At 66.8% G+C, this 57,671-nt stretch carries 48 protein-coding genes and 1 riboswitch (2 of these 49 cut by a window edge); of the genes, 30 read left to right on the top strand and 18 right to left on the bottom strand.

The features are described 5' to 3' along the window. On the bottom strand, window positions 1-968 hold the 5' portion of the coding sequence (locus tag AUCHE_RS07655) for a type I restriction enzyme HsdR N-terminal domain-containing protein (protein WP_006502711.1). Its footprint begins 151 nt before the window's first position; the window shows 968 of its 1,119 coding nt (coding positions 1-968); it begins with the start codon at window positions 966-968; its stop codon lies off the left edge, out of view. A 273-nt stretch (window positions 969-1,241) separates the two neighbouring features. Between AUCHE_RS07655 and AUCHE_RS07650 the strand changes: the two genes are divergently transcribed. The 5 genes from AUCHE_RS07650 (at window position 1,242) to AUCHE_RS07630 (ending at window position 6,813) form a co-directional block, all read left to right on the top strand. Then, window positions 1,242-1,640 (top strand): RrF2 family transcriptional regulator, encoded by a 399-nt coding sequence (locus tag AUCHE_RS07650; protein ID WP_006502710.1) that lies wholly within the window; start codon window positions 1,242-1,244, stop codon window positions 1,638-1,640. 43 nt (window positions 1,641-1,683) lie between these two features. Beyond that, the gene (gene ric / locus AUCHE_RS07645; protein WP_006502709.1) at window positions 1,684-2,376 is read left to right on the top strand and encodes an iron-sulfur cluster repair di-iron protein; all 693 of its coding nucleotides are present in this window, start codon (window positions 1,684-1,686) and stop codon (window positions 2,374-2,376) included. Then, window positions 2,373-3,110: an amino acid ABC transporter ATP-binding protein gene (locus tag AUCHE_RS07640; RefSeq protein ID WP_006502708.1), complete on the top strand. Its 738-nt coding sequence runs from the start codon at window positions 2,373-2,375 to the stop codon at window positions 3,108-3,110. Before ric ends, AUCHE_RS07640 begins: the two co-directional genes overlap by 4 nt. Before the next feature lie 321 nt (window positions 3,111-3,431). Beyond that, a complete protein-coding gene (locus AUCHE_RS17730) occupies window positions 3,432-4,700 on the top strand; it encodes a hypothetical protein (RefSeq protein ID WP_006502707.1) in 1,269 nt (422 codons plus the stop codon). A gap of 73 nt (window positions 4,701-4,773) precedes the next feature. Beyond that, window positions 4,774-6,813, top strand: coding sequence for an NAD(+) synthase (locus AUCHE_RS07630; RefSeq protein WP_006502706.1), 2,040 nt, complete (start codon window positions 4,774-4,776; stop codon window positions 6,811-6,813). 11 nt (window positions 6,814-6,824) lie between these two features. Here the strand turns inward: AUCHE_RS07630 and hutG are convergent, their stop codons facing one another. Further along, window positions 6,825-7,874 (bottom strand): formimidoylglutamase, encoded by a 1,050-nt coding sequence (gene hutG / locus AUCHE_RS07625; RefSeq protein WP_006502705.1) that lies wholly within the window; start codon window positions 7,872-7,874, stop codon window positions 6,825-6,827. A gap of 175 nt (window positions 7,875-8,049) precedes the next feature. Between hutG and hutU the strand changes: the two genes are divergently transcribed. The 4 genes from hutU to AUCHE_RS07605 all read left to right on the top strand — a co-directional run bounded on the left by hutU (window position 8,050) and on the right by AUCHE_RS07605 (window position 14,977). Then, entirely contained in the window at window positions 8,050-9,741 is a 1,692-nt protein-coding gene (gene hutU / locus AUCHE_RS07620) for a urocanate hydratase (protein ID WP_006502704.1), read from the top strand. 1 nt (window position 9,742) lies between these two features. After that, window positions 9,743-11,026, top strand: a complete 1,284-nt coding sequence (hutI, locus tag AUCHE_RS07615; RefSeq protein ID WP_006502703.1) for an imidazolonepropionase — start codon at window positions 9,743-9,745, stop codon at window positions 11,024-11,026. 188 nt (window positions 11,027-11,214) lie between these two features. Then, a complete protein-coding gene (locus AUCHE_RS07610; RefSeq protein WP_006502702.1) occupies window positions 11,215-13,221 on the top strand; it encodes a PhoX family protein in 2,007 nt (668 codons plus the stop codon). Between the two features lie 106 nt (window positions 13,222-13,327). Continuing rightward, entirely contained in the window at window positions 13,328-14,977 is a 1,650-nt protein-coding gene (locus AUCHE_RS07605) for an AMP-binding protein (RefSeq protein ID WP_006502701.1), read from the top strand. 54 nt (window positions 14,978-15,031) lie between these two features. Here AUCHE_RS07605 and AUCHE_RS07600 read toward each other — a convergent pair whose 3' ends face one another. Then, the gene (locus AUCHE_RS07600) at window positions 15,032-17,683 is read right to left on the bottom strand and encodes an AAA family ATPase (RefSeq protein ID WP_162137230.1); all 2,652 of its coding nucleotides are present in this window, start codon (window positions 17,681-17,683) and stop codon (window positions 15,032-15,034) included. 11 nt (window positions 17,684-17,694) lie between these two features. Continuing rightward, complete coding sequence (locus AUCHE_RS07595) at window positions 17,695-18,876, bottom strand: metallophosphoesterase family protein (protein ID WP_245706778.1); 1,182 nt, start codon at window positions 18,874-18,876, stop codon at window positions 17,695-17,697. Window positions 18,877-18,953: 77 nt separating this feature from the next. Between AUCHE_RS07595 and AUCHE_RS07590 the strand changes: the two genes are divergently transcribed. Together AUCHE_RS07590 and AUCHE_RS07585 are read left to right on the top strand one after the other, a co-directional pair. Next, window positions 18,954-19,406: a fluoride efflux transporter FluC gene (locus AUCHE_RS07590; protein WP_074788458.1), complete on the top strand. Its 453-nt coding sequence runs from the start codon at window positions 18,954-18,956 to the stop codon at window positions 19,404-19,406. Beyond that, the gene (locus AUCHE_RS07585) at window positions 19,403-19,774 is read left to right on the top strand and encodes a fluoride efflux transporter FluC (RefSeq protein WP_006502697.1); all 372 of its coding nucleotides are present in this window, start codon (window positions 19,403-19,405) and stop codon (window positions 19,772-19,774) included. Before AUCHE_RS07590 ends, AUCHE_RS07585 begins: the two co-directional genes overlap by 4 nt. Window positions 19,775-19,939: 165 nt before the next feature. On the opposite strand, the gene AUCHE_RS17725 is transcribed toward AUCHE_RS07585, so the two are convergent. Together AUCHE_RS17725 and AUCHE_RS07575 are read right to left on the bottom strand one after the other, a co-directional pair. After that, window positions 19,940-20,704 (bottom strand): C40 family peptidase, encoded by a 765-nt coding sequence (locus AUCHE_RS17725; RefSeq protein WP_040321837.1) that lies wholly within the window; start codon window positions 20,702-20,704, stop codon window positions 19,940-19,942. Between the two features lie 5 nt (window positions 20,705-20,709). Next, window positions 20,710-20,853, bottom strand: a riboswitch (cyclic di-AMP (ydaO/yuaA leader). A 402-nt stretch (window positions 20,854-21,255) separates the two neighbouring features. Further along, complete coding sequence (locus AUCHE_RS07575) at window positions 21,256-21,963, bottom strand: metal-dependent transcriptional regulator (protein ID WP_006502695.1); 708 nt, start codon at window positions 21,961-21,963, stop codon at window positions 21,256-21,258. Window positions 21,964-22,465: 502 nt separating this feature from the next. On the opposite strand from AUCHE_RS07575, the gene AUCHE_RS07570 reads away from it, so the two are divergent. Beyond that, window positions 22,466-23,575, top strand: coding sequence for a citrate synthase 2 (locus tag AUCHE_RS07570; protein ID WP_006502694.1), 1,110 nt, complete (start codon window positions 22,466-22,468; stop codon window positions 23,573-23,575). Window positions 23,576-23,631: 56 nt separating this feature from the next. Further along, window positions 23,632-24,759, top strand: a complete 1,128-nt coding sequence (gene serC / locus AUCHE_RS07565; RefSeq protein WP_006502693.1) for a phosphoserine transaminase — start codon at window positions 23,632-23,634, stop codon at window positions 24,757-24,759. A gap of 262 nt (window positions 24,760-25,021) precedes the next feature. On the opposite strand, the gene AUCHE_RS07560 is transcribed toward serC, so the two are convergent. From AUCHE_RS07560 to AUCHE_RS07550, 3 genes are all read right to left on the bottom strand, one after another. Beyond that, on the bottom strand, window positions 25,022-25,480 hold the full coding sequence (locus AUCHE_RS07560; protein WP_174270523.1) for a MarR family winged helix-turn-helix transcriptional regulator: 459 nt from the start codon (window positions 25,478-25,480) through the stop codon (window positions 25,022-25,024). A gap of 211 nt (window positions 25,481-25,691) precedes the next feature. Beyond that, window positions 25,692-26,450 carry a DUF3027 domain-containing protein gene (locus tag AUCHE_RS07555; protein ID WP_006502691.1) on the bottom strand — a complete coding sequence of 253 codons (759 nt, stop codon included), beginning with the start codon at window positions 26,448-26,450 and terminating at the stop codon, window positions 25,692-25,694. Next, the gene (locus tag AUCHE_RS07550; RefSeq protein WP_006502690.1) at window positions 26,447-26,848 is read right to left on the bottom strand and encodes a cold-shock protein; all 402 of its coding nucleotides are present in this window, start codon (window positions 26,846-26,848) and stop codon (window positions 26,447-26,449) included. The genes AUCHE_RS07555 and AUCHE_RS07550 overlap by 4 nt, the downstream gene beginning before the upstream one ends. Window positions 26,849-27,273: 425 nt before the next feature. Here AUCHE_RS07550 and AUCHE_RS07545 point away from each other — a divergent pair, with 425 nt between their 5' ends. Then, on the top strand, window positions 27,274-27,624 hold the full coding sequence (locus tag AUCHE_RS07545; protein ID WP_006502689.1) for a VOC family protein: 351 nt from the start codon (window positions 27,274-27,276) through the stop codon (window positions 27,622-27,624). A gap of 32 nt (window positions 27,625-27,656) precedes the next feature. Here AUCHE_RS07545 and AUCHE_RS07540 read toward each other — a convergent pair whose 3' ends face one another. Continuing rightward, window positions 27,657-28,640, bottom strand: coding sequence for an endonuclease/exonuclease/phosphatase family protein (locus tag AUCHE_RS07540; protein ID WP_006502688.1), 984 nt, complete (start codon window positions 28,638-28,640; stop codon window positions 27,657-27,659). Continuing rightward, window positions 28,604-30,574 (bottom strand): M13 family metallopeptidase, encoded by a 1,971-nt coding sequence (locus AUCHE_RS07535; RefSeq protein ID WP_006502687.1) that lies wholly within the window; start codon window positions 30,572-30,574, stop codon window positions 28,604-28,606. Before AUCHE_RS07535 ends, AUCHE_RS07540 begins: the two co-directional genes overlap by 37 nt. A gap of 284 nt (window positions 30,575-30,858) precedes the next feature. On the opposite strand from AUCHE_RS07535, the gene AUCHE_RS07530 reads away from it, so the two are divergent. Next, window positions 30,859-32,439 (top strand): methyl-accepting chemotaxis protein, encoded by a 1,581-nt coding sequence (locus tag AUCHE_RS07530; protein ID WP_006502686.1) that lies wholly within the window; start codon window positions 30,859-30,861, stop codon window positions 32,437-32,439. 95 nt (window positions 32,440-32,534) lie between these two features. Here the strand turns inward: AUCHE_RS07530 and AUCHE_RS07525 are convergent, their stop codons facing one another. Next, window positions 32,535-33,464, bottom strand: a complete 930-nt coding sequence (locus tag AUCHE_RS07525; RefSeq protein WP_006502685.1) for a hydroxymethylglutaryl-CoA lyase — start codon at window positions 33,462-33,464, stop codon at window positions 32,535-32,537. A gap of 168 nt (window positions 33,465-33,632) precedes the next feature. Between AUCHE_RS07525 and AUCHE_RS07520 the strand changes: the two genes are divergently transcribed. The 8 genes from AUCHE_RS07520 to AUCHE_RS07485 all read left to right on the top strand — a co-directional run bounded on the left by AUCHE_RS07520 (window position 33,633) and on the right by AUCHE_RS07485 (window position 40,999). Continuing rightward, window positions 33,633-34,340, top strand: a complete 708-nt coding sequence (locus AUCHE_RS07520; protein WP_006502684.1) for a response regulator transcription factor — start codon at window positions 33,633-33,635, stop codon at window positions 34,338-34,340. 80 nt (window positions 34,341-34,420) lie between these two features. Continuing rightward, a complete protein-coding gene (locus tag AUCHE_RS07515; protein ID WP_245706777.1) occupies window positions 34,421-36,133 on the top strand; it encodes a sensor histidine kinase in 1,713 nt (570 codons plus the stop codon). A gap of 137 nt (window positions 36,134-36,270) precedes the next feature. After that, window positions 36,271-37,641: a S1C family serine protease gene (locus AUCHE_RS07510; RefSeq protein WP_245706776.1), complete on the top strand. Its 1,371-nt coding sequence runs from the start codon at window positions 36,271-36,273 to the stop codon at window positions 37,639-37,641. Window positions 37,642-37,805: 164 nt separating this feature from the next. After that, window positions 37,806-38,099 (top strand): WXG100 family type VII secretion target, encoded by a 294-nt coding sequence (locus AUCHE_RS07505; protein WP_040321835.1) that lies wholly within the window; start codon window positions 37,806-37,808, stop codon window positions 38,097-38,099. Between the two features lie 226 nt (window positions 38,100-38,325). Next, the gene (locus AUCHE_RS07500; protein ID WP_006502680.1) at window positions 38,326-39,636 is read left to right on the top strand and encodes an inorganic phosphate transporter; all 1,311 of its coding nucleotides are present in this window, start codon (window positions 38,326-38,328) and stop codon (window positions 39,634-39,636) included. A 15-nt stretch (window positions 39,637-39,651) separates the two neighbouring features. After that, window positions 39,652-39,942, top strand: a complete 291-nt coding sequence (locus AUCHE_RS07495; RefSeq protein ID WP_006502679.1) for a hypothetical protein — start codon at window positions 39,652-39,654, stop codon at window positions 39,940-39,942. A gap of 155 nt (window positions 39,943-40,097) precedes the next feature. After that, on the top strand, window positions 40,098-40,526 hold the full coding sequence (locus AUCHE_RS16165; RefSeq protein WP_006502678.1) for a DUF3349 domain-containing protein: 429 nt from the start codon (window positions 40,098-40,100) through the stop codon (window positions 40,524-40,526). A gap of 188 nt (window positions 40,527-40,714) precedes the next feature. Continuing rightward, window positions 40,715-40,999 (top strand): DUF3349 domain-containing protein, encoded by a 285-nt coding sequence (locus AUCHE_RS07485; RefSeq protein ID WP_006502677.1) that lies wholly within the window; start codon window positions 40,715-40,717, stop codon window positions 40,997-40,999. 135 nt (window positions 41,000-41,134) lie between these two features. Here AUCHE_RS07485 and groL read toward each other — a convergent pair whose 3' ends face one another. Then, window positions 41,135-42,763 (bottom strand): chaperonin GroEL, encoded by a 1,629-nt coding sequence (gene groL, locus AUCHE_RS07480; protein ID WP_006502676.1) that lies wholly within the window; start codon window positions 42,761-42,763, stop codon window positions 41,135-41,137. 444 nt (window positions 42,764-43,207) lie between these two features. Here groL and AUCHE_RS07475 point away from each other — a divergent pair, with 444 nt between their 5' ends. Next, window positions 43,208-45,499: an NADPH-dependent 2,4-dienoyl-CoA reductase gene (locus AUCHE_RS07475; protein ID WP_006502675.1), complete on the top strand. Its 2,292-nt coding sequence runs from the start codon at window positions 43,208-43,210 to the stop codon at window positions 45,497-45,499. Between the two features lie 26 nt (window positions 45,500-45,525). On the opposite strand, the gene AUCHE_RS07470 is transcribed toward AUCHE_RS07475, so the two are convergent. From AUCHE_RS07470 to AUCHE_RS07460, 3 genes are all read right to left on the bottom strand, one after another. Beyond that, window positions 45,526-45,816 carry a DUF3263 domain-containing protein gene (locus AUCHE_RS07470; RefSeq protein ID WP_006502674.1) on the bottom strand — a complete coding sequence of 97 codons (291 nt, stop codon included), beginning with the start codon at window positions 45,814-45,816 and terminating at the stop codon, window positions 45,526-45,528. 174 nt (window positions 45,817-45,990) lie between these two features. After that, window positions 45,991-48,546 (bottom strand): ABC transporter permease, encoded by a 2,556-nt coding sequence (locus AUCHE_RS07465; protein WP_006502673.1) that lies wholly within the window; start codon window positions 48,544-48,546, stop codon window positions 45,991-45,993. A gap of 3 nt (window positions 48,547-48,549) precedes the next feature. After that, entirely contained in the window at window positions 48,550-49,374 is an 825-nt protein-coding gene (locus tag AUCHE_RS07460; RefSeq protein WP_006502672.1) for an ABC transporter ATP-binding protein, read from the bottom strand. 301 nt (window positions 49,375-49,675) lie between these two features. Here AUCHE_RS07460 and AUCHE_RS07455 point away from each other — a divergent pair, with 301 nt between their 5' ends. Next, the gene (locus AUCHE_RS07455) at window positions 49,676-50,365 is read left to right on the top strand and encodes a uracil-DNA glycosylase (RefSeq protein ID WP_006502671.1); all 690 of its coding nucleotides are present in this window, start codon (window positions 49,676-49,678) and stop codon (window positions 50,363-50,365) included. Next, complete coding sequence (locus AUCHE_RS07450) at window positions 50,362-51,192, top strand: SGNH/GDSL hydrolase family protein (protein WP_006502670.1); 831 nt, start codon at window positions 50,362-50,364, stop codon at window positions 51,190-51,192. The genes AUCHE_RS07455 and AUCHE_RS07450 overlap by 4 nt, the downstream gene beginning before the upstream one ends. 12 nt (window positions 51,193-51,204) lie before the next feature. Here AUCHE_RS07450 and AUCHE_RS07445 read toward each other — a convergent pair whose 3' ends face one another. After that, window positions 51,205-52,260 (bottom strand): threonine aldolase family protein, encoded by a 1,056-nt coding sequence (locus AUCHE_RS07445; protein ID WP_006502669.1) that lies wholly within the window; start codon window positions 52,258-52,260, stop codon window positions 51,205-51,207. Window positions 52,261-52,370: 110 nt separating this feature from the next. On the opposite strand from AUCHE_RS07445, the gene AUCHE_RS07440 reads away from it, so the two are divergent. Together AUCHE_RS07440 and AUCHE_RS07435 are read left to right on the top strand one after the other, a co-directional pair. After that, window positions 52,371-52,898, top strand: coding sequence for a hypothetical protein (locus AUCHE_RS07440; protein WP_006502668.1), 528 nt, complete (start codon window positions 52,371-52,373; stop codon window positions 52,896-52,898). 232 nt (window positions 52,899-53,130) lie between these two features. Next, entirely contained in the window at window positions 53,131-54,477 is a 1,347-nt protein-coding gene (locus AUCHE_RS07435) for an L-lactate MFS transporter (protein WP_006502667.1), read from the top strand. Window positions 54,478-54,551: 74 nt separating this feature from the next. Here the strand turns inward: AUCHE_RS07435 and selD are convergent, their stop codons facing one another. Then, complete coding sequence (gene selD / locus AUCHE_RS07430; protein ID WP_407639821.1) at window positions 54,552-55,562, bottom strand: selenide, water dikinase SelD; 1,011 nt, start codon at window positions 55,560-55,562, stop codon at window positions 54,552-54,554. A 338-nt stretch (window positions 55,563-55,900) separates the two neighbouring features. On the opposite strand from selD, the gene AUCHE_RS16935 reads away from it, so the two are divergent. Both AUCHE_RS16935 and mutA read left to right on the top strand, forming a co-directional pair. Then, complete coding sequence (locus AUCHE_RS16935; RefSeq protein ID WP_162137229.1) at window positions 55,901-56,083, top strand: hypothetical protein; 183 nt, start codon at window positions 55,901-55,903, stop codon at window positions 56,081-56,083. Then, window positions 56,080-57,671 carry the 5' portion of a methylmalonyl-CoA mutase small subunit gene (mutA, locus tag AUCHE_RS07425; protein ID WP_006502664.1) on the top strand. It continues 319 nt past the right edge of the window, so 1,592 of the gene's 1,911 nt are visible here — the first part of the coding sequence; it begins with the start codon at window positions 56,080-56,082; its stop codon lies off the right edge, out of view. The genes AUCHE_RS16935 and mutA overlap by 4 nt, the downstream gene beginning before the upstream one ends.

Genomic DNA, 57,671 nt, shown 5'->3' with positions numbered 1-57,671 from the left:
ATCGGCTTACGGTTGTTGTCGTCGAGGAAGACGGAGCAGTAGCTCTGGGCATCTCTGATGAAAACCCGCTGAACAGGAACGACACCGGCCACGATGGCTCGGACGATCCGGAAGGCTTCGAGTTCCTCTTCAGTGGTGGAGACTTCCGGCCTATCGTCCGACGCCGGTTCCCCGGGCGTATTCGTCCCTTCCGGAGGGATGACAGCGCTGGTGATCTCGACCTCAGGAGAGACCCCGATGAGGGGGGCCTGGTCGGCGAGTGCTGTTTTGAGGCGCGCGTTGACGCGATCGTTGACGTATTGCTTCGCCGCTTTCTCGGTCAATGCGGTGAACTGTTCCACTGCTCGAGCATTGAGATAACCATGGTAGACACGCTTGGTGAAAAGCTTCACGAAATCCTCGCTCGGCGAAGATATTTCGTCAGCGATTTCGCGCTTGATCGCCGAGACGTACTTCAACTCCTCCGCAGCTGCGATCACTGAGTCCAGATCGAATGCCGCTTTGGTCATCTTCGTCAGATGCGGGAGTGTAGAAGGGTCGATGTCGTTCAGATCAAGCTGCAGGAAAGGGCGCTCATCCATGATGTTCGGCTTGTCGAGGTCGGTGTAGAACCTCCAGCTGAGCCCGTTGGTCAAGACCCCGATCCGAGCATCGGAAGTATGGAAGTAACGGACGAGCTGGCTGGCGTGGGCCAGCGAAAGCTCCTCCCCCACCTTCTTGACCTCGATGAGCATGTGCACCCGGTCGGCGTGCTTGATCGCATAGTCGATCTTCTCACCTCTCTTCAGGCCCAGATCGGCGACGAACTCGGGGATGACCTCTTCGGGATTGAAGACGTCATAGCCCAGCACCTGAGAGATGAACGGCATGACTATGGCATTTTTGGTAGCTTCCTCCGTCGCCAGACTCGAGCTGTACCCGCGGGCCCGTTTGGCGAGCTCTCCGAGAGATTCTTCGACGCCGGCCATGGTCGTCCCCTTTCCCTACACGGACATCACCGCGGAGGGAACATCGAAGATGGTTCTTCCTCGTATCGACGGCAATGTCGATCATGGTCATCAGATCGATGATCACACCGGCCGGCCGGCTTCGCGGTCTTTGTTCGAAAAATTCTTTGTGCCTTCGGATCGGCATTGCGCAGCAGTTGCTGTTCCGCGGCGGGGGCATGGTCTCCTCGAAGATGGGAACCCCACCGTCGGAGACAGTTTCGACAACTCTGCAGAATCTATTAGTCTGTGACTATGCGACTTGAAGTTACGCGACGAGCCGGGCTGGCCGTACGTGCTCTGGCCGCGCTCTCTCCACCCGGAACCCGCCTCAAAGCCGGAGAACTCGCCACCGCGCTCGACACCACCGCAGGGTTCATGCCCCAAGTCGTCGGGCCCCTCGTCAAAGCCGGATGGGTCCGTTCCGTCCCTGGGCCGACCGGTGGATACGTCCTGAGCGAAAGTGCCATCACCCTCAGCGTCCTGGACGTCGTCGAAGCCATCGACGGACCGACCGACACCGGAAGATGTGTCGTCGAAGGGCACCCCTGCGGCAGCGCCGGAGCCCCTTGCGTCCTGCACCGGGCCTGGGCGTCCTCCCGCGCCATCCTGCGTGACGAACTCGCCGCCACCCCGGCCCTGCCGCCGACCTGATCCACTCCCGCCACCACCACAGCCCACCCCGAAGGAGCCCCCGATGCCCGTCGACCGCACCGCCACCCTCGGCACCCTGGTGACCGAAGACCCCCGTCGCAGCCGGATCCTCGAAGAACACGGCCTCGACTACTGCTGCAACGGCGGACGAAGCCTCGACGAGGCCTGCGCCAGTGCGGGGCTCGACCCCGCCGAGATCTCCGCGCGGCTCGACCTGCCCGACCCCGAACCGGCACCGGCCTGGCAGTCCTTCGGCATCGCCGAGCTCGCACAACACATCCTGCTCGTCCACCACCAGTACCTGTGGGACGAGATGCCCCGCCTGGGTGAACTCGTCGACAAGGTCGTCCGCGTCCACGGAGAGAACCACCCCGAGCTGGCCCAGGTCGGGGCCGACTACACCGCGCTGGTGGCCGATCTGTCCAACCATCTCGCCAAGGAAGAGCGGATCCTCTTCCCGGCGATCATCGCCCTGGGGACGCCAGGCGCTCCCGCACCCCTGGGATGCGGTCTGCGCGGACCGATCACCCAGATGATGTACGAACACGACGTGGCCGGCGACCTGCTGCGTTCCATCAGATCCACCACCCAGGACTACACCCTCCCCGAGGACGCCTGTGGCTCGTACCGGATGATGTTCTCCCGCCTGGAACAGATGGAAGCCGACCTGCACGAGCACATCCACAAGGAGAACAATGTGCTCTTCCCCCGGGTGCTGGAAATGGAAGAGTCGTGAACCGACCGCTGCTGGAGATCACCGGGGTCGACAAGCACTTCGGCGACCTGCACGTCCTCAGGGATATCGACCTGAGCGTCGGCCCCGGCGAAGTGGTCGCCCTGCTCGGGCCGTCCGGGTCGGGAAAGTCGACCCTGTGTCGCACGATCAACGGGCTGGAAGGCATCGACGCCGGAACGATCACCGTCGACGGGCGCGCCCTCCCGACCGAGGCCAAGGCGCTGGCTGCCGTTCGGGTCGAGATCGGCATGGTCTTCCAGTCGTTCAACCTCTTCACCGACATGACCGTCCTGGACAATGTCACCCTCGCACCGACACGCATCCGCAAGATGCCCGCAGCGCAAGCCGAGAGATCCGCCCGGGAGATCCTCGACCGGGTCGGGCTCGGAGACCAGGCGGACAAGCCGCCCACCCAGCTCTCCGGAGGGCAACAGCAACGGGTCGCCATCGCCCGCGCCCTGGCGATGGACCCGAAACTGATGCTCTTCGACGAGCCGACGTCAGCCCTGGATCCGGAGATGACCGCGGAAGTCCTGGACGTGATGGCGAACCTGGCCGGGGCCGGGATGACCATGGTGGTGGTCACCCATGAGATGGCTTTCGCCCGGAAGGTCGCCGACCGCGTCATCTTCATGGCGGAGGGGCAGATCCTCGAGGACACCGATCCGACGAGCTTCTTCGAGTCACCCCGGACGGAGCGGGCAAAAGACTTCCTGGAGAAGACGCTCGACTGATCGCAGGTCGGTTATCGGGTCTCATGGTGAGACCGACCCCCTGTGGGAAATGTGACAGCGGACACATTCTTGACCTGACGTCATCACATTGTAATCTGTTCGTGACCTGGTCGCAGGCAGGACGCCCCGGAAAGACCCTTCGAAAAGGCTCACGACAGTCAGGGCCCGCGTCCCGCCACAACGGCCGACCAGGCTACTGTCAGGGCCTGACCATACAGTAGGCCCGAACAGCCCTTGCATGCGATGACGCGCCGTCCGACAATGCGGCCCTCAACGGGGAGAAGGACATCGGCGGCGGCGCGCCGCGACCCAGGAGATTGCATGACCCCCCGGCACGTTCCTTCGCCGTCAGACCCGACAGGCCGATTCGGCCCGCCCCAGCACGACAACGCCCGAGATCGTCGGCAACCCCCGCCCGACGCCACAGCGATCTCCCCCGTCGTGGGACGCGACCCCTACGCCGGGACACCCCACCCGCAACAACACCAAGCACCCGCAGGGCAGACCTACGGTCACCCGCATCCCGGCGGGCACCCCCGCGACACCGGACACGACGAGCCCCGCACCCAGGCCTACCCCGGTGGGCCACTCCCCCACGAACACTCCACCCCCCGCACCCAGACCTTCCCCGGCGTCACCGCCCCAGGGTTCGACGACAGACACCCCGCGCCGGGACATCCCCGCACCGAAGTCGTCCCGGCCGCACTCGCACTCCAGGCCCAGCCCCGCACCGGGCAACCCGCCGCAGGCGAAGAGAAACCCGAGAAGGAGAAAGAGGAAGAGAAGAAATCCGGATCCGGGCTGTCCATCCCCCAGGTGATGGGCGGCGCCTGCGCAGCGGTCAGCGCAGCTCTGGTCTCCTCCAAACTCGGCGTCGCCGGGACACTCATCGGTGCCGCGGTCGCCTCCGTGGTCTCCTCCGTGTGCGCGTCCTACTTCACCAACGCGATGGCCTCCTTCCGAGACCTGTTCCTCAAGGGGAAGAAGGGCAAGGACCCCGATAAGACCCGAGCCCTCGCCAGCGGACCCGCCGGAGCAGACGGGATAGCCGCGACCAAACGACAGATGCTCGGCAACGACGGGAACGGCAGCTTCGTCGAAGGACGAGCCAAAGGCACCGCCAACTTCAAGATGACCCGCAGCGTCTGGCTCGGCTCCGGACTCATCCTCGCAGTCACCATCGGCGTGATCACCGTCATCGAATTCGGCTTGGGGCACCCCGTCTCCTCGGGAAACCGCGAAGGTACCAGCATCAGCAACGTGCTGCACCCCGTCCCGGCCAAGGTCGTCGAGACGCCCGCACCCGTGCCGAAAGCCCCCGTCCCGACGGCCCCTCCGGTCACTCCTTCCAAGACCGGCGTGCCCACCACCAGCAGCACGGGCAAGCCCACCGCGTCCGGCAGCAGCCAGCCCACCGCGTCCGGCAGCAACCGGCCCACCGTCACCGGCAGCAACCAGCCCACCGCAGGGCAGCCCACCGCAGGACGGCCGGGCCCGACCCGAGCGCCGGGAGCTCCCGGCGCGCCGGCCGCCCCGGGACAGCCCGGACAACCCGGCGGCGGGCTCCCCCCGCTCGACGCACCCCGCTGATCCAGCCTCTGGGCACACCGTCGGCGCCGCTCACCCCACCGGGGCGAGCGGCGCCGACGCATAGACTGCGGAGGTGAACTTCGCCTCGGCCTACGACCAAGGATTCCTCCGCGTCGCCGCCCTGACCCTCCCGGTCACACCGGCCCGCCCCCAGGCCAACGCCGAAGCGGTGCTGAATACGGCCCACGAACTGTCCGGCCAGGGCGTCGGCGTCGCCGTCTACCCCGAGCTCGGTCTCAGCGGATACGCCCTCGACGACATCCTGCTGACCGACAGCCTGCTCGACGACGTCGACCGCGCACTGACCCGTCTCGTCGAACACAGCACCGAGCTCGTCCCCGTCCTCGTCGTCGGCGCGCCCCTGCCGTGGCGCCACCGGATCTACAACTGCGCCGTGGTCATCCACCGCGGCCGCATCCTCGGCGTCGCCCCCAAGTCCTACCTGCCGAACTACCGCGAGTTCTACGAAAAACGTCACTTCGCACCAGGAGACGACATCGCCGGGGAGATCACCGTCGCCCGGCAGCGGGTCCCCTTCGGCCCCGACCTGCTCTTCCGGGCCACCGACCTGCCCGGCATGGTCCTGCACGTCGAGATCTGCGAAGACATGTGGGTGCCCATTCCCCCCAGCGCCGAAGCCGCCCTCGCCGGCGCCACCGTCCTGGCCAATCTCTCCGGCTCGCCCATCACCGTCGCCCGGGCCGACGAACGCAAACTCCTCGCCCGCGCCGCCTCCGCCCGATGCGCAGCCGCCTATGTGTACGCCGCCGCAGGCCAGGGTGAATCCAGCACCGACCTCTCCTGGGACGGACAGACCTTCGTCTACGAAAACGGCGAACTCCTCGGAGAATCCGAACGTTTTCCCGACGGGCCGCGCAGCACTGTCGTCGACGTCGACCTCGACGCGCTGACCGCCGAGCGGCGCCGCCAAGGAAGCTACGACGACAACCGGCGCACCCATGCCGAACGCACCAACCGCTTCCGCACCGTCGAATTCACCCTGGAACCGCCGCGCACCGATCTCGGGCTGCGCCGTAAGATCAGCCGTTTCCCCTTCGTCCCCGATGCCGCCGACCGATTGGCCGTCGACTGCTACGAGGCCTACCACATCCAGGTCAGCGGGCTGATGCAACGCCTACGCGCCATCGGCTCACCCACCGCGGTCATCGGCGTCAGCGGTGGACTCGACTCCACCCACGCCCTCATCGTCTGCGCCAGAGCCATGGACCTCCTCGGCCGCCCCCGCAGCGACATCCTGGCCTACACGATGCCCGGTTTCGCGACCTCCGCGCAGACCCGCCACAATGCCGAAGAACTGTGCCGGGGCCTCGGCGTCTCCTTCGAGGAGATCGACATCAGGCCGACCGCACGCCAGATGCTCGCCGACATGCATCACCCCTTCGCCCGAGGCGAAGAGGTCTACGACGTCACCTTCGAGAACGTCCAGGCCGGAGTGCGCTACGACTACCTGTTCCGTCTGGCCAATGCGCACCGGGGCATCGTCGTCGGCACCGGAGACCTGTCCGAACTCGCCCTGGGATGGTGCACCTACGGCGTCGGCGACCAGATGTCCCACTACGCGGTCAACACCGGAGTACCCAAGACCTTGATCCAGCACCTGATCCGATGGGTCATCGACTCCGAAGAATTCGGCGACGATGTCACCCAGGTCCTCGGCTCGGTCCTGAACACGGAGATCAGTCCCGAACTGATCCCCGCGGGCAAGGACGGCAGGGTCCAGTCCACCGAGGACTCCATCGGCCCCTACGCCTTGCACGACTTCACCCTCTACTACCTCCTGCGTCGCGGCTACACCCCCCACAAGATCGCCTTCCTCGCCCGGCATGCCTGGTCCGACGCCCGGCAAGGAGAATGGCCGCCCGGTTTCCCTGAGACGGATCGGATCGCCTACGACCTGGCGACGATCCGACACTGGTTGCAGGTCTTCGTCCGTCGCTTCGCCGCCAATCAGTTCAAGCGGTCCGCGCTGCCCAACGGGCCGAAGGTGATGGCCGGCGGGTCGCTCTCCCCGCGCGGTGACTGGCGGATGCCTTCCGACATGAGCCCGTACCTGTGGACCTCCGATATCGACGAGCACATCCCGGCCAGCTGAGTTCGTCGCCGTCACCGTCCCGGTGAGGCCGCCACGAGGTCGGCGATCAGCCTGGCCGCGGCTCGACAGGTCCGCCCGTCCGGATCGAACCGGGGCGCGACCTCCACCACATCCACCAAGACCAATTTGCCGCTGGCGGCGACTATTCCGCATATCGCAGCGGCCGTCTCCATCGGCACGCCATAGGCGGCCGGGGCGCTCACCCCTGGAGCCGTCGACGCGGGAAGAACATCCATGTCGATCGACAGATGCACCAGGTCGCATCCGGCCAACCAGGATTCGAGCATCGCCGCGACCTGGGCCGTCCGCCCGGGCGTGCAGTCCACGTCGCGCAGATAGCGCACCCCCCACCGCGCGGCCTCGGCGAAAAGAGCAGGAGTGTTCCCGGTCGCGCTGATCCCCAGGACCGCGTAGTCGAAGATCCGCCCGGCAGCCTGCTCGTCCCTGGCCATCTGCAGGAAAGGGGTACCCGAGGTCGGAACCGGATGATCACGCAGATCGAAGTGAGCGTCGAGGTTGAGCACACCCACACGCGCCCCGACACACCGTTGGGAAGCACGACGACCCAGGTAGGAGCCGTACGCCGTCTCGTGCCCGCCGCCCAGGACGACGACGAGGCCGTGCCGGTCGAGCAATGACGACGTACAGTCGCCGAGCCTTCTCTGCGCACCCTCCAGATCGGATCCGACGACCGTCAGGGTGCCGGCGTCGTGGATGACCGGCAGCTCGGCCCCGCCCGCAGACGCTCCTTCCCGCTGATGCGGTCGAACAGGCCGGGTCCGCTCCGAGAGAGGGGTCGACCCGGGCTGTCGTGAATGCCAGGCCAAGGGTGCCAGCGCGCGACGGAGAGCGTCGGGTGCCTCGGCGGCGCCAGGCCGTCCGCTGTTGCGCCGGACGCCTTCGTCGGAGGCGAAACCGATCAGGGCGAGGTCACCGGTGTGGCCGTCCTGAGGGGCCGTCGGGGTCACCAGCTGATGCCAGCGAGCATGCTCGGACCCGGATCCGTCGATCCGTCCGGCCCAGATGTCATCTGCTGTCCGCTGCCACGAGAGGTCGTCCATATGTCGAATCCTGCTCGCCGAACAGCCATCTCGCCCAGGGCAGAAGCTCCGGGCATGTCTCTCATACGAGACGGTGACCGGCGGCTCGCCCTGCCGCGGCCTGCCGCCGACCGTTTCGATGGAGTCGACACGGTACGGGCGGGTTCCACCGTCGGCAGGCAGGAAGGAAACGACCATGGCACTTCCAGGCGCACGCGAGGTCCGCGCCCCACGCGGCACCGAGATCACCGCGAAGTCCTGGCAGACCGAGGCTCCGCTACGCATGCTCATGAACAATCTCGACCCCGAGGTCGCGGAACGCCCGGACGACCTGGTCGTCTACGGCGGCACCGGACGGGCAGCCCGGTCCTGGGCGGCTTTCGACGCGATCGTGGCCGCGCTACGCGATCTGGAGTCCGACGAGACCCTGCTGGTCCAGAGCGGGAAACCCGTCGGGATCTTCCGCACCCACCCCTGGGCACCCCGCGTGCTCATCGCCAATTCCAACCTGGTGGGCGACTGGGCGACCTGGCCGGAGTTCCGACGTCTGGAATCCGAAGGACTGATGATGTACGGGCAGATGACCGCCGGGTCCTGGATCTACATCGCCACCCAGGGCATCCTGCAAGGAACCTACGAGACCTTCTACGCCGTAGCCCGAAAACTGCACGAAGCCGGCCGACTCGACGGGCCCTCCCTGGCCGGCACGATCACCCTGACCGGCGGTTGCGGAGGCATGGGCGGCGCACAACCCCTCGCCGTGACCCTCAACGGCGGAGTGGCCCTGGTCGTCGACGTCGACCGGCACCACCTCGAACGCCGGGTCGCGAAACGCTATCTCCACGAGATCGCGGACGACCTCGACGACGCCGTACGCCGGGTGAACGCGGCCAGGACGGCCGGACGACCGTTGTCCGTCGGCCTCCAGGGCAATGCGGCCGAGGTCTTCCCCGAAGTCCTACGACGCCACCGCTCCGGCGAACTGACCATCGACATCGTCACCGACCAGACCAGCGCGCACGACCCGCTGTCCTATCTGCCCGTCGAAGTCCCCTTCGAGCAGTGGCACGACGAAGCGCGGGCCGACCCGGAAGGATTCACGAAGAAGGCCCGCGAATCCATGGCGGCCCAGGTCCAGGCGATGGTGGAATTCCAGGACGCCGGCGCCGAGGTCTTCGACTACGGGAACTCGATCCGCGACGAGGCCCGGCACGCCGGCTACCACCGCGCCTTCGAGTTCCCCGGGTTCGTCCCGGCGTACATCCGCCCGCTCTTCTGCGAAGGGCTGGGGCCCTTCCGATGGGCTGCGCTGTCCGGTGATCCCGCGGACATCGCCGTCACCGACGCCGCGATCAAAGAACTCTTCCCCGAGAACACCCACCTGCACCAGTGGATCGACGCCGCCGGTGAATACGTCGAATTCGAAGGCCTGCCCGCTCGGATCTGCTGGTTGGGCTATGGCGAACGCCATCTCGCAGGCCTCCGGTTCAACCAACTGGTCCGCGAAGGAAAAGTCAAGGCCCCCATCGTGATCGGCCGGGACCACCTCGACTCCGGGTCGGTGGCCTCCCCCTACCGGGAGACCGAGGGCATGATCGACGGTTCCGATGCCATCGCCGACTGGCCACTGCTCAACGCCTTGACCGCGGCCAGCTCCGGCGCCACCTGGGTGTCCATCCACCATGGCGGCGGCGTCGGTATCGGACGGTCGATCCACGCCGGACAGGTAGGGGTCGCCGATGGCACCGATCTCGCCGAGGCGAAGCTGGCCCGACTGCTCACCAATGACCCCGGTATGGGCGTCATCCGGCATGTCGACGCCGGTTACGAACGAGCCGTCGAGGTCGCTCACGAACGCGGGGTGCGCATCCCGATGAAGGAGGTGTGAGATGTCGACCAGTTCCGGAGCCGAGGTCGTCACCGGGATCGGCGAGTTGTGGACGGTCGACGACCGGTGTCCCGAAGACCCACGGCTGGGCTACGGGTGCGGGGTCCTCGTCGATGCGGCCGTCGTGGTCGAAGAGGGGCTGATCGTCTGGGTCGGCCCGGCGGCACAGGCGCCGGCTGCGGACCGACGGACCGATGTCGCCGGGCGAGCGGTGCTGCCGGGATGGGTCGACTCACATTCCCACCTGGTGTTCGCCGGGGACCGGTCGGCAGAGTTCGCCGCGCGGATGGCCGGCCGGTCGTACACCGCCGGAGGCATCGGGGTCACCACCGCGGCCACCCGGGAGGCCGCTGACGAGCAGCTGCGAGAGCTGATCGCCGGACGGGTGCGTGAAGCGGTACGGGGCGGGACGACCTACCTGGAGACGAAGACCGGTTACGGACTGTCCGTGGAACAGGAGTCCCGTTCCGCACGCCTGGCCCGGGAGGCCGTGGACGAGGTGACCTTCCTCGGTGCTCATCTCGTGCCGGGCGAGTTCGCCTCGGGTGGGCCGTCCGGCGACCGGGCCGACTATGTCGACCTGGTGTGCGGGCCGATGTTGGATGCCGTACGTGACGTGGTGTCCTGGGCCGACGTCTTCTGCGAGGAGGGTGCTTTCGACGTCGAGGAGTCCCGTCGGATCCTGTCGGCCTGCCGGGAGGCCGGTCTGGGCCTGCGGGTGCACGGCAACCAGCTCGGGCCGAGTGGCGGGGTCGCCTTGGCGGTGGAGCTCGGCGCAGCCAGCGTCGACCACTGCAACTTCCTGTCCGCGTCGGACCTGGACGCCTTGGCCCGGTCCGGCACCGTCGCGACGGTGCTGCCGGCCTGTGATCTGTCGACCAGGGCCCCGTTGGCTCCGGCTCGGGCCCTGCTCGATGCCGGAGCCGTGGTCGCGCTGGCGTCCAACTGCAATCCGGGCACCAGTTACACGACGTCCATGAACTTCTGCGTGGCCACAGCGGTGCTGCAGATGAAGCTGACGGTGGCCGAAGCCGTGCGGGCGGCGACCTGGGGCGGGGCTCGCGCCCTGCGCCGGGACGTCGACCTCTCGGAGTCCGACGACGGGTGCACCCCCGGGGCCGGAGCAGGACTCTCGGCCGGGAACAGGCCACCGGTCGGTTCGATCCGGGTGGGTGCGCGCGCGGATCTGCACGTGTTGTCCGCACCGTCGGCCACTCATCTGGCGTACCGGCCGGGGATGCCGCTGACCTGGGCGGTGTGGCGGGAGGGGCTGCGCATCTTCTGACCTCGGCCCTCGGGGTGGGCTCCCGGTGGAGTCTCCTGGCCCGGTGTTGTTCACATGACATTGGGCCGGGCGACATCCGTAGGTCCACGGGGCGGTTTTGGGTGGTCCGCAAGGGGCCGACGAGCGGTGTTCCTGTCGGTTCTCGTTGTCCGCCACCGCTACTCGAAAGCGAGTTGCCCGTGTCTCCGATGTCTTCCCCGCTGCGGAATCCTTTGCCCGTCGTCGATCATCCTGGCGGGCGCAGTGCCATGACCTGCCAGTACCGATGCGGTAACGCCTGCGCTCAGGAGCCGCCCAACGCCGGGGAAGGTCGGTATTTCGGGTCGGTCGTGGCACAGACGGTCAGTCGTCGCAATTTCCTGCGTCTGGGTGGGGTTGCCGCGGCGGTCGGGGTCTTGGGTGCTTCCGGTGTCCGGACCCCGGTCGTTGCGGCTGCCGAGGACGGACGGAGCACCGTCGATGCCTTGTCCGGTGGTGCCGTCTTCGATTTCCGGGGGATCGCGCCGGTGCCGGCGGCGACGGACATGGTCGTGGTGCCGCAGGGTTTTGCTTGGGCTCCGCTCATCAGGTGGGGGGATCCGATCCTGCGGGGGGCTCCGGCTTTCGATTTCGACCGGCAGAGTGTTCGGGCCCAGGAGCGGCAGTTCGGGTACAACAACGATTTCACCGCGCTCATCCGCGAGAGCGACCTGCGCGGGCTGTTGGTGTGCAATCACGAGTACACCAACGACGAGTTGATGTTCCGGGGGATCAGGAGCAGCAAGGATCTCAGTGTCGAGCAGATCCGTATCGTGATGGCGGCGCACGGCATGTCCGTCGTCGAGGTGGCTCGGAAGAATGTCCGTTCGCCGTGGCGTCATCTGCCGACCGGTCGACGCAATCGTCGGATCACGGCGAGTACTCCCTTCGCGGTGACAGGGCCGGCTGCCGGGTCGGCGTTGCTGCGCACCTCGGCCGATCCTCAGGGGCGTCGTGTCCTGGGAACCTTGAACAATTGTTCCGGCGGGGTCACCCCGTGGGGGACGGTGCTTTCCGGGGAGGAGAACTTCAACCAGTATTTCAAGGCGGACGCGGTTCCGCCGGCGCGGCGGGCCATGTTGAAGCGGTACGGCATCGACGGCGGAGGCCGGGGCTGGGAACGCGCCGACAGCCGGTTCGACCTGGCTCGGGAACCGCAGGAGGCGAATCGTTTCGGCTGGGTGGTGGAGGTGGATCCGGACGATCCGACGTCGGTTCCGCGTAAGCACACTGCGTTGGGTCGGTTGAAGCATGAGGCGGCGACGGTGGCCGTCGACGACGACGGCACGGTGGCCTGTTACACGGGGGACGACGAACGGTTCGAGTATCTCTACAAGTTCGTCTCACATTTCCCTTATCGGGAGGGTGACTCCGCAGAGGCGAAAGCGCACAACGCCCGCATTCTGACCTCCGGGGATCTTTTCGTGGCGGCATTCACCGCTTCGGAGGAGGACGGGCCGCATGCGGGAACCGGTTCCTGGCTGCCTCTGGTGAAGGACGGACGGTCGGTGGTCCCGGGGATGTCCTTGGACGAGGTCCTGGTCTTCACCCGGGCGGCGGCGGACAAGGTGGGTGCCACGAAGATGGACCGGCCCGAGGACGTGGAGACCGACCCGGTGAACGGCAAGGTCTACATGGTCTGCACCAACAACACGAAGCGTCTTCCGGGCCAGGTCGATCCGGCGAATCCCCGCCCGGCGAACAAGCATGGACACATCATCGAGATCACTCCGGACAGCGCCCGTCATGCCTCCGACGGTTTCACCTGGGATCTGCTGCTGGTCGCCGGGGATCCGTCCGATCCCGGCACCTATTTCGCGGGGATGCCCCCTTCGGAGGTGACCCCCATCTCCTGCCCGGACAACATCACCTTCGACTCGGCCGGTCACCTGTGGATCGCGACGGATGGGCAGCCTGGCACGTTGAACCACTGCGACGCCCTCTACATGATGACGGTGGACGGGCCGGAGCGTGGTCGGCTGCGTCGTTTCCTCACGGTCCCGGTCGGGGCGGAGACCTGCGGCCCGGTGATCAGTTGGGATGACCGGACGGTGATCGTGGCCGTGCAGCATCCGGGTGAGGTCGACGGGGCTTCTCCCGACCGACCGGCCAGTACCTTCCCCTACGACGGGCCTGCTCAGCCCCGTCCCTCGGTGATTCAGGTCCATCGGGTGTGAGGCGCCTCTGTCCGACAGCCTTCCGCACCCGATCTAGATGACATGTCAGAGCACTCCACCACCGCGGCTACCATGGATTTGAACGCCTGCTCAAGTGGAGGGCCGCATGGAATACGCCAGCTCTGACCCCGACATCGCGTTCCCGGATCTCCGGTTGGACGAGTTCGTGCTGGCTGCTCTGGCCGGGCACGATCCTGATCGGACGGCGCTGGTCGACGGGATGACCGGTCGGAGTCTCTCGTACGGGGAACTGATCGCTCAGGTGCATCGGGCGGCTTCCGGGTTCGCCCGGCTCGGCATCGGCTCCGGCGACGTGGTAGCGGTGCATCTGCCGAACTGCCCGGAGTTCGCGGTCCTTCTCCTGGCGGTCTCGGCTACCGGCGCGACGGTGACACCGGTCTCGACCTCGTCGGTGGCTGAGGAGGTCATCGCCCATGTGGAGACCTCGGGGGCCATGATGTTGGTCACCCATGCCGCGGTGTGGGCTGCGGCCGGGCCCGGTGCGTCGTCGATGGCAGCGGCAGGTTCTCCGGTGCTGGTCGTCGCCCGGGACGATCTGCCGAGCCCTGTCCACGACGGTTTCACGGCCTATTCGGACTTCCTGGCGTCGGCAGGCGACGACGGGCAGGTCGACCTGGTCACCGATGATCTGGATCTGGCCACCCATCCGGTCTGTCTTCCGTTCTCCAGTGGGACGACGGGGTTGCCCAAGCCGGTGATGCTCAGCCATCGGGCGCTCACGGCGAACGTCCTGCAGTTCAATGCGGCGGTCCATTTCCCAGAGCCGCAGAGGACGCTGGCCTTCCTGCCTTTCAGTCATGTCTACGCCCTGTCCACCACCTTGCTCGGCGGGCTGGTCAGGGGAGACACCCTGGTCACGATGTCCTCTTTCCAGATCACAGAGGTCTTGCGGCTGGTGCGCGAAGAGCAGATCACGCTCGCCTTCGTCGTCCCTCCGGTGGCGACTCTGCTGGCCACCCACCCCCAGGTGGTGCCTGACGAGTTGTCTTCGCTGACCACGGTGGTCTGTGGTGCCGCCGCTCTCGACCCGTCGGTGGCCCGGGTGTTGTCCGACCGTCTGGAGGTCGAGGTCCTCCAAGGGTACGGGCTGTCGGAGATGTCCCCGGTCACCCATGTGATGCGTCGTGGCGCGGAGATGCCTGTCGAATCGGTGGGTACGGCACTGCCGGGGATCCGTTTCCGAGTGGTCGACCCGGCCACCGGGGTGGATGTTCCGCCACCTGCCGGAGATGCCACTGCCGGGCCGGGTGAGCTCCTGGTCGCCGGTCCGAATGCGATGGTCGGTTATCTGGGGGATGAGGTGGCCACCGCGGAGATGATCGACGACGAGGGGTGGGTCCACACCGGCGATCTGGTGACCGTCGACGCCCAGGGTTGTGTGCGGGTCGTCGACCGGATGAAGGAGGTCCTGAAGAACCGCGGATACCAGGTGTCGCCCACGCAGTTGGAGCATCTGCTGCACGAGTACCCGGGTGTCCGCGATGTCGCGGTGACCGGGGTCCGGGGCGACGACATCGACGACGAGCGGCCGTTCGCGCTGATCGTGCGCCATGTCGGTGCCGGCGTCGGCCCCAGCGAGGAGGGCCTGCTCTGCTATGTCGCTGATCGGACGGCGCCGCATCGGCATCTGGCCGGGGTCGCCTTCGTCGAGCAGATTCCACGTTCGGCCTCGGGCAAGATCCTGCGCCGTCGACTTCCCGAGCTCCTCCCCGCAGGAGTCGTCGCTGCCCGGTGACCGGCCGGGCCTTCCCGGTGACGATCCGGAGGTCTCTCGACCCCAGGCATGTCGTCATCTTCCGATACGCGCTTGGCCCCCGACGGCGATCCCAGCGTAGCGGGTCGGTGAACTCGTCAGCAGGAGGATCTGCACGTCGTCGGCCAGCCCGAACGCTGCCACGATCCGGCGCAGTCTTTCCGGGTCGGAATAGCCCAGTGCATCGTCGATGACGACGGGTACTCCCTGGCCCCGGTCGACCAGGGTGGAGACGGCCAGCCGGGTGAGAATCGCCAATTGTTCCTTGGCCCCGGTGGACAGACATTCGAAGGGCACCCGCTGGCCACCGAGGACGCGGGCCACGACCCGTAGCGATTCGTCGACTTCGAGTCCGAGGTCGGGCCCGAAGACCACGGTCCCGAAATGTCGCAGTGCCTCGGCGAAGGGCCGGGCATAGGCCCGTTGCGCGTCCTGACGGTGTTTCTGCAAGGTTTCGTGCAGCAGCCGGGCGGCCTCGGCCCGGCGAGTGACCGAGGCGAGTCTGCGTTCGGCTTGTTCGAGTTCGCTTCCTGCTTTCTCCAAGGTGTCGTAGCGTCCTTGGCGCCCGGCCTGTTCCAGGCGTGCCTCGACCCGCACCCGGTCTTCCCGTAGCGCGGCGGCGTGCCTTTCCACCCCGTTCAGGGCTTCCTTCCCGGAGTCACGCAGGCGACGGACGGTGTCGGCGTCCAGTGCGTGGAGCTTCTCCTCCAGGCGTCGTCGTCGGGCCACCTCGTGCTGCCATATGTCCTCGGCTCGGGTGGCGGCGTCGGCCAGGTCGTCGTCCTGGAACTGTTCTCTGGCCTTGTCCAGTCGTGCTTCGGCAGCGGTCAGCTCCTGGTGCGCGGCACCGAGGAGCGAGTCCGCGCGGGCATGTCGGTCCCGCAGGTCTGAGGTTTCTTCCTGGACGGTTGTCAGGTGCACGTCGTGCAGGCGCTGTTGGTCCTCGAGCGCGGCGAGTTCTGCGCGTAATGCGGTGATGTCCGCCGTCTCACCGCTACCGGTATCGACGAGGTCATCTGCTGGCCCGGTGTCCTGCCGGTCGGTCGAAGCGTGTCCGGCCAGGGCGGCCAGTCGTCCTTCGGCCTCGACGAGACGATCGCGCAGGTCGCCGATCCCTTTTCCTTCGAGGACATCCTCGAGTCGTTCTCGCGCCCGGCTCAGCGTGTTCGAGGCTTCGCCGTGTCGTCGGCAGGAGTCACGAGCCGCGTCGAGGGTCGGCACCCCTACCCGTTCCAAGGCCTGTTGGAGAGCCCTTTCGGCCGCTGCCACCGCGTCGGCGCGTTCCTGTGCGGCGCTTTCGGGAGTCCACCGGAGTCGGACGTGCCCGGGGATCTCCACGACGAGTTCGTGGTCGACGGTGAGCACGAGTTCCTCGTCACGGTCGAGCCTCTGGGAGGTCGATCCGGTGATGATCTCCTGTCCGTCGGCTGACGAGGTCACGGCCAGGTGGGCGCTGTCGGTATCGCGACGAGCCCGAGCGAGATCGAGCTGGGCGGCCAGCTGTTCGATCTCCCGCAAGCTCTCCTCGTCGACCCGGCATTCGGCGAGCTCCCTGACTGCGCTCAATCTGGTACGGTCCGCTTCTTCGGCCCGGGTGACCGCATTCGTCAGCGCGATGACGTCCTTCGAGGCACGGTCGTACTCGTCGGCACGAGCGATCCGGTCCAGGGTTCGGGTCAGGTCACGTGCCCGCTCGGCGAGCTCGGTCTTCTTCCGTTGCCCTTCTGTCTGACGTTCCTGCGACCGTGCGAATTCTTCTCCCAACTCGTGGAGATCTTCCCGTTGTCGTTCGTGGGTGAGCCGTCGCTGGGCCAGTTCAGCGAGCAGCTCTTCACGGTCTTGGAGGCGTTCTCGTGCGTGACGGTGCTCTCTGGCCGCGTCCTCTACACGGGACGTGGCGTCGGCGAGCTCTTCTTCCACGGATGTGATCTCGGCCCAAGCCTGTTCGCTGGAGTCGAGCTCGTCACGGGTGGTCTGCCAACGTGCGGTGGTCTCCTCGAGTTCTCGGGCGAGCCGTTCATGGTGCGCGACGTCCTCCTCCACTTCCCGCACGGCGTCGTCGGCAGCGCATTTCAGAGTGCGCGCTTGTTCGGCGTTCCGCTGTTCACGGGCCAGTTCGCCAGTAGGCCGAATCCTTTCGGGGGTGAAATAACGGGCGTACTCCGCTGCGGCGGCCGAGACGAGGGTGTCGGCATCTCCACCTGCCTCGGCGGTCGTCCCCGATGCCCGGTCCAAAGCTGCGGCAAGTGCGGTGCTGGCGGTGAGGTCAAGTTGGTCAGGCGCGCTGCCCTGCATGAACCTCAGCGCTTTCCACAACGCCATGTCCGTGGTCTCGGCCAGGATCTGGTGGACCCGCTCGTGGGCTTCCTGACCGGTGAGATGCTCGGCGCGGGGGCTGAGGATCTGCAGCTCGGTCGCGGCCCGCTTGAACCATTGTTTGCGATATACGAAGCGGTACTCTCCTGCGCTGAATTCTGCTTCGATCGCGGTGGGGACGTCCTGGCCGATCGGCCGCACCGCGCGCACCTTCGCTTTGGTGCTGCTGTCTTTCTCGTCCAGCAGGAGATCGATCGCTTCGACGAGGGTCGATTTCCCGGCTTCGTTCGCACCGGTCAGGAGATAACAGCCGTTGTCCGGGAAGGTCAGGGGCTCCGGTTCCTGGAGTCCTCTGAGGTGTGAGACCTTCAACCGGTGGATCCTCATCGCTCCCCTGCCTTGGCGAGTCGGTAGAGCAGCGCGAGGGCGTCTCCGGCCACGTCTGCTTCCGGTCCTTCTTTCTCGGCCTGCGTCGCCAGTTCTGCGACGGCCGAGTCGACGAAGCCTCCGACACCGATGTCGGTGAGCTCGGCGCCGTCGACGTAGACCGCGAGGTGGGAGTGCCGTTCCCACGCGTAGCAACCGGCGAGCCGGTCGGCGTGACGTTCCAGGAGATCCTGGAGACGGGCGTGCTGAGACAGGCTCAGGGTGCCGGTCAGGGCATACCGGACTACGGTGCGGTCGGCGTCGGGAAGGCCCGAGAGTTCCTCGTCCAGGTCGTCCAGATCGTCACTTCCGTTGACCTCCCAGGGCAGATCGCGAAAGACCCACCGACCCACGTGGATCTCCTCGACCTGCGCCACCCCTTGAGGCGAGATCTCGACCAGAAGTACGTCTCCGGGGAGTTGTTCGCGGAAGTCGGTCACTTCGGGTGTCCCGCTGTAGTGCACGGATCCGGTGTCGCCCAGGGAGAGTCTGGAGTGTCTGTCCCCCAGGGCCACGTAATGGATCCGGCCCTCGGCCAGGGCTTCTTCGAGGGCGCCGAGTCTGATCGCGGCGACATCCCGCCGGTCGGGGTTGATCACGTCGACCTGGCCGTGGGCCACCAGGATCCGACGGATTCCATCGGGGTGGACGGTAGCGAGCGCATTCGCGGTCGGGTCGGCGATGGGTGTGTTCGAGGTCAGCGGGGCGGCGATCAGTTCCACTCCGGGTGCGACCGGGTAGGGGCCGGGATTTTCGAGGACGTGCACATGTTCCGGTCGTTCTCGGAGGAAGATCTCGGAGCGGTATATCGTGGCTGCGTTATGGGCGTCGTGGTTTCCTGGAAGCAGGTAGACGGGGACGTCGATGGCGCGCAGCGCATCCAGGGACCGTCGTACGGTTTGCGATCCGAGGAAGTTGGAGTCGAAGACGTCTCCGGCGACAACCACGAAATCGCACCGGTGTTCGTGCGCGGTCCGTCCGATGGCCCGAATGGCGTCCAATCGGGCGCCGGCATAACGTGATTGGGCTTCGCCTTCGAGGAAGTGTCTGGTCATACCGAGTTGCCAGTCGCTGGTGTGCAGGAAACGTACGGTTCCGGGATCCATGCGTACGCCTTCCTCGTCCTGGCCGATGGTCATCAGGTCGACCTGATCGTTACGAGGCTAGCCGGTCGCAGGTGTGTTCGGAGCAAGACTTCCTCGAGGTGCGGGAGGGCATGATGGTGGTTCCGTCGCCGTCGGCTGCTGATCGGCGGTGGCTTCTCCTGCTGGGAGTCGGTGCCGGGGGCTGTCTGGGCACTGCGGCGCGGGCGTCGATCGCCCAGGCTTTCCCGGTGCTGCCGGGCAGTTTTCCGTGGGCCACCTTGGCGGTGAATCTGTGTGGAGCTTTGGCGCTGGGTTTTCTCCTGGGCAGGTTGGCCTTGTGGCCCGACAGGGGGGCCTATCGGGCGGTGCGGTTGACCGTGGGCACCGGTTTCCTGGGCGGGTTCACCACGTACAGCACCTTCGTGGTGGAGAGTCTGCTTCTGGGCGCGGAGGCCAGATGGGGAACCGCTCTGCTCTACGTCGTCATCACACTGATCGGGGGGACGGCAGCGGCGGCTGTCGGATTCCTCGCTTTTTCATGGCGAGGCGATTCCTCGCAGGGCAAAGGGGAACCCATCTCATGATCGTTGCGGTGGCCGTGGCGGGCGGCCTGGGAGCGATGGCCCGTTTCGTAGTGGACGGGGCCGTGACCTCACGGTCCAGTTGCTCCGTCCCGCTGGGCACCCTGTGTGTGAATGTGTCCGGGTCGTGCGCATTGGGCTTCTTGACAGCTTGGTGGACCTGCCAGGGCGGATCGGGGGGTGGAGAGCTACGACCGCTGCTGGCTGTCGGATTCCTCGGCGGATACACCACGTTCTCGACCGCATGTGTCGAGTCGGTACGGCTGGCGGTCGACGAGCGGAGGAAAGCTGCGCTTCTCCTGGCTCTGGGTTCTTATGCAGCGAGTCTTTTCGCTGCGGGACTGGGGTTCGTCGCCGGCTGCATGTGCTAACTGCCGGACGGCGCAGGAAGACGCCCCTGTGCATCTTCCACACCATCCGGCAGTGAGCCGATCAGCGGGACCTCTCCCGTCGAAGAGGCTTTTTTGAACGTGGTGGTGGCCCGACAGATAAGGCTGTCGAGCCACCACCACTCACGTTATGTGAAGTCTGAGAGATCAGCCGACGCGTCCGTAGCTGACGTTGTTGCTCCAAATCTTGTGGAGACCCGTGGTCTGCCCGGCAGTGGGAGCGTCGTACATCATCCCGTTACCGGCATAGATGCCGACGTGCCAGGTACCGAAGAAGACCAGGTCACCCGGCTGGGGGTTGGAGACCGGGGTGGTGGCTGCACGCTGTGCGCCGGAGGTACGCGGCAGGGAGATCCCAGCCTGACGGAAGACGTACTGCACGTAGCCGGAGCAGTCGAAGCCGGAAGGAGTGGTACCGCCCCAGAGGTAGGGGATACCGGAGAGGCTGGCGGCCACGCCGAGAACACTGCCCTTGGGTGCAGGGTTCATCGCGCCCTTGGCCTTGGCGCCGGAGTAGGACTTGACAGCCCCGGCGCGGCCCTTGGACTGCCCCTGGGAGTCGTAGGCGGTTTCCGCGACCTCGGCCTGCGGCTTGGCGCGGTTGGACAGCGCCACGGAAGCGAAGCCGCTGGAGGCCTCACTGGCTTCCTCGGCAGCTGCCATCACGGGGAGGCCGTAGGAAACGGTGGTGTCGACTGCTCCACCGGTAAGAACGACAGCCTCAGCGGCAACCGCGTTGGGAGCCGTCGGCGAAGCGTTCGCGGTACCAGCCAGGGCCATGCTTCCGGCGGCGGCAACCGTCGCGGTAGCGGCAACAGCAGGACGGGCACCTCGCGCCACGGCGGATGAGAAGGACGAGACCGGGTTGAGACGACCGGGGGCGCGGTGGCGCCCGACAGTGTACTTAGACACGGGGTATAACCTCTCCAGCCGCCTGCGAGGTGAGCTGTCGGGTTCGGGCAGGAGAATGCCCGGTCGCAATCGAAGGGTTCGCGACTTCACCCCAAGGCCTCTTAGAGACCACTATGGGTCCCCCGCTCCTGCCAAGGCGTAGTGACGTGCGAACCCCTCAACGGCTGGCAGGACTCGGCGCTCCGTCGTGAGGGTCACCCCAGGGGTGGGCGACGAGACGAAGTTACAGGGACAGACGCCCGAATGTCACGCTCGGATCACAACACGATCAAGGAACCGTCTGAACACTCAGGTTCGTCTCGGCGTTTTCGCAGCTCACCCCCGGGTCACTTGAGAATGTGAACTACGTCACAAGGCGTCTCCCCGGGGTCGAAAACAGGCTCCGAGACGCGCTCCACACCCCACCCGCAGCATCCTCGGATGACTCCGCTGCCACCCTGGAGAGCAGCCAGCGCCCGGCGTACACCCACCCATATATAACGTCGCCCCGAGGGAACCCTCGGGGCGACGTTATATATGGGTGTCGAATTCGACAGGACGCGTCTACGCCCTCACTCCTCGTTCAGATAACGCTGCGGGAGCGTGACCCAGATCTGGGCCGCCACATCCTTGGAGATCACCAGATCGGACTCCGGCGAAGAACCGATCCTCCAGCCTTCGTCAGACCAGGAGACGCACACATGCGCCTCGGGCACCACACCGACCTCCTGGAGCATCCCCAGGATCTCGGCATCGTCCTGCAAGGCCTCACCCAGCCGTCGGACCTCCACATGCCCGGCCCGGCGATCGTGCAGACTCGCCAACGGGACGACGACGGCACGCACCTCCTTGCCCGGTTCGACCCCCAGCTCGTCCAGCCCAGGGATCGGATTGCCGTAGGGGCTCTGCGAGTTCCCGTCCAGAAGCGCCAGGATCTTACGTTCGACCCGGTCGCTCATGACATGCTCCCAGCGGCAGGCCTCCGCATGGACGTGCTCGTACTCCAACCCGATGACGTCGACCAGCAGCCGCTCCGCGAGCCGATGCTTTCGCATGACCCTGGTCGCGCGGCGACGTCCCTCCTCCGAGAGCAGCAAGCTCCGGTCCGGCTGCACGGCCAACAGGCCGTCTCGCTCCATCCGCGCCACCGTCTGCGAAACCGTCGGGCCGGAGTGCCCCAGGCGGTCCACGATGCGCGCACGAAGGACAGCCGTCCCCTCTTCCTCTAGTTCGAAGATGATCCGCAGATACATCTCCGTGGTGTCGATCAGCTCGGTCACCCCGCCATCCTCTCAGGTCGGACGGCCGATTCCGACCTCTGTTCATTTCCCGCCCCGCCCAGGCCACCCGCAGATCGCCCGCGCCGCATCCCAGAGGGTCCCTCCGTTGGGATACAACAGTGCCGCCAGGAGCCCGAACCGGAGCCTCCCCGGCCTCCCACATCCAGCAAAAATGCAGATAGGGAGTCCGAACATGCTGAGCCGCATCAGTTTTGGGCAAAGACTTGATTCGTCTTTCTTGCCTGTTTTAGATTTCAATCACACCGCTTGGCCGTGGCCTAGGACCCCCGAGCTGGGTCACGACCAACGGTGGCGGCGCTGGCGCACCCCCTGGCAGCCAGCGCCCGGACCGGATCACACCTGGCACCGGTCCACGAAGGGCCGGGTCCTCCATCGGACCCGGCCCTTCGTCATCTCCTAGAGCCACCGGGCGGAACCCGCCTCATCACAACCTGAGCACAGCCCCTGAAGGTCCGGCCCGCCGTCAGGAAGAATGGTCAACATGGTCACCCCCCCAGAGACCCCGCCCTCTTTCACCACAGCGATTGCCGAAGCCGACCACGACTCCGGCTGCCTGCGCTACCGCGGAGTCGATATCCGTGAGCTCGTCGATAAAGTCACCTTCGGTGAGGTCTGGGGTCTCCTCGTCAGCGGGAACTTCGGAGCCGGGCTCCCCCCCGCCGAGCAGTTCCCCCTACCGGTACGGACCGGAGACGTCCGGGTCGACGTCCAGAGCGCCTTGGCACAACTCGCTCCGGTCTGGGGGTTCCGACCTCTGCACGACATCGACATCGACCAGGCCAGGGAACAACTGGGACGTGCATCCACCATGGCGATGTCCTTCATCGCCCAGTCCGCGCGCGGCGCCGACGTTCCGGTCGTCCCGGAGCACCAGATCGGCAAAGCCGAGACGGTCGTCGGACGTTTCATGACCCGATGGCGCGGCGAACCCGACCCCCGCCATGTCGCCGCACTCGACGGTTATTTCACCGTGGCAGCCGAACACGGCCTCAACCCGTCCACCATGACCGCCCGGCTCATCGCCTCGACCGGGGCCGATGTCGCCGCCTGCCTCTCCGGCGCGGTCGGAGCCATCAGCGGGCCCCTCCACGGCGGAGCGCCCTCCCGCGCACTCCGGATGATCCTGGAGGCCGAAGCCCACGGAGACCCACAGACCTACGTCCGGGGGCTCCTCGACCGCGGCATCAGGCTGATGGGCTTCGGACACCGCGTCTACGGCGGCGAAGATCCCCGGGCCACCGCGATCCGAGAACTCGCCCGCCGATTCGAAGCACCCCTGTTCGACATCGCCTCCCGGCTCGAAGCCGATGCCCTGGACGTCCTCGCCGAACGCCATCCGGACCAGGGCATCGGAGTGAACATGGAGTACTGGGTCGCGGTCCTCCTGCACGGCGCGGAGGTACCCCCGCGACTGTTCGCCCCGATGTTCGCCTGTGCACGCTCGGCAGGGTGGTCCGCCCACATCCTGGAGCAGAAAGCCCTACAACGGCCGATCCGGCCGGTGGCCCAATACGCAGGCCCGTCTCCCCGCTCCGCCGAAGCCGTCCCCGGATGGGACATGCTTCCGCCGGCGCATCGCTTCGACCGTTGAACGGGCAGAGACCTCCTCACGCCCCGATCCCACCCGAGCCGGGGGAGGATGACCCGATGGACGACCCCGGCACCCGCATCCGTATACCCCGGCACCTGCTGCCCCAGGACGGACGATTCGGTTGCGGCCCGTCCTTGATCCCGGCCGAGCACGTCCACGAACTCGTGGACTCCCCCCTGCTGGGTACCTCGCACCGGCAACCCCCCGTTCTCCGCCTCGTCGCGGAGCTACGCGACGGCCTGTCCGAACTCTTCGACCCTCCACCCGGATATCTGGTCACCCTCGGCAACGGCGGTACCACCAGCTTCTGGGACGCGGCAGCCTTCTCCCTGGTGCGCCGACAGGCCCGTCACGGCGTCTTCGGGGAGTTCTCCTCGAAATTCGCCGAGGTCACCCGCTCGGCGCCCTTTCTCTCCGCCTCCGTCGTCGACGCCGCCGAACCAGGCTCGATAGCTCTCCCCCGGGCCGACGGCGTCAGCGACATCCTGGCCTGGCCGCACAACGAAACCTCCACCGGAGCCGCTGCACCGGTGACCCGACCCTCCGACACCGACGAGGACACCCTCGTGCTGGTGGATGCCACCAGTGCGGCAGGCGGGCTGCCGGTCGACCTCTCCCAGACCGATGCGTACTACTTCGCCCCCCAGAAAAACTTCGCCGCCGACGGCGGCCTGTGGTTCGCAGTTCTCTCTCCCCGCGCCCTGGACCGCATCGCCGAGATCGACGCCTCCGACCGCTGGATACCGTCCTCCCTGCGCCTGGCCACTGCCGTGGAACTCTCCGCCAAGAACCAGACCCTGAACACCCCCGCCCTGTCGACGCTGATCCTCATGAATGCGCAGGTCCGTACCCTCCTGGGCCGAGGAGGACTCTCCTGGGCGGTCGAACGCACCGCAGAGAACGCCCGCCGTCTGTACCAGTGGGTGGAAGAACGCTCCTACACCACCTGTTTCGTCCGCCGGCCGGAAGAACGCAGTCAGGTCGTCGCCACTGTCGACCTCGAACCGGCGATCGATGCGACGACCGTGAGCAAGGTCCTCCGCGCACACGGCGTGGTCGACACCGAGTCTTACCGCAAACTGGGCCGCAACCAACTACGAATAGCGCTCTTCCCGTCGATCGACCCCGATGACATCAGCGCGCTGACCGCCTGTATCGACCACGTGGTCGACGAACTCAACTGAGCACGGGCCAGTCTCACCGAGGCAGCGCAGGACCGATCACGGACACGGCCAATATCCCGGCCAAAGCCAGCCACACGATCACCCGTCGGGTCGAGGGCCTCATGACATCACACCTATCTTCGCCACCGTCACAGCGCCCGAGCGCCGAAGTCCTGTCGTTCCAGAGCGAACCCTAGCCCGGCTCCCCCAGACGCGACGCCGCCCCCTGTCCGTCGGAGCGAAGGCGCCGACCCCCACCTGCCGCACATCTGCCAGAACAGGCTCACAGAGAGGCGACCCGGCCGAGAATGCGAGCCAGCTCTGGGACCAGGGCGATGTCCTCCTCCTCGAGCTGACGCAACCGTGAAGTCATCCACAGATCCCGACGATGACGTGCTTCGTCCAGAAGTGCCTGACCGGTATCGGTCAACCCGACCAGGACGACCCGCCGATCCGTCGGATGCTGGGTGCGGTGCACATAGCCCTCGTCCACCAGCTTCTTCACCGTACGGGTCATGCTGGGCGCGCTCACCCTCTCCAGCTCTGCGATCTCGCTGGGCGGGAGGTCACCCTCCTCCAGACGGGCCAGGACCGCGAACTGGTGAGGGGCCACCGAGCCGGCCTGGGCCTCATAACGGACCCGACGGGCTATCTGTTGACAGGCGAGGCGGAGCTCGAGTCCTTGCCGGGCCAACCCGGCGAGGTCACCGGCCCGTGACTCTTCATGAAGGAGCTCCGCCAACGGCTCGAGAGGGATGTTATCGACGTCCCTGTCCGGCAGAGACTCGTCATCGCGTGGTAGCGGCATCGTTTCCCTCGTCTCAGCAGGACGACCAGCTCTCGACACCCCAGAATAGTCGGCTTCCCGACATGATGGACGCCTGCTCCATACATTCGTCCGGACGGTCAGCCGATCCTGCTGACGGCCGAAGGCCTCTCCCCTTCCAGGGAATTCAGACCCGTTCCTCGGCCAGAGCATCCCAGAGCATGTCGTCCGCCAGAGGACGACTCACCGGAACCGGATGATCGGCCACCACATCCGTCTCACTGTGGGCACCGCACCCGTGATCGAGACTCACGACGCGACCGTCGCTCGGGGACCACGCGTTGGCGCACACCCCGAAGACCGCCCGCATCGTCCCGGCCATCGGCAGGTAGTACCCGCAGCTGGAACACTTCTCGGGCGCCTTCTCAGCCACGGACGCATAAGGGCCGTGGTCGCCGTCGTACCAACGCTGCGCCGCTGCTTCCCGCCCCTCCGCGGAAAGCACCCGGCGCCGTCCCAGGCCCAGCTCGTGGAAAGCCGTCCGGTCGACGTCCTCCTCCCCCGTGGCCTCGAAACCCTGTTCGAGATGCTGATCGTCCTCGATGTAAGGAAGTTCGTCGCCAGCACCGAGATCACCCGGTTCGAGACGCTGGGCATAAGGAATCCAGTCCGGAGCCAGCAGGGCTTCCTCACCCGGCACGAGATGGGTCTCGCAGATGGTGACATGGCGGCTACGGGCGATCCGGGCCACCGTGACCGCCCAGGCCCACCCGCGGTAGGCCGGCGCCGTGCACACGAAGAGATGAGTGGCCAGACGCTCGGAATCCATGCGCATGCCCAGGTGCTCGCCCACGGTGCCAGGATCGGCGATATCGGATGCCGCCGATCGCGCCTGGTCCACCGCAGAGGCCAGAATCGTGTCATGCCTGACGGCCACCGCTATCACGCTCCGTCCAGATGGGTGGCCACGGCCCGCAGAACGGCAGCCACCTTCTGAGCTTCCTTGCGGTCCGGGTGGTGCCCGCGGCGGAAGCCGTTGCTCATCCGATCCAGCATCTTGATCAGGTCCTCCGTGATGACGGTCATCTCCTCGGCCGAACGCCGGTGCTTCGCGTGCTGGGCCGCGGCCACCGACGGCGCCGGGTCGAGCACCCGGACCTGCATCGCCTGAGTGCCCCGCTTCCCCGCAGCGATGCTGTATTCCAGACGCATCCCCGCTTTCAGACCCGTCACGCCACTTGGTAGGGACTTCGCTGGGACGAAAACGTCATCGCCGCCGTCGTCACAGGACACGAAGCCGAAGCCCTTCTGCTCGTCGAAGAACTTCACCTTGCCAGTAGGCACTTTACGAATCACACCTTCACCGGAGCTCACGAAGACCGACCGCTGATGCGAGCGGACGCCTCCAGGCTAGCCCGTACCGCTGCCCGGACCGAACGAGATTCACCGGACGTCCTTCCTGTTTCCCCTCCCGAGCCTCGGCCCGGAGGTTACAAATCGGGAAGACCACCCATCCACAGAGGGGGGAGAAACCCCATATCCGGCATTCGGTCGTGCTCGATTCCGGACTTCCTGTGACGGAGAAAACCGAAGAGAACCTTCGGAAACGTCCACTCTACGGACACCGGCTACCGCTCATGAACCATGAGCGAAAACACGCACGACTTCCGACGGATCTCTCGACAAAAGAGGGCATATTTCTATCGAAATGGTTGATGGGCAAGACAACTCCTGGCAGGAGAAGTACCGGCCTCACTAGGCTGAAGCACATGGTGTCCATCGCCTATGTCGTCATCGACTGTTACGACGCCCAGAATCTCGCCGAGTTCTGGGGCGCTGTACTGCACGCTCCGGTCTTCCACGATGCCGACGAGTACGTCGTCCTCGACAGCTCACCCCGCATGTCCTTCCAGAACGTGCCCGAACCGACTCCCGGGAAGAACCGGATGCACGTCGACATCCAGACCGACGACCTCATCTCGGACACCGAACGCATCCTCGCCCTGGGCGCCACCATGGTCGAACAGGTCCGCATGAACGGCGGCCGGTGGAATGTCCTCGCCGACCCGGAAGGCAACCATTTCTGCCTCGCCGGACCCTTCGACCACGAACATCCCTGACACCGGCCGCCGCACTCACCCCTCCCTGTAGGTCACGGCACCGTCAGCTCGGCGAAAACCGCCAGATGATCCGTCCGAGGAATCCGCAACACCTGGGCGCCACGCACCCCCAGCCCCTTCGACAGGACATGATCGATCTGTGCGAAGGCAGGGATCTGAGGATGCACCGGCCAGGTCGGCTCCCAACCCTGCCCGGTCACCCTCAGCGCGTCGTCGAAGCCCTCGGCCACCTCTCGGAACGCAGGATGCGCCCAGCCGGAATTGAAATCACCGACCATGACCACCGCGCCCCGCTGAGCACGCTGCCAACGAGCCAACTCGGCGAGATCCGAGCGCCATTGCGGAAGTTTCGTCGCCGAGCTCGGTGACCGCGGGTGGATCCCCCGCAGCGTCACCGGCCTCCCTTCGACCTCGATCCGGACCACCGGCTGCTGCGGCTTCGTATGGTCGGTGTTACCGGCATCCAGCACCTTCATCGGAAAACGAGAGAACACGATGGTCCCCCCGGCCCCGCCCAAGGTCGGACCCGAATCATGCGGAAGACGGACCCGGAAGGCCTGCCGCACATGGGGGACGAACTGTGGGCCGGCCTCGGTCAACACGACCACGTCGGCCTGCCGGGACTCCACCACATGCTTCAACGCCGTCACATCGATCTGACCGAACTCGGTGTTGACCGCCAGCACCCGCAAATTTTTGGCGCCGGTGGTCGACGGATCCGCGGCAAGGGTGCCCGTCAAGGGGAACACCGTCGGACCCATCGCCGTCCCGTACAGGATCAGAGCCAAACCAGCCGCTGCCGCCGACCGCCAATACCGCACACCGGCACAGACCGCCAACACCATCACTGCCAGGACACCCACCGCTGGATACAGCGGCTGCACCATCGGCACCGGACCGGTCAGATCCCACCACCACACCGTCGAGGCCAGCAGCACCGTGGCTGCAGATGCTCCCAGCAGCCAGGACCGCGCCTTCCTCACCAGATACGCACCCGCTCCGACTCCGGCAGCCACAGCGCGTCGCCTTCCCGGACATCGAAAGCCTCGTAGAACTCGGTGAGATTACGCACGATGTTCGCCCGGAACTCCCCGGGGGAATGCGGATCGATCGACAACAGACGCTTCGCCTCCTCCGGACGGCACAACGTCCGCCAGATCCGAGCCCAGCCCATGAAGAAGCGCTGGTCACCGGTCAGGCCGTCGAGCTCCGGCGCACCCTCGCCCTCCAGCGACAGGTGATAGGCCAGGTGAGCGATGGTCACCCCACCGAGATCCCCGATGTTCTCCCCGACAGTGAGCGCACCGTTCACCTTCTCCCCCGGGAGATCACGGGGGCTGAAAGAGTCGTACTGGGCGATCAAAGCAGCGGCCTTCACCTCGAAAGCCGAACGATCGGCCTCGGTCCACCAATCGACCAGCCGACCATGACCGTCGTACCGGCTGCCCTGGTCGTCGAAACCGTGCCCGATCTCATGCCCGATGACCGAACCGATGGCCCCGTAGTTGACCGCGTCGTCGGCCTCCGCATCGAAGAACGGCGGCTGCAGGATCGCGGCCGGGAAGACGATCTCGTTCATCCCGGGGTTGTAGTAGGCGTTGACCGTCTGAGCGTTCATGAACCATTCGTCACGATCGATCGGCCCGCCGAGCTTGGCCCACATCCGATCGGCCTCGAACATCTGCGCCCGACGCACATTCCCCAACAGATCGTTCCGGTCGATCCGCAGGCCGGTGTAGTCGCGCCACCGGTCGGGGAACCCGATCTTCGGGGTGAACAGCTCCAATTTCGCCAAGGCCTTCTGCCTGGTCTGCGGAGTCATCCAGTCCAACCGATCGATGTCATGCCGGTAGGCCGCCACCAGGTTGTCCACCATGGTGATCATCCGTTCCTTGGCCTCGGCCGAGAAATGCCGCTCGACATAAAGACGTCCCGCGTCCTCGCCCAGCAGCTGGTCGACCAGAGAAGCGCCCCTCTTCCACCGCAGCCGCTGCTCCGGGATACCCGACAGCGTGCGCCCGTAGAAGTCGAAGTGTTCTGCCACGACATCGGCGGGCAGATAAGGAGCGTAGGCGTGGAGAACCGCCGCGCGCATCCAGGAACGCCATACCGTGAGGGGGGTTGCACTCAACTCGTGCGCCAAGGCCTGCAGATAGGCCGGTTGACGCATCACCAATGCGTCGAAGGCCTCCCGGGGTGCACCCACGGCCCGCAGCCAACGTTCCCAGGGCAGACCCGGAGCGTGGGCGATCAGCCCCTCGCCGTCGACGAGGTTGTAGCTCTTCACCGCATCCCGGCAGGAGACCCGGTCCAGATGCCCGGACGCCAACCGCGTCTCCAGATCCATGACCTCCGTCGCACGCGCACCCGCGGCCTCCTCGTCGTCCCCGGCGAGGACGAACAGGCGGGTCAGGTGAGCGACATAACGTTCCCTCAGCTCGGCATAGGACTCTTCCCGGTAGTAGGCCTCGTCAGGCAACCCCAGCCCGGACTGCTCCAGGTAGACGACATAACGGTCGGGCTGCCCTGCGTCCGTGTTCACATAGGGTTCGACGGCTCCCCCGACGCCCTCACGCTGCAGTCCGCCGAGAAGAACCATCAACTCGACGGTGTCCTCGACCGCGTCGATCCGCGCCAGGAGCGCGTCGATCGCCGTCATCCCGGCCTGCTCCACAGCGTCCTCGTCGAGGAAGCTGACGTACAGGTCCTTGGCCAGGTCACCCGGGCGACGTGCCCCCTCCGGGCCGTCCGCCTCCGCAGTGCTCTCCTCCTCCAGGAGGGCCCGCATATTTTCCTCGGCACGATCGCGCAGATCGTCGAAAGTGCCGAAACGACTTCTGTCGTGAGGAATCTCGGCCGTCGACAGCCAGCCTGCGCTGACATGTCCGTAAAGGTCGTCCTGAGGACGGATCGTCGGTTCCATCGCGGCACGATCAATTCCTGAACGCATGAAGCCTCCTGTCTGATGTGTGTGCTCCCACGCTACGTGCTCGTCCTGACAGCAACCGCCAATACCGCCACCGCCCCGGCCTCGGCGGGGAATCCCCCTCTCCCGCGGCGCGAGGACGACACCGATCGTCTTGTCCTCGTTGAAAACTACAGCGGAAGGGATTGCAGCCGATCTTCCAGGGGACAGCTGCGCGCACCGATCCAGGTCACGCGCGCCTCCACCGTCAGATCGGACAAGAGATGTCTACAGAGTTCTCCCGCCAGGGATCGGCTCGACCAGGAGGGATGAGTGGTGTCATCGGACGACTGAGCATCAAGAGTCGCCTCGGCGTCGTCGTCGGGATCGTCCTGTTGATCGCCATCGCTCTCGGCACCTTCTCGGTGATCTCCCTCGGACGGGTGGCCGCCGCCTCCGCCGAGATCTACGACAAGTCCCTGGTACCGATCAGCCAGCTGGGCGCGATGCGCGCCGACATGAAAGACGTACGGATCGGCACCCTGAACTACGTCACCTCGACCGACGCCACGTCCAAGGCCAATCACAAGAAACGCAAGGAAGCCGCCCAGGCCCAGTTCGATAAGGACCTCGCCGCCTACCGACCCAACACGGTCGACCCGGCAGCGCTGAAGACGCTCGAGGAATCCTGGAAGAGCTATCTCCCCGTCCTCGACCCGTTGATGGCCTACGGCGACAAGATGGACTTCGCCGGATACGCCCAGTACCGCGACCAGAACGCCATCGGCCCCTCGGGTGCCGCCGACGGCGCCGTGATGAAACTGGTCGACGCCGAGCGCAAGGCCGCGGACGAGCGTCGCGCGGAAGCCACCTCAGAGTACGAACGGAGCCGGAACACCCTCATCATCGTGCTCATCGTGTCGGTCGCCCTGGCCGTCGGCGGTGTCGCCCTGGTCGCGGTGTCCATCATCCGCCCCATCGAAGTGATGAAGAACACCGTCGACAAGGTGGGACACGGCGATCTGACCGCCCGGACCCAGCTGGCGGGTACGGACGAGCTCTCGCAGCTCAGCTCCGGCCTGGACGACATGATCGCCGCGCTCAACGAGACCGTCGCCGGCGTCCGGGAAAATGCCGCCCAGGTCCAGAGCACCTCGGGCGTCATCGCCGGTGCAGCCCAGGACCTGCAGCGCAGCGCCGACCAGACCGCGGGCACCCTGTCCACGGTGTCCGCCTCGGCAGACGAGGTCTCCTCCAACGTCCAGACGGTCGCCGCGGGCACCGAGGAGATGACGGCCTCGATCCGGGAGATCGCCAAGAACGCCCAGGACGCCGCAGGAGTCGCCGCCAGCGCGGTCTCCGTGGCCAGCACGACAAATGCGACGGTGGCGAAGCTGGGCGACAGCTCGGCGAAGATCGGCGAAGTGGTCAAGGCCATCACCTCCATCGCGGAACAGACCAACCTGTTGGCCTTGAACGCCACCATCGAAGCCGCCAGGGCCGGCGAGGCCGGCAAGGGCTTCGCCGTCGTCGCCAACGAGGTCAAGGACCTCGCCCAGGAGACCAGCAAGGCCACGGAGGACATCGCCCACCGGGTGGAGGCCATCCAGGTCGACACCCAGGCGGCGGTCGCCGCGATCAGCGAGATCTCGGCGATCATCTCCCAGATCAACGACACCCAGGCCACGATCGCCTCCGCGGTGGAGGAACAGACCGCCACCACCAACGAGATGGGCCGCAATGTCAACGACGCCGCCAACGGTGCTTCCCGCATCGCCGGGGAGGTCGGAGAGATCTCCGAGACCGCCAACGCCAACCGGGAGGCCGCAAAGGTCACCGCCGGTGCGGCCAGCGAGCTCTCCGAACGGGCCTCGGCCCTGATGACGATGGTGCAGAACTATTCCCTGTGAGTCGTACCGGTGCGGCCCCGTCCCTGACGGTGGGGGCGGGGCCGCACCACTCGTCCGAGAGAGCACCCTGTACGGGGAAGGTCCCGACGCTCGGATCAGCCCGTCAGGGCACGCACCACCCGGCTCGCCGGTTCCCGCCCGAGCCGCCCGGCCATCCATTGGCTGGTCGCCACCAGGGACTCCAGGTCGACGCCGGTGTACACCCCCATGCCCTCCAGGGCCCAGGCCAGGTCCTCGGTCGCCAGGTTCCCGGTCGCCGACCCGGCGTAGGGACATCCGCCCAGGCCCCCTGCCGAGGCGTCGACGGTCCGGACCCCCCAGCGGACGGCTTCCAGGGAGTTCGCGAGGGCTTGACCGTAGGTGTCGTGGAAGTGCACCGCCAACCGTCCGGACTCCACACCGGCCCCGGACAGGGCGTCGAGGAGTCGGACGACATGCCCGGGCGTCGCCACCCCGATGGTGTCGCCCAGGGAGAGCTCGTCCACCCCGAGTTCCAGGAAGCGGAGCGCGACCTCGACCACCTGTCCCAGGGGGACGTCCCCCTCCCAGGGGTCGCCGAAACACATCGAGACATAGGCCCGGACCCAGGCACCGGCATCCGCGGCCCGACGGACGACCGGCCCGAACATCTCGAAGGACTCGGCGACGGATCGGTTGAGATTCTTCCGGGAGAAGGTCTCGGTGGCGCTGCCGAAGACGGCAACGGCGGATACCCCGAGTTCCAGAGCCCGGTCGAGTCCTTTCGCATTGGGGACGAGCACAGGACGTCCCCGGCCGAGACCATCCGCCCCGAGCAGGCCGATCAGCTCGGCGGCGTCGGCCAGTTGAGGGACCCACGTGGCCGGGACGAAGCTGGTGACCTCGACGGTGTCCAGGCCTGAGCGGACGAGGCGCCGGACGAATTCGACCTTGGTGTCGGTCGCGACCGTGGTCTTCTCGTTCTGGAGCCCGTCGCGGGGGCCGACCTCGTAGATTCGGACGCGATCGGGCATCCCGGGCATCGGCTCGTGCTGCGGTCGGCGCATCATTGCTCCTCACTCACAGGTCTGGAGGCGCCCGCCCCGACGGGACGCCCTGTCCCATCATGCCCGCCCACCCCGCCGGATTCCTGGAACAGACGACAGCAGAAGACAACTCGCGACATACGGCAGTCTCACAGCTAACATCCAGAAAGCAGCCGCACACTGGCTGCTGTGAGCAGCACACCTCCTGAAGCCCGACTTCTCGTCGTCGAGGATGAGCCCAATATCCGTGAGCTCCTGGCCACATCCCTGCGTTTCGCCGGGTTCGAGGTGTTCACCGCGGGTGACGGCGCCACCGCCATCACCATCGCCGAACGGGAACAACCCGACCTCCTCGTCCTCGACGTCATGCTCCCCGACATGGACGGCTTCGACGTGACCCGACGGCTACGCGAAAACGGTCGCCACATGCCGATCGTCTTCGTCACCGCCCGGGACTCGGTCGAGGACAAGGTCAAGGGCCTCACCGTCGGCGGCGACGACTATGTCACCAAACCATTCAGTCTGGAAGAAGTGGTCGCCCGGATCCGGGCCGTCCTACGCCGCACCCGTGGCGAGGCCGACGAGGATCAGGTACTGCGCTTCCACGACCTGGAGCTGAACGAGGACTCGCACGAGGTCCGACGCGGCAAGAGGGTCATCGACGTCTCCCCGACCGAGTTCAAGCTGCTGCGATACCTGCTACTCAATCCCAACCGGGTCCTGTCCAAGGCGCAGATCCTGGACCACGTCTGGGACTACGACTTCCGTGGTGAAGCCGGGATCGTCGAGTCCTACATCTCCTACCTGCGCCGCAAGATCGACGTGGAGGAACCCCACCTCATCCACACCCGGCGAGGAGTCGGGTACGTGTTGCGACTGCCCCCGGAACAGGTTTGAGCCCGCTTGCAGCACTCCCTCGGCTTGTCGAGAAGCCGAGGACGTGTGTCGTCCGGACCCGGGACCGCGCCGTTCGGGCATTGAAGGCATGGCCCTTACGGTGGCGTCTCGTCGCGGTCCTGGTCGTGCTCCTGGTGACGGCACTCTTCCTGACGAATCTCGCGACGCAACTGCTCCTGCGCTCGTACCTGATGGACCGCACCAGCGATGAGCTGCGCTCGGCGAGCAACTCGGCCGCGTCGAACTCGCTACCGCAGATCATGGCGACCGGTCACGTCTTCACCCCCGGGCTGCCCACCACGTACACCGTCATCTACATGGACCCCAAGGGACGCAGCCCTTATCTGCAGCCTTCCTCGGACGAACACGTCCTCCCCGACATCCCCCGCCTTCCGCTGGACGACCCCCGCGTCCGAAGCGGCGAGCCCTTCACCACCGACTCGATCAAGGTCGACCCCTCGTCGGGGAACACCCGCACCGACAACCCGCAGTGGCGAGTGGTCGCCGGTCCGCTCTCCGACCGCAGCGGCACCTACGCCGTGGCCACCTCCCTGCGCGGGGTCGACGAGACGATGTCCCGCCTGCACGTGGTCTCCCTGGCCATCGGTCTGCTCGTCGTGGCGATCTGCGTCCACGTGGGATTCCTCGGTGTGAACAGGGCCTTCCGTCCACTGCGTCAGATCGAGGACACCGCTGCCGCGATCGCCGACGGCGATCTCACCCAACGGGTGCCCGAACACGCGGCCCAGGACGAGGTGGCCAGTCTCTCGAGATCGCTGAACACGATGCTCTCCCAGATCGAGAGTTCCTTCGCGGTCCGGGAAGCCTCCGAGGACCGGATGAGACGTTTCGTCACCGATGCCTCCCACGAGCTCCGCACCCCGCTGGCCACCGTCCGCGGTTACGCCGAGCTCTACCGCCAGGGGGCCGCATCCAGCCCGGAAGCGACCGCCGGTGCCATGCGTCGTATCGAGGACGAGGCCACCCGGATGAGCGGCCTGGTCGAAGATCTCCTCACCCTGGCCCGGCTCGACAACCGTCGTCCGATGACCTTCGACGAGGTCGACCTCACCGTGCTGGTCGGTGACGCCGTCCAGGACGCCAAGGCTCGCGACCCGCAGCGCCCCATCCGCCTGGTGGGCCTCGGTGAGGGTCCGCTCGGCCCGACCATGATCTGCGGGGACGAGGCCCGGCTCCGCCAGGTCGTGACCAACCTGGTGGCCAATGCACTCCAACACACCCCTTCCGGTTCTCCGGTGGAGGTCGCCGTCGGCACGGTGAGCGGCGATGTGACGGACCAGCCGGGCAGCGAGTCCCGCCGGGTCTACCGGTTGGAGGTCCGGGACCACGGTGCCGGCATCGCCGAGGCCGATATCGACCGGGTCTTCCAACGTTTCTTCCGCGGCGATCCCTCCCGGGGACGTTCTTCGGGTGGGAGCGGGCTCGGACTGGCCATCGTCATGGCCATCGTCAACGCGCACGGCGGACGTGTCGGGGTGCGTGCCACCTGCGGCGGGGGCGCTACCTTTGTCGTGGAGATGCCCTCCGACTGTCGGCCTCAGTCGACTGGTTCTCCCGGCCCGGAGAAAGCTCCGGCCCCGAAGGTTAAAGTCTCCGCGTCCAAACTCCGCTGGGCACGATCCAAACGAGTCCAAGACTCTCCTGTCGTGGCCACCTCGGCCACGTCCCCAGGCCTTGACGGCCACGGTAAACCCTCTGTAGCCGGGACGGCCTCCCCCTCTGCGCCCCCTACAGCCGTCCGTACCGACGACGACCACCAAGGAGTGCGATGAGCCAGCCTGACAACCTCGAAAGCCGGGGCTCTTCTTCGCAGCCCGACACATCCCCCTCTCATCCGGCGAAGGCGGGCGGGAATACCGGCGGGGCAACGCCGGCCCCTGCCGCGCCGCCTGCCGCGCCGCCTGCCGCTGTGCCGCCTTCGCAGGCCACCGTTCCCGGCCAGGTCCTGACCCCGCCCGGAGCGCCCCAGCAGGTCGAGGCTTCCGCGCCTCCGCCCCCGCCCGCCGGTCAGGATGTCGCTGTCCCCGCAGCGGAGGCCGGTTCGGAGAACACCACCTGGGCGACCGGGGACGGCCACCGGCAGGCCTATCCGCCTCCTGCCGGCTGGACCGGCCAACAGCCCCCTCCCGGTCAGCCGTGGCCCGCAGGCCCCGGACAGTCCCCGCCCCCGGCTCCGGGCGCCTCGCAGCAGAAGGCGCGCCGTCTGCTGGAGATCGGCGTCGCGGCGACCTTGGCCGCCGTTCTTGCCTCCGGAGGCACCTGGGCCCTGTTCCGCTCCTCCGCAGGGACCAGCCGCATGGGGGAGCCTGCGCGTCAGGTCGAACAGGCCGACCCGAACAATCCGAACTGGACGGCGACGGCCAAGGCCGTCACTTCCAGTGTGGTCTCCATCCAGGTCTCCTCGGGGTCCCGCAGCGGCGACGGCTCCGGTGTGATCATCGACAACAAGGGCCATGTGGTGACGAACAACCACGTGGTGATGGCCGGAGGCGAATCGGCCAAGATCACGGTCGCCCTTGACGACAAGCGGGTCTACAGCGCCGACATCGTGGGCACCGACCCGGCAACCGACCTGGCGGTCCTGCGGATCAATGACGCACCCAAGGATCTACATCCGATCATCCTCGGGGACGACACCAAGCTGCGGGTCGGTGACCCGGTGATGGCGGTCGGTAACCCGCTGGGGCTGGCCGGAACGGTCACCACCGGCATCGTGAGTGCGTTGAACCGCCCGGTCACCACGCGGGACAAGGCGGCTCCCGGGGCTCCGAATGCCGTCCCTGTGGTGACGAACGCCATCCAGACCAGTGCGGCGATCAACCCGGGGAACTCCGGTGGTGCGCTGGTCAACGGCGCCGGGCAGCTGGTGGGGATCAACTCCTCCATCGCCTCGCTCTCACAGACCTCCGGCAATATCGGTATCGGCTTCGCCATCCCGGCGAACGAGGCGAAGAGCGTCGCGGAGCAGTTGATCAACCATGGCAAGGCCCGACATGCCTTCCTGGGAGTCACCTTGGCCGACGAAGTCGTCCCGGACGGCAACGATCAGCGGGCGGCGGCAAAGATCCAGCAGGTGTCTGCGGGATCGGCGGCGGAGAAGGCCTCCATACGTGCGGGCGACGCGGTGGTCGCGGTCGACAGCGAGGTCGTCGACGGCCGATTGAGCCTTCAGGCTCAGATCCGGGAACGTAAGGCCGGTGACCAGGTGACCCTGACCATCGTCCGTGAAGGTAAACGCCAGGACATCCGGGTGACCTTGGACGAGGACACCCGTAACTGAGCCCGCTCAGTATCTGTCAGCACGACGGCCCGCGTCGTCCACAACCCGGTGGACGACGCGGGCCGTCGCATACCCGTCTGTGGACCGGGCCGGAGGGATGCGGAGCTCTTCTTAACGTGGTGGGGTCGCGGCGGGAGAACGCCGCCCGGACGAAAGGCTTTCCCATGAGCACGCAGTTCCACGTCGATACCGCTCAGATCTCTTCCGCGGCGACGGACATCCGTCGGATCAGCGCCGAGCTGGAGGCGGATGTCGTGGGCATGAGCGGCCGGCTCTCGGCCTTGCAGGGCGCCTGGCAGGGTTCGGCGTCCGCTCAGTTCCAGGAGGCGGTCAGCTCCTGGACAGCGACCCAACGACAGGTCCGGGAATCCTTGGACCGTATCGAAAATGCCTTGTCTCGAGCGGGCGCCCAATATGCGGAGGTCGAGGCGTCGAACACTCAGTTGTTCGGTCGTTGATCGGCGTTTCCCTTCCTCCTGGATCGTTCTTCCTCCGCCGCCTTGCCGCGATGTGGAAGAACGATCCAACAGGCTCTGTGAATGCCGTTCACCCAGGTCTTGCGCGAACGTCTAAGACGAATTTTTGCTGAACAGTTTGGACAAACGCCCTGGTCACACGTTCTGTCCAGGTTAACGCGCGGAAGCCGGTTCACCGGAGGGTCACTTCTGGCCCCACAATTGCGGTGTGGACGTAGCTCTTCTGCTCGTGGCCCTCGTAGTCATTACGGCCCTGGCCTTCGATTTCACCAACGGCTTCCATGACACCGGCAACGCGATGGCCACCTCCATCGCCACCGGTGCCCTCAAGCCGAAGACGGCGGTGGCCCTCTCGGCCATCCTCAACCTCATCGGTGCTTTCCTGTCGGTCGAGGTTGCCCTGACCGTGACCAATGCCGTGATCAACATCCAGGACAAGTCCGGCGCACCCAAGGCCGAATTCCTGGCGAATCACGGCGAAGCGTTACTCCTCATCGTGCTGTGCGGGCTCGTCGGCGGCATCGTCTGGAACCTGCTGACCTGGCTCCTGGGCCTTCCCTCCAGCTCCTCCCACGCGCTCTTCGGCGGCCTGATCGGCTCCACCGTCGCCGGGATCGGCTGGGGCGGTGTCAACTGGTCCGGCGACGGAACGAAGCTGGACGGTGTCTTCGGCAAGGTCATCATGCCGGCGCTGGTCTCCCCGGTCGTGGCCGGTCTGGTCGCCGCCCTGGGCACCTGGCTGATCTTCCGGATCACCCGAGGAGTCGCCGAACGTTACAAGGAGACCGGATTCCGTTGGGGACAGATCGGCACCGCATCCCTGGTCTCCCTGGCCCACGGCACCAACGACGCCCAGAAGACGATGGGGGTGATCACCCTGGCCCTGATCGCCCACGGCTCATGGACCGACACCCACAACATCCCGCTATGGGTCAAGGTCACCTGCGCGGTCGCCATCGCTCTGGGCACCTACCTGGGGGGATGGCGGATCATCCGCACCCTCGGCAAAGGCCTGGTGGAGATCTCCTCCCCGCAAGGCATGGCAGCTGAATCTGCTTCGGCTGCGGTCATCCTCACCTCCAGCCACCTGGGTTTCGCACTTTCGACCACCCACGTGGCCACCGGATCCATCCTGGGCACCGGCCTGGGCAAGCCCGGCGCCGAAGTGCGCTGGGGGGTCGCCGGTCGCATGGTCGCTGCCTGGCTGATCACGCTCCCCTGCGCAGGAATCGTCGGGGCGGTCACCTGGTACATCGGCAATGCCTTCGGCGGTTACGCCGGCCCGCTCATCGTCTTCGCGATCCTGGTGGCTCTCTCCGGATACATGTGGTTGCGTTCCCGCCAGGCGCCCATCGACCACAACAATGTCAACGACGACTGGGATGGCACCGCCACCGAAGCCGCGGAGAACGCAACCTTCGCGCCCTCCACCCAGGAGGAGCGCCCCTCGTCGATGGTCCCCGCGGGACACCTGCACATCACCCCGGCATCGTCTCGTCAATCAGACTCACAGGTCTAAGGACAGCCCACCACCATGTTCGGTCTCCTGATCAGCGCCGCGTCCAAGGTGCTCTTCGTCTCTCTGATCATCGGCGCCGGCCTGCCCGCGCTCTTCGCCCTGGGCGTGAAAAGCCTCGCCCACGGAACCGGCCCGGACGGGACCGCAATCGCACCGAACCCGGCAGGCAAGGTCGTGGCTGCCGCGATCTTCTCCCTCGTGCTCTTCACCATCGGGATCGGCATCGCGATCGTCGTCGCCTCCGGGCTGGGCCAGAGCGTCAGCTTCGAGCACATCTACCCGACCTTCGTCCCCAAACACAAGTAAGAGGTCGGACGTCCCCGGGAGCCGTCCACCCCGACGGACCGTGCCAGGTGCATCCATCACACGGAGAGGATTCCTCCCCCTTCGATACGATGCCTTGATCACTTGATCCCGGAGGACCCCGGGCAGGGCCACATGTCACATCGCGAAGGGCACCGATGAGTTTCACGTTTCGTGCGATCCTCGACTGGCTACGTGCCGGTTACCCCCACGGCGTTCCCCGTGAGGACTACATCGCCCTGCTTGGTGTCCTGCAACGGCATCTGACCGAACAGGAGATCGTCGAAGTCGTCGATCATCTCCAAAGGCACCGCGGTCTCGATCCGATCTCTCCGGCCCAGATCCGTGAAGCCATCGAAGACCTCCTCAAGGGTCACGCCACCGAGGAGGACATCCGTCGAGTCACCGCCAAATTGGCCACCGCCGGCTGGCCCGAGAGCCACGCCGCCCCCCGAACGACCGCAGCTCCCGGCCCACAGGTCGCCGAGGAGCACGAGGCAGCCACCCCAGTACAGCCGCAGACCGAACAGATCGACCCGACTCCGACAGCGCCTTATCTGCCGACACCGGAACGTCGTACTGCCTGAGCCCCGACTTTTCGGAGAAGAAGCCCTGTACCGTAGCCATCTCGGGTAAGCCTCTTCCCAGGAGGGGGTCGACGTCGGGGAGAGCTCCACGGACACCGTCCGGGAGCCTGCCCGCCGGCACACACAACACCATCACCAGAGTCACGCCGCACCATGGTCACCGATATGGCCGATGAGGGGAGGGGACAGTGAGCGCACTGGACCGATTCATCAGCTGGGTGCGCGCCGGTTATCCCAACGGCGTCCCTGACCAGGACTATGTCCCGTTGATGGCGCTCCTGCGTCGCCGACTCACCGATGAAGAGGTCGAGGATCTCGGGCACGAGCTGGTTCGGAACGGTGTCATCCCGGCCGACCGGATCGATGTCGGCGCCGGCATCATGAAACGAACCGATCAGGTGCCCAGTCCCGACGAGATGGTCCGAGTCGGGCAACGTCTCCGCAGCGGCGGCTGGCCGGTCGACCCCCTCTGACGCCGGAGACACTCCCCCGGTCGCCCATCGCCGCATCCGGGGAAAACCCTGCCACCGCAACGCCGAGGGGCGGCTGTCCTGACCGGACAGCCGCCCCTCGTTCGTTCACAACGGTCGAGCATCGGACCTCGTGGGTCAGAAGCCCATGCCGCCCATCTCGTCGCCACCGGGCATCGCAGGAGCAGCAGCCTTCTCGGGCTTGTCCGCGATGACGGCCTCGGTGGTGAGGAAGAGAGCCGCGATGGAGGCAGCATTCTGCAGAGCCGAACGGGTCACCTTGGCCGGGTCGATGATGCCGGCCTCGATGAGGTCGACGTAGTCACCGGAAGCAGCGTTCAGGCCGTGCCCGGCGGGGAGGTTGCGCACCTTCTCCGCCACGACGCCACCCTCGAGACCGGCGTTGATCGCGATCTGCTTCAGCGGAGCCTCGATGGCAACCTTGACGATGTTCGCACCAGTGGCCTCGTCGCCCTCCAGCGCGAGCTTGCCGAAGGCCGCGTCGCCCGCCTGGATGAGCGCCACGCCACCACCGGCGATGATGCCTTCCTCGACGGCAGCCTTCGCGTTGCGGACGGCGTCCTCGATGCGGTGCTTACGTTCCTTCAGCTCGACCTCGGTCGCAGCGCCGGCCTTGATCACAGCCACGCCACCGGCCAGTTTGGCCAGACGCTCCTGCAGCTTCTCACGGTCGTAGTCGCTGTCGGAACGCTCGATCTCGACGCGGATCTGGTTGACCCGGCCGGCGATCTGGTCGGCGTCGCCGCCACCTTCGACGATGGTCGTCTCGTCCTTGGTGACGACGACCTTGCGGGCGGTACCCAGCATGTCGAGCTCGGTGGACTCCAGCTTGAGGCCGACCTCCTCGGAGATGACCTGGCCGCCGGTGAGGATGGCGATGTCACCGAGCATGGCCTTGCGGCGGTCACCGAAGCCGGGGGCCTTAACGGCGCAGACCGAGATGTTGCGACGCAGGTGGTTCAGCACCAGGGTCGCCAGGGCCTCGCCCTCGACGTCCTCGGCGATGATCAGCAGCGGCTTTCCGGCCTGCTTGGTCTTGTCCAGCACCGGGATCAGGTCCTTGATGGAGCCGATCTTGGAGTTGGCGATGAGGACGTACGGGTCTTCCATCACCGCTTCCATACGCTCGGGGTCGGTGACGAAGTAACCCGAGATGTAGCCCTTGTCGAAGCGCATACCCTCGGTGAGCTCCAGCTCGAGGCCGAAGGTGTTCGACTCCTCGACGGTGATGACGCCTTCCTTGCCGACCTTGTCCATGGCCTCGGCGATCATCTCGCCGATCTGGGTGTCGGCGGCGGAGATCGACGCGGTCGCAGCGATCTGTTCCTTGGTCTCGACGTCCTTGGCCATGCCGAGCAGTTCGTCGGAGACAGCCTGGGTGGCCTTCTCGATGCCACGCTTGAGCGCCATCGGGTTGGCACCTGCGGCCACATTGCGCAGCCCCTCGCGCACGAGCGCCTGGGCGAGCACGGTGGCGGTCGTCGTGCCGTCACCGGCGACGTCGTCCGTCTTCTTGGCGACCTCCTTGACCAGCTCGGCGCCGATCTTCTCGTAGGGGTCGTCGAGCTCGATCTCCTTGGCGATGGAGACACCGTCGTTCGTGATGGTGGGTGCGCCCCACTTCTTCTCGAGGACGACGTTACGGCCCTTGGGTCCCAGGGTGACCTTCACGGCGTCTGCGAGCTGGTTCATGCCGCGCTCGAGGCCGCGACGGGCCTCCTCGTCGAAGGCGATGATCTTGGCCATTGTCGGTGGTTTCCTCCCACGCGAACGGAATCTGGCGACCGGGCACGGCGCCCGCGACGGACGGTCCGGGAGGCCGACGCGCCGTTCGCGCCGCCCGACCCCGGGCCTCACCGGCACCGGTCAGGACTGTGGTGTTCTCACGTCTCGGGCCCGGATCCTTTATCACTCGGACACCGAGAGTGCTAAGTCCATGATTAGCACTCGACCAGGGTGAGTGCAAATGGCCAGGCCTGCTGACGGCGCGCCCGAGAACGAGATCCGCCATCCGGACCCCACCTTGAATCCGCTTCTGCGCCTGAAGAGCCCAGGAAGAAGCCAGCGGGATGCGGCCGAACCACCCACCCGAGGAACCGGCGTGGCCCAGTTCACGCCGTGGTAACGGGCCTGCAGCACCCCCCGGTGTTAGCGTCCACGCGAACCCCGCTTCGCCCAGGAGGGACGCCGATGACGCCGTACCCGCATCTCCTCGCCCCACTCGACCTCGGATTCACCACCCTGCGCAACCGGGTGGTGATGGGCTCCATGCACACCGGACTCGAGGACTCCCCCGCGACCTTCGACGACCTCGCCGAGCTCTACGCCGAACGCGCTAGCGGCGGCGTCGGACTGATCGTCACCGGAGGTTTCTCACCCACGCCCGAAGGCGCCCTCTATCCCGGCTCCGGAGCCGTGTACGCACCCCGACACATCGCCCGGCACCGCATCGTCACCGATGCTGTCCACGCCCACGACGCCAAGATCCTCCTCCAAGTGCTCCACGCCGGTCGATACGGCCATCACCCCCTGATCGTCTCCGCCTCCCGGATCAAAGCACCCATCTCCGCCTTCACCCCCCTCGCGCTGACCGAATCCGGCATCCGACGCCAGATCTCAGGATTCGCCGCCGCCGCAGAATGTGCACGCGACGCCGGATACGACGGCATCGAGATCATGGGCAGCGAGGGCTACCTGCTGAACCAGTTCCTCGCCGGACGCACCAACCGACGCCAGGACAACTGGGGAGGCGACCCGCGCCGACGTCGCCGCCTGATCGAAGAGGTCGTCGCAGCAGCCCGGAAAGCTTCCGGACCGGACTTCATCATCCAGTACCGGCTCTCCATGATCGACCTGGTCGAAGACGGGCAGAGCTGGGAAGAGGTCGTCGAGACCGCCCAAGCCGTGGAAGCCGCCGGAGCCACCCTCATCAACACCGGCATCGGCTGGCACGAGGCCCGCGTGCCCACCATCGTGACCTCCGTGCCCCGGGCAGCCTTCACCGAAGTCACCGCCGACCTTCGCACCCAGGTCACCATCCCGGTCATCGCCTCGAACCGCATCAACGACCCCGATGTCGCCGAACGGATCCTGGCCACCGGCCAAGCCGACCTCATCTCCATGGCCAGGCCCTTCCTGGCCGACCCGCACTGGGTCGCCAAGGCCGCCGGCGGCCGACCCCAGGAGATCAACACCTGCATCGCCTGCAACCAGGCCTGCCTCGACCACACCTTCGTCGGCAAACCGGTCTCCTGCCTGGTGAACCCCAGAGCAGGACACGAACGAAGCCTGCAGATCCTGCCGACCACGCACCCCAGAAGAATCGCCGTCGTCGGCGCAGGCGTGGCCGGACTCGCCGCAGCCACCACACTCGCCGAACGCGGCCACCAGGTCGACCTCTACGAAGCATCCGAACGGATCGGAGGCCAGTTCGAACTCGCCGCGAATATCCCCGGAAAGGAGGAATTCACCGAGACCATCCGCTATTTCACCCAGCGCATCGAGAAGACCGGGGTACAGCTGAAGCTGAACACCCGAGCCGGAGCGGACCTGCTCATCGACTCCGGATACGACGACATCGTCCTGGCCACCGGAGTGGCCCCGCGGATCCCGGAGATCCCCGGCATCCACCGGATCGACGTCATCACCTACGCCCAGCTGCTCTCCGGCCAACGCACCGCCGGACGCCGGGTCGCCGTCCTGGGCGCCGGCGGCATCGGAGTCGACGTCAGCGAATATCTCACCCACCGGGATTCGCCGGCCTTGGATGTCACCGCCTGGCGACGCGAATGGGGGGTCGGTGACCATCGCACCACCCCAGGAGGGCTACAGCACCCCCAACCCTCGTCCAGCCCACGCGAGGTCTACCTCCTGCAGCGCAAGACCAGCCGGATCGGCCAGGGACTGGGCAAGACCACCGGCTGGGTCCACCGGGCCTCCCTCCGCGCCAAGGAGGTCACCCTGATCACCGGAGTCACCTACGAACGGATCGACGACCAAGGCCTGCACATCACCGTGCCCGCACCCCGCCCCGCCGACGAAGAGCAGAACGGTCTCCACCGCCTGTGGTCCAGCGCCGCAGCGACGATGACCGACGCCGGATCGGCCGTACGACCGGCCCTGGCCGCCGCAGGTCAGCTGGGCGGGCTGGCCCTGGCACGCCTCCCCCGAGGCCCTCGCGCCTACGCCGAGACCGGCGTGACCCGGTTGGCCTCTCTCGGCGACGACCTGTCCGGACGGATCGAGAGCACCCGCGCCCGATGGGGACTCACCGGGGCCACCCCGCAAGCCCCCCGACAGGCGCGGACACTCGACGTGGACACGGTCGTGATCTGCACCGGGCAGGAGTCGGTCCGTGACCTGATGGGTCCGCTCACCGAAGCGGGGATGACGGTCCATGTGATCGGCGGAGCCGATATCGCCGCCGAACTGGACGCGAAGCGGGCCATCGACCAAGCCGTGCGTCTCGCCGCGGAACTGTGATCCGCGGGCCGTCCCTCAGCGCTCGATCAGGCCTGCGCGCCCAGACGCCTGGCGGTGCGTTGCCGCTGACGCGAAGCACGCAACCTCCGGAGCCTCTTCACCAACATGGGGTCATGAGCCAGGGCCTTCGGCGTGTCGATCAGGGCGTTCAAGGTCTGGTAGTACCGCGTGGCACTCATGTCGAAAGTCTCCCGGATGGCCTGCTCCTTCGAACCGGCGTACTTCCACCACTGCCGCTCGAAGGCCAGGAGTTCCGTCTCCTGCTCGGTCAGCGTCTCCACGCCCGGCTCGTCCAGCTCACGGGACACGATCTCCATCAAGGGCTCCTCCCCAGCGACCACCGATCCGACCTCACTCTGCCAGGAAAGAACAGTGATGTCATTCGCCTCCTCGGGATGTCCACGGCGACATGACAACCGATCGACGGCTGCCGGTGGGGGCCGTCCGTGGACGGCCCCCACCGGCAGCCGGATCGAACAGGGTCGCGTCTGTCAGTCCGAGGCGATCGCCTTCAGGACATCCAATTTGTTCGCCCGCATCGCCGGCCACAGCCCCGCCAAGATACCGACGACCAGCGCGACCACGAGGGATATCCCGATCTGCGCCCAGGGGAGCACCAGCTGACCGAGGCCCTGGCTCGCCAACGCCCGCTGGATCCCGAAACCGAAGGCCAACCCCAGTCCGATCCCCAGCATCGAACCGAGCAGGGCGATCGTGATCGACTCCAAGGTGATCATCGTGCGGATCTGGCCCTTGTTCACGCCCACCGCCCGCAACAAACCGATCTCCCTGGTGCGTTCGATGATCGACAGGCCCAGAGTGTTCACGATGCCGAAGACGGCGATGACGATGGCCAGCCCGAGCAAGGCGTAGAGCAGATAGAGCAGCTGATCGATACTTGCCGTCTGCGCCTTCGCGTACTCGCCCTGGTCGGAGAGGGTCACCATCGGGATGTCGGCGACGACCTTCTCGAGATCCGCACGGACCTTCGCCTTGTCGGCACCATCAGCCACATCGACCGTGAGCAGACTGTCCTGCAGCGGCAGACCCGCAGCCTTCATCGTGTCGCGCGTGAGGAGTCTGTTCCCGATGCCCGTGTTCTTCTCCGTGACGAAGAGGCCGGCCAACGTGACCGGGATGTCGCGTCCGTTGAGGTTGACGGTGACCCGGTTCCCGACCTTGGCACCCAAGGTCTTGGCCTCGTCCTCGTGCAGGAGGACGGCCTGCCCACGGAAGTCCGAAAGATTCCCCTGCACCATCGTCTGCTTGATGATCTTGTCGAACGACGAAGGATCGATGGCACCGAAATAGGACCGCTCGCCCTCCCATTTCCCCGGGGCATGGGCGACACGATGCACCGCGGAAACGCCGGACACCCTCTCCATGCCGTCGCCGACGGCACCCGTGAACGGCATCTGGGTCACGCTCCGGGTCACGAAGTCCCCGCGTAGCGCCTTCACGACGGCGTCGTGCGTGCTGGCCTTCATCGACGCGCCCAGCGTGCCCAGAGACGTGACGAGCGCGAGACCGATCATCAGGGCCGAAGCGGTGACCGCCGTGCGACGCGGGTTACGAGCCGAGTTGACCTCGGCGAGACGGCCCACGGCACCGTAGACGGCCTTGTTGAGCCGACCGATCAGCCAGATCGCCGGCGCTCCCAGGATCGGACTCAGCGCGGCGACGCCGAAGAAGGTCAGCAGCGCACCCCCGCCCAGGATCTGCACCCGGTTGTCGAGACTGCCCTTGAAGAGCCCGACCAGGAAGAGCGTCACCCCCACAGCCAGCACGATGCCCCCGCCGACAGCCCGCCAACCCAGACCGGTCTTGCCCGTCATCATGTCACCGCTCATCGCCGCCACCGGCGGAACCCGCCCCGCGCGGACGGCCGGGGCCATCGCCGCGACCAAGGTCACGAGGATCCCCACGGAGAAGGTCGCGATGAGCGTAGGCACCGTCAGATGCATACCGGCACCGGCCAGGTCGAGGCCCACCGTGCCGAAGAGCTGGGAGATGCCGAACGCCAGGGCGAAACCGAGGAGCAGGCCGCCGAGAGAGCCGATGACGCCCATGACGACGGCCTCGAAGAAGACACTCAAGGTGATCTGCGCCCGGCTGGCGCCCATGGCGCGCATGAGCGCCATCTCCCGACCGCGCTGGGCCACCAGGATCGAGAAGGTGTTGAAGATCAGGAACGAGCCCACCAGCAACGCGATGCTGGCGAAGATGAGCAGGAAGTTCTTCATGAAGCCCATCTGCTGGGCCATCAACTCGTTCATCTTGTCCGAGACCTCTTTACCGGACTTCGCCTCGAAGCCGTCCGGCATGATCCCGGACATCCGATCGGCCACCTGCTTGGCGTCCGTCCCGGGGGTCGTCGTCACCCAGACGCCGTGATAGGCATCGGCGCCGTCGAGATAGATCTTCTGCGCGAAGGGAGTGTCGAAGATGGCGTACGTCGCGCCTCCGGTCGACCCCTTGGCCCCGTAGATGCCGGTGCCGACGACGGTGGGCTCGATCGTGCCGAGCTTGCCCGAGGTGATGATCTTGACCTTGTCACCGAGGGCGTAACCGCCCTTCTGCAGCGACTGCGGGTCGATCATGACCTCGCCCTCGCCCTTGGGCGCGCGGCCGGACTTCACGATCAGACCCGGCTGCCCACCCATGGCCGGGGCATCGACGAAATTGAAGCCCATGCTGGGCGCACCCATCGTCATGGGCTTGCCCTTCTTGTCCAGCACGTAGGTGCTCATGGGGTCGGTGATATTCCCGTAGGCCGACTGCACACCCTCGACCCGGCGGACCTTCTCGACATCCGCGGCCGTCAGAGAGCGGTTGATCCCGCCCATAGCGGCAGTATCGTCCATGCCCTTCGGCTGTACGTTCACGTCGGCGACAGCACCGCTGATGACGCCTTTGAAGGCGCTGTCCAGCATGTCGGTGAAGATATAGGAGCCGGCGACGAACGCTGTGCCGAGCACGATCGCCACCGTGGACAGCATCAACGACAGCTTCCGAGCCCACAGGCTCTTCCACGAGGCCCTCAGCATCGTTCAGGCCTCCGAACGGTCGCCGAGCACCGACGCCGCAGCCCGGCGGTCCAACGAGGTCATCGTCTCCAGGACCTTCTCCGGAGTCGGTCGACGCAACTCGGAGACGATCCGACCGTCGGCCAGGAAGACCACCCGATCGGTGTACCCCGCGGCCGTCGGGTCGTGGGTGACCATCACCAAGGTCTGCCGGTAACTGTCCACGCTGTGCCGCAGGAAGGCCAGCACCTCCGCGCCGGAACGGGAGTCGAGATTACCGGTCGGTTCGTCCGCGAAGACGATGTCCGGGCGGGAGACCAGGGCCCGGGCGCAGGCCACCCGCTGCTGCTGCCCGCCGGAGAGCTCCGAGGGCTTGTGCGCGAGCCGATCGGCCAAACCTGTCGTCTCGATGACCGTCTCGTACCAGCTCCGGTCCGGTTTCCGTCCCGCGATCGACATCGGCAACAGAATGTTCTCCTTCGCCGTCAATGTCGGAATCAGGTTGAACGACTGGAAGACGAAACCGATGTTGTCCCGCCGCAAGGCGGTGAGCTTCTTGTCACTCAACTTCGACAAGGAGGTCCCGCCGATGGTGACCTCACCCTGGGTGACATAGTCCAGACCCGCCATGCAATGCATCAGGGTCGACTTCCCCGACCCCGAAGGACCCATGATCGCCGTGAACTCCCCTGCGCGAATGTCCAGATCAACCCGGTCCAGCGCCACGACCTGCGCAGAACCCATGCCGTAGACCTTGACCAGTTGTCGTGCCGTCGCCGCGACATCTCCGGTTCCGGACTCCTCCGGGTTCGTGTCCTCCGGCCGGGGCCTCTCGCGGAATAGCGTCATCGATTCCCTCTGCTCTCGGTCATGTTCACGAAAGTCGCCGATCGACCGTGCTCGTCTCGGTGCGGTTCGATCTGCCGACAACCCACTAACCAGCTTAAGAAGAAAGTCCGTTTTTGCACCCCCCGGGCGACGCCGAAACCCGGATATTCATCTCGACAACACCCTTGTCTCCCCTCGCCGGAAAATCACCGACGGACCCGCACATCTACGGCACCACCCCGCTCCCATCACCCCGACGGCACCGAACCGGCCCGGACGACCGGAAGTCCACCGCTCGTAAAGGACTCGCTAAGGTGAGGCCGTGTCCGCACCACGCCCCCTCGCCGAGCTCATCCACCCCACCTGGGCCGAAGCCCTCGAACCCGTCGCCGACCGGATCAGCGCCATGGGAACCTTCCTCCGGGAAGAAGTCGCCGCCGGACGCGGCTATCTGCCCGCCGGGGAAAACGTCCTCCGAGCCTTCTCCCGACCTCTCCCCGACGTCCGCGTCCTCATCGTCGGCCAGGACCCCTACCCCACCCCCGGCCACGCCGTCGGGCTCTCCTTCAGCGTCGCCCCCGACGTCCGCCCCGTCCCCAAGAGCCTGATCAACATCTTCCAGGAGATGACCACCGACCTCGGTGTCCCGCGACCCACCTGCGGAGACCTCACCCCCTGGGCCGACCGCGGCGTCATGCTGCTCAACAGGGTGCTCACCGTGCGCCCCGGCGCCGCCGCCAGCCATCGCGGCAAAGGATGGGAGGCCGTCACCGACCGGGCGATCACCGTCCTCGCCGAACGGGCCGCCGCAGGACAACCCCTCGTCGCGATCCTGTGGGGACGGGACGCCCGCTCCCTGGCCCCCGCACTCAGCGGCGTCCCGCTCGTCGAATCGGTCCACCCCTCACCGTTGTCGGCCCACTCCGGTTTCTTCGGATCACGCCCCTTCACCCGGGCCAACGAGCTTCTCGTCCACGCCGGCGCCGACCCGATCGACTGGAGCCTGCCATGACCCTGGCCCGCATGAAACCCCCGGAACACCCCTGGCGTCGCTATGTCGCCATCGGCGACTCCTACACCGAAGGCATGTGCGACCCCGACCCCGACAACCCCGGCGAATACCTCGGTTGGGCCGACCGACTCGCCGCGATGCTCGCCCAGGTGGCCCGACGGGAAGGAGCCGAACTCGGCTATGCCAACCTGGCCGTCCGCGGACGCCTCCTGGCCGACATCACCGACCGGCAGCTCCCCGCAGCCCTCGACCTGCGCCCCGACCTGATCTCCATCGTCGGCGGCGGCAACGACATCCTCCGGCCCCGGGCCGACATGGACGATCTCGCCGCCCGCCTCGAAAAAGCCGCCGCCCAGGCCCGCGCCACCGGAGCCGACGTCCTGCTCGCCACCCCCACCGACCCTGCCGGCGCGCCCCTCCTCAGACACGTCCGCGGACGCCATGCCATCCACACCGCGAACATCTGGACCATCGCCCGACGACACGGATGCCATGTCATCGACCAATGGGGCATGGACGCGCTCAAGGACTGGCGGATGTGGGCCGAAGACCGCATCCACATGACCGACGAAGGACATCGACGCGTAGCACTCAACGCCTTCACCGCGCTCGGTTACTCCGCCGAGGACACCTCCTGGGATGCTCCGCTGCCCCCGGCGCCCCCGATCGGCATGACCGAACGCCTCCGCGCCGAACGCGACTGGGTGAACCTGCACCTACGCCCCTGGGTGCACCGCCGCCTCACCGGACGCAGCTCCGGCGACCACCGCACCGCCAAACGTGCCGAACTGCTCCGATACCGGACCGACGACAGACGCGCCGACTGAACCCGCCCCGGCTCAGGAGGACATCACCTCACGGGCCGCCGCCACGAAACCGTCGACATCCTCGACGGACGTGTCGAAGGAGCACATCCACCGCACCTCACCGATCGACTCGTCCCAGTCGTAGAAGGCATAACGCTCCCGCAGTCGATCCGCAGCCTCGCCGGGCATGACCGCGAACACCGCATTGACCTGAGGATCCTGAGTGACCCTGATCCCCGGGATCTCCCGCACCTGCTCCGCCAAGCGGGCCGCCATCGCATTGGCATGGGCCGCCGACTCCCGCCACAGGTCGCCCTCGTACAAGGCCACGAGCTGAGCCGAGATGAAACGCATCTTGCTGGCCAGCTGCGTGGTGAGCTTACGGACGTACAGCGGGCCGTGCACCACCTCCGGAGAGAGGACGACCACCGCCTCCGCGCCCATCAGCCCGTTCTTGGTGCCGCCCAGGCTGAGCAGGTCGACCCCGATGTCGGTGGTCAACGCGCGCAAGGGCACCCCCAGCGCCGCGGCGGCATTGGACAGCCTGCTGCCGTCCAGGTGCACCACCATCCCGTGCTCCTTCGCCCGGCCCACCACCGCCGCCAACTCCTCGACCGTGTACACCGTGCCCGACTCGGTGGCCTGGGTGAGCGAGAGCAGCCGAGGCTGAGCCGCGTGCTCGAACCCGAAATTGCGCGCCTTGGTGTCGAGCAGTTCCGGAGTGACCTTCCCGTCACCGGTCGGGACCGGCACCAGTTTCAACCCGCCGACCTTCTCCGGAGCGCCGCACTCGTCGTTGTTGATGTGCGCGACATCCGCACAGACCACCGCATCCCACGGACGAGCCGCCAACATCAAGGCGACGACATTCGCACCGGTGCCGTTGAACACCGGGTAGGTCTCGGCACGATCCCCGAAATGGCCCTTCATCACTTCGGTCAACCGGTCCGTGTACGGATCCGCGCCATAACTGGTCACATGGCCGCCGTTGGCCAGGGACAGGGCCTCCATCACCTCCGGATGGACCCCGGAGTAGTTGTCGGAGGCGAAAGACACCTTGCGCGGGTCGTGCAGCAGATCGGAAGTCATCTCCTCACCCTAGATCCGAGCCCTCAGATCGCTTGACGCACCTCGGGTTCGGCCTGCCCGCCAGCGGGATAGTGTGGACTTCCCCTTCGAGCCCACCCCAGGGAGCCCACATGTCCCAGATCCCCGTCCTGCCGGCCCAGCCGGCCGCAGAGAACCGCCGCGCAGGCTACACCCTCGAAAAGCTGAACTGTTCACCGAACACGGTGAGGATCAGCGCAGCCGTCGGCAGCGGCCTCGTCGTCTTCCTCTGGGAAGCCATGCCCGAATGGATCCCCTCCCGCACCGTCCGTATCGCGGCCAAGACCACCCTGGTCGTCGGCGCCACCGCGGCCTCGGTGCTCCTGGGCGACCTCGAGATGCAGCAGGAGAAAGACCTCGAAGAAGGCCTCGAGCAGGAAGAGGACCCCCGGGAGGCCATCCCCCAGAAGCTCTCCGAGATCGCCGAACCCACCCAGTGGTTCCTCGTCGCCGGAGGCGTGCTGCTGATGGTGGCCAGCAGCGTCGGCGGACGCAAGGTCAGCAATGCGATCACCCGACGGCTGTCCGACCGCGGTTTCTCCCACCCCCGGACGGTCCTCGCCGCCGGATCAGGGGTCCTCGCCGCGCTCACCACGTACGCGGACTCCCGCAAGTCCTGACCCCGGGCCACCCGGGCAACACCTCGATCTCCCCACGACGTGGGGTCGGACCACCGGCTCCGACCCCACGTCGTGCCTTGTCCCCGACCACAGATGAGACAAATGGCCCTGCCGTCGAAAAGGGCGCTCACCTGGTTAGGTATCGTCGAATCCGGCCCCGGGGCGACACCCACCGGGGAGGGCCTTCGGCCCGCACCACAGACTCGAGGTAGCACCGCAGGAAAGGCCGGTCATGACGAACAGCTCCTCCCCCGCCTTCTCTGGCCCACAGGAGGACGGCCCGAGAAGATCCCTGCAGATACCGGTCAACCGGTGGCTCATCCTGATCGGCGGGGTGATGGTCCAACTGGCCATCGGCGCCGTCTACGCCTGGAGCACCTTCAGCAAGGCCTTCCAGTCCCCCGAATCACGCATGCAGTTGACTCCCCTCGAAGCGTCGATCCCCTTCGAGACGTGTATCGCGATGATCTTCGTGGGCTCCTTCATCGGCGGGCGTGTGCAGGATCGACACGGGCCGCGCCCGGTAGCGCTGGTCGGAGTCCTGCTGTACTCCCTCGGCAACATGATCAGCTCCTTCGCCCAGGAACCCGGCCAACTGTGGTTGCTGATCGTCTCCTACGGCCTGCTCGGCGGCTTCGGTCTCGGACTCGCCTACATCGTGCCCATCGCCCTGCTGCAGAAATGGTTCCCCGACCGCGCCGGGATCATCACCGGCATCGCCGTCGGCGGCTTCGGTTTCGGCGCGATGATCGCCTCGCCGGTGGCCCAGGCCCTCATCCAGCTCGACCGGGCCAACCCGGCCAAACCCTTCCTGATCCTGGGCATCTTCTACCTGGTCATCGGCCTGGTCGGCGCCATGGTCTTCGTCAACCCCCCGCAAGGCTGGCTGCCCGCCGGGATGGCCGCACAACGCGCGAAGAAACCCGCAGCAGCGGTCGGCACCCGCGACTTCACCCAGAAGGAAGCCCTGGCCACCCCCCAGTGGTACCTGATGACGCTCATCCTCACCCTGTGCGTCACCGCCGGGATCTCCCTGGTCTCCGTGGCCGCCGACTCGGCAGCGTCCATCGCCCAGTACGACGCCGCCAGCGCTGCCGGACTCGTCGGCATCATGGGGCTGTTCAACGGGGCAGGCCGCATCCTCTGGGCCGCTGCCTCGGACAAGATCGGCAAGATGCCGACCTTCGCCGCCATCCTCGGCATCCAAGGGGTCTGCCTGATCCTGCTGCCCCGCGTCGGCGCCTCCCCCGCCGTGTTCGCCATGCTCGCGGCGATCATCTACACCTGCTACGGCGGCAGCTTCGGCGCGCTCCCCTCCACCGCGGGCAAATTCTTCGGTGTGAGCAATGCCGGTGGCATCTACGGGCTGATGTTGATCGGATGGTCGATCGGCGGGGTCAGCGGGCCCTTGCTGACCTCCGCGCTGCTGGGCAGCGGCGGAGAGAAGAACTACCTGCTGGCCTACACCGTCATCGGAGCCATCGCCCTGGTCGGATCGCTGATCCCGATGGTCACCAAGCCCCCGAAGCCCAAGACCGTCGACGCCGAAGCCCAAGCCCAGGAACCGGCCCCCGCCTGACACGCCGGGGCACGACCGACACGCCGGGGCGGGCAGCACTCTCGCTGCCCGCCCCGGCCCGTGCCCCTCTCCGGTCAGTGGCGCACCCGCACCGTCGCTCCCCCGTCCGAAGGAACCACCTGCCCGATCACCGGGCAGCCCGGGAGCTCACCGACCACCAGAAGACCCCCTGACGTCTGAGCGTCGGCCAGGACCAACAGATCCTCCTCGTCGACACCAGGACCCACCTCCAGGTGAGCTCGTACCCAGTCCAGATTGCGTCGGGACCCGCCCGGGACGAAACCGTCACGGAAGGCCTGCCGGGCCCCCGCCAACACCGGCACCGCCGAGGCTTCGACCACCGCGGCCGTCCCCGAGGCCCGCATCATCTTGAACAGGTGACCGAGCAGCCCGAAACCGGTGACATCGGTGCAGGCCCGCACCCCGGCCGCCAGAGCGGCCTCGGAGGAGGAGGCGTTCAAGGTCGTCATCGACTCCACCGCCTGAGGGAAGTGCTCCCCGGTGGCCTTGTGCCGGTTGTTCAACAGCCCCACCCCGACCGGTTTGGTCAGGCTCAGCGGCAGCCCCGGCCGGGCCGCGTCATTGCGCAGCAGCCTCGACGGATCGGCCACGCCGGTGACCGCCATCCCGTACAGCGGCTCAGGCGCCGAGATCGAATGACCCCCGGCCACCGGGCAGACCGCCTGCCTCGCGACGTCCAGGCCACCCCGCAGCACCTCGCGCAGCAGCTCGTCGGGCAGGACGTCCACCGGCCAACCGACCAGGTTGATCGCCGCGATCGGACGACCGCCCATCGCGTAGACATCGGAGAGGGCGTTCGCCGCCGCGATCCGCCCCCAGTCGTACGGATCGTCGACCATCGGGGTGAAGAAGTCCGCCGTCGACAGGATCGCTTGGCTCTCACCACCGCTCCCGGTCGACAGGCGCACCGCGCACGCATCGTCGCCGTCGTCGAGCCCGACGATCAGATCCGGATGCGCCACCCCCTGCAGGTCGGCCACCAAGGCTTCCAACTGCCCTGCGGGAAGCTTGCACGCGCATCCGCCGCCAGAGGCATATCTCGTCAATCGAACAGCAGTGTCCACGCGGCCGAGCGTAGCCATCGGCAGGCGCCCCACCGGTGCGGATCGTCCCGAACCGGGCGAAGGACCCCAGGACACGGAGCACATTCCACCTCGAACCGGGACTGAAGGCCGTATTGGCGCACCCTGTCGACGGATACAGTGGAAACGCTGGTTCTCCCAGCCCCGGTTGGGAGGCGTAAGAGGTGCCCGGTCCCCGGACGCCGCCAGTGCGCCGCACGACGTGGCGCGCCCGTGTTCATCGCCTTCATAGGCAGGTACCGTCGGAATGTCCCGGCCACAGCGCCGAAACGAACCGATGGCGCCCACCACGGAGGCACGATTCGGGGAGGACCCGCTTCGTGATGCCCGTTCCCAACTGGACCACCGGAGTGTTGCCGCGCTCCGGATGGCACGACATGGGCGCTCCTGCCTGCGTCGACGACCATGTGCACCCTCTCAACGATTCAAGGACGGCCATGCCCGACAACCGCACTGCGGAGGCGCTGTCCTGTGCTCCCTCCGGAAAGGAGGCCCGCCCATGACCTCCGTCGACGAGACATTCCTCCCCCTCGCGGACGGATTCGACACGCTCAGCCACGACCAGTGGCAGGGCCTGGTCGCCAAGGTCCTCAACCGCGGACGCCCCGAGGACAAACGCCTCGACGGTGCCACGGCAGAGGCCCGGCTGCACACCACCACCGTGGACGGCATCGGCATCCCCTGCCTCTACGAAGCCGGAGACGAACCCTCCGCGCTCGGTCACCCCGGGGTGATGCCCTTCACCCGCGGTAGCGGATACCGGCCCGCCGACGTGCCCTGGGGCGTACGCTCCCTGCACGACGACCCCGACGCCGCCGTCACCCGCAAAGCCGTCATGACCGACCTCGAACGCGGCGCGACCTCCCTGTGGTTCGAGATCGGTGAGCACGCCGTACACGCCGAAGACCTGGGCAGCGTCCTCGAGGACGTCCTGCTCGACCTGGCGCCCGTCTGCGTGACCAGCGCCACCGACCAGGAAGCCGCCGCGCAGGCGCTCCGCGACGTCTGGCGCCAGCGTGGCCTGGTCACCCGCCAGGCCCGCGGCAACCTCGGGCTGGACCCGCTCGGCGCGGCCGCCCGCACCGGGGAAGAACCCCGGACGGAGCCCATGGTCGCCGCCGTCCGCGACTGCCTCACCGACTACCCGCAGGTGCGGGCCATCTCGGTGGACATGCGCCCCTACCACGACGCCGGGGCCGGGGACGTCGACGAGATCGCCTTCGCCGTCGCCACCGGGGTCGACTACCTGCGCATCCTCGCCGAAGCCGGCATCAGCCCGGCCGAGGCCTTCTCCCAGATCGAGTTCCGACTCAACGCGACCGCCGACGAATTCCTCACCATCGCCAAGATGCGCGCGATGCGCCGGGCCTGGGCCCGGGTGGGCGAGGAATGCGGCGTCCCGGAGAAGGAACGCGGCGCGCGCCTGCACGTGGTCACCTCGTGGCGGATGATGAGCCGGGACGACCCGTACGTCAACATGCTGCGCACCACGATGGCCTGCTTCGGTGCCGCCGTGGGCGCCGCCGAAGCCATCACCGTGCTGCCCTTCGACACCGTGGCCGGGTTGCCCGACGAGTTCAGCCGGCGCATCGCCCGCAACACCCAGGTGTTGCTCGCCGAGGAGAGCAATGTCGGCCGGGTGCTCGACCCTGCCGGGGGCAGCTGGTACGTCGAGCAGCTCACCGAGGAGATGAGTCAGAAGGCGTGGGCTGCCTTCCAGGAGGTCGAAGCCGCCGGTGGGATGACCCGTGCGCTGGCCGACCTGCTGGTGCGTGAACGCATCGGGGCGACCGTCGCCGAACGCGCCAAGCGGCTCGCGAAGCGTCAGCTTCCGCTCACCGGGGTCAGCATGTTCCCCCAGGTGGCGGAGAAGCCGGTGGTCCGTCGTCCCCGCGCGGCCGTCCCCACCCCGTCCGGTGGCCTCGAGGCGCACCGCGATTCGGAGATCTTCGAGGCGTTGCGCGACCGTTCGCTGGCTCACGAGCAGGCGACGGGGTCGGCGCCGCCGGTCTTCCTGGCCTGTCTGGGAGCCCGCCGTGACTTCGGCGCCCGGGAGACCTTCACCAGTGCACTGCTCGCCGTGGGCGGCCT

This window comes from Austwickia chelonae NBRC 105200 (assembly GCF_000298175.1).
GTDB classification, from domain to species: Bacteria; Actinomycetota; Actinomycetes; order Actinomycetales; family Dermatophilaceae; genus Austwickia; species Austwickia chelonae.
Note: the sequence above shows the minus strand (reverse complement) of the source record. Positions and strands in the feature narration are given on the sequence as shown.

What these genes read in the sequence shown, in the direction of transcription:
- AUCHE_RS07545 (WP_006502689.1), top strand. Translation starts at nt 27,274, where the DNA reads ATGGTGTCCATCGCCTATGTCGTCATCGACTGTTACGACGCCCAGAAT.
- AUCHE_RS07585 (WP_006502697.1), top strand. Translation starts at nt 19,403, where the DNA reads ATGATCGTTGCGGTGGCCGTGGCGGGCGGCCTGGGAGCGATGGCCCGT.
- AUCHE_RS07445 (WP_006502669.1), bottom strand. Translation starts at nt 52,260, where the DNA reads ATGACTTCCGATCTGCTGCACGACCCGCGCAAGGTGTCTTTCGCCTCC.
- groL (WP_006502676.1), bottom strand. Translation starts at nt 42,763, where the DNA reads ATGGCCAAGATCATCGCCTTCGACGAGGAGGCCCGTCGCGGCCTCGAG.
- hutI (WP_006502703.1), top strand. Translation starts at nt 9,743, where the DNA reads ATGTCGACCAGTTCCGGAGCCGAGGTCGTCACCGGGATCGGCGAGTTG.
- AUCHE_RS07530 (WP_006502686.1), top strand. Translation starts at nt 30,859, where the DNA reads ATGAGTGGTGTCATCGGACGACTGAGCATCAAGAGTCGCCTCGGCGTC.
- AUCHE_RS07650 (WP_006502710.1), top strand. Translation starts at nt 1,242, where the DNA reads ATGCGACTTGAAGTTACGCGACGAGCCGGGCTGGCCGTACGTGCTCTG.
- AUCHE_RS07465 (WP_006502673.1), bottom strand. Translation starts at nt 48,546, where the DNA reads ATGCTGAGGGCCTCGTGGAAGAGCCTGTGGGCTCGGAAGCTGTCGTTG.
- AUCHE_RS07460 (WP_006502672.1), bottom strand. Translation starts at nt 49,374, where the DNA reads ATGACGCTATTCCGCGAGAGGCCCCGGCCGGAGGACACGAACCCGGAG.
- AUCHE_RS07470 (WP_006502674.1), bottom strand. Translation starts at nt 45,816, where the DNA reads ATGGAGATCGTGTCCCGTGAGCTGGACGAGCCGGGCGTGGAGACGCTG.
- ric (WP_006502709.1), top strand. Translation starts at nt 1,684, where the DNA reads ATGCCCGTCGACCGCACCGCCACCCTCGGCACCCTGGTGACCGAAGAC.
- hutU (WP_006502704.1), top strand. Translation starts at nt 8,050, where the DNA reads ATGGCACTTCCAGGCGCACGCGAGGTCCGCGCCCCACGCGGCACCGAG.
- serC (WP_006502693.1), top strand. Translation starts at nt 23,632, where the DNA reads ATGGACGACCCCGGCACCCGCATCCGTATACCCCGGCACCTGCTGCCC.
- hutG (WP_006502705.1), bottom strand. Translation starts at nt 7,874, where the DNA reads ATGGACGACCTCTCGTGGCAGCGGACAGCAGATGACATCTGGGCCGGA.
- AUCHE_RS07605 (WP_006502701.1), top strand. Translation starts at nt 13,328, where the DNA reads ATGGAATACGCCAGCTCTGACCCCGACATCGCGTTCCCGGATCTCCGG.
- AUCHE_RS17730 (WP_006502707.1), top strand. Translation starts at nt 3,432, where the DNA reads ATGACCCCCCGGCACGTTCCTTCGCCGTCAGACCCGACAGGCCGATTC.
- AUCHE_RS16165 (WP_006502678.1), top strand. Translation starts at nt 40,098, where the DNA reads ATGAGTTTCACGTTTCGTGCGATCCTCGACTGGCTACGTGCCGGTTAC.
- AUCHE_RS07440 (WP_006502668.1), top strand. Translation starts at nt 52,371, where the DNA reads ATGTCCCAGATCCCCGTCCTGCCGGCCCAGCCGGCCGCAGAGAACCGC.
- AUCHE_RS07475 (WP_006502675.1), top strand. Translation starts at nt 43,208, where the DNA reads ATGACGCCGTACCCGCATCTCCTCGCCCCACTCGACCTCGGATTCACC.
- AUCHE_RS07590 (WP_074788458.1), top strand. Translation starts at nt 18,954, where the DNA reads ATGATGGTGGTTCCGTCGCCGTCGGCTGCTGATCGGCGGTGGCTTCTC.
- AUCHE_RS07435 (WP_006502667.1), top strand. Translation starts at nt 53,131, where the DNA reads ATGACGAACAGCTCCTCCCCCGCCTTCTCTGGCCCACAGGAGGACGGC.
- AUCHE_RS07505 (WP_040321835.1), top strand. Translation starts at nt 37,806, where the DNA reads ATGAGCACGCAGTTCCACGTCGATACCGCTCAGATCTCTTCCGCGGCG.
- AUCHE_RS07495 (WP_006502679.1), top strand. Translation starts at nt 39,652, where the DNA reads ATGTTCGGTCTCCTGATCAGCGCCGCGTCCAAGGTGCTCTTCGTCTCT.
- AUCHE_RS07450 (WP_006502670.1), top strand. Translation starts at nt 50,362, where the DNA reads ATGACCCTGGCCCGCATGAAACCCCCGGAACACCCCTGGCGTCGCTAT.
- AUCHE_RS07535 (WP_006502687.1), bottom strand. Translation starts at nt 30,574, where the DNA reads ATGCGTTCAGGAATTGATCGTGCCGCGATGGAACCGACGATCCGTCCT.
- AUCHE_RS07595 (WP_245706778.1), bottom strand. Translation starts at nt 18,876, where the DNA reads ATGACCATCGGCCAGGACGAGGAAGGCGTACGCATGGATCCCGGAACC.
- AUCHE_RS07570 (WP_006502694.1), top strand. Translation starts at nt 22,466, where the DNA reads ATGGTCACCCCCCCAGAGACCCCGCCCTCTTTCACCACAGCGATTGCC.
- AUCHE_RS07525 (WP_006502685.1), bottom strand. Translation starts at nt 33,464, where the DNA reads ATGCGCCGACCGCAGCACGAGCCGATGCCCGGGATGCCCGATCGCGTC.
- AUCHE_RS07610 (WP_006502702.1), top strand. Translation starts at nt 11,215, where the DNA reads ATGTCTTCCCCGCTGCGGAATCCTTTGCCCGTCGTCGATCATCCTGGC.